The organism is Mycobacterium sp. AZCC_0083 (assembly GCF_014202335.1).
Taxonomy (GTDB): domain Bacteria; phylum Actinomycetota; class Actinomycetes; order Mycobacteriales; family Mycobacteriaceae; genus Mycobacterium.
In genome coordinates this window covers 113656-170845 of the sequence record NZ_JACHGP010000007.1, presented here as the reverse complement: position 1 = coordinate 170845, position 57190 = coordinate 113656, and the positions used below count along the sequence as shown (strand labels likewise).

Genomic DNA, 57190 nt, shown 5'->3' with positions numbered 1-57190 from the left:
CCTTTGCAGGCGGCAGTCCGGAGTTCACCGTCGGGACGGTCACCGTCGGACTCGGCGGCGCGCTGAACTTCCTGCGGATCACGGTGCTCTCCATCGTCCTGCTGGGACTCGGCGCGCTGGTGTCGTGGACGACCAACGTGGCCGAGATCGCGCCCGCCGTCGCGAAGTTGGGCCGCCCGTTGCGGCGCCTCCGGCTTCCCGTTGACGACTGGGCGGTCGCGCTGGCGCTGGCGCTGCGCGCGTTCCCGATGCTGATCGACGAGTTCCGCATCCTGTTCGCCGCGCGCAGGCTGCGCCCGCGCGACGACGTCACCCGACCCGTCCGCAGGCACCGGTGGTCCACCGAGCTCGTCGATCTGCTGGCAGCCGCGATCACCGTGGCATTGCGGCGCGCCGACGAGATGGGTGACGCGATCACCGCGAGGGGCGGGGCGGGTCAGATCTCGGCGCAGCCGTCGCGGCCGAAATGGCCTGACGCCGTGGCCTTCGCGATCGTGCTCGCGTTGTGCGGGCTGTCGATCTACATCGAGGTGTTCACCCCGCTGGCGACGAGCTAGCGTTCGGCGGCCGCGTTGGCGGCGGTCTGCGCGGCGGCCAGGCTGTCGGCCACGCTGCGGCGGCCGAGGAACATCTCGTCGAAGATGGGCTTGAACGCCTGGTACCCGGCGGCGAAGCCGGGGCCGCCCGGCGCCGGGATGTGGGGTCCGTCGAGCACCTTGAAGAACGGGGTGACGTCGACGCCGCGGGCGGCCCAGTACGAGAAGTAGGCGGGTTGCGCGGCGATCACCGCAGGGATGGCCGCGCCGCTGACACCGAGATACCGATTGCCCTGAGGGCTGCCCATCCAGGCCATTACCTCCCGCACTGCGTCGGGATGCGTGGTCGCCGAATTACCCGCGGCGGCAATGCCGTTGGTGACGCTCACCCGCCCCGTCGGGCCCGCTGGCAGCATCGCCACGCCCCACCGGAACCGGGCCTGATCGGCGATCGCGGCCAGGTTGTAGGTGCCCGACTGGAACAGCGCCATCCGGCCGGACAGGAACTGATTGCGGGAGAAATCGCCGTTGTCGTTGGTGTCGGACGCCGGGGGAGCTACGTGGTCGTCGTTGATGAGTCCGACCAGGTACTGGAAGGCCTGCTGCGCCGCCGCGTTGTCGAACGCGAACCGGTCGCCGTCCTGGAACCCCCCACCGGCCGAACCGATGTAGTTGAGGTAGATGCCCTGCAGGTCGTTGGCCGCGTTGTAGCCCCACTGCCGGATTCGGCCAGGGTCGAAACCCGGTGTGCCGGGCCGGTTCCCGTCGGCATCGACGGTGAGGCGGGCGAGCAGGCCACGCAGCGTATCGCCATCACCCGGCGACCAGCGCAACCGCAGCAGTTCCTCGAGGCCGATGCCGGCCTGGTCGAGAAGGTCGGCGTTGAAGTACACCGCGATGCCTGCGTCGGTGAGCTGCGGCACGCCCCACAGCACGCCGTTGCGGGTGAACTGCGTGACCACCGACCGGTCCCACGCTCGGGCCGCACCTGGTCCCAAGGTCTGCCCGATGTCCAGGAGCCTGCCGTTGTCGGCGTAACCCGCGAAGTAGGCGTTCGACAGCCAGAACACATCGTCGGCGCCGCCACCCGCGACGTCGGTGCGCAAGGTGTCGAAGTAGGACTTGTAGGCGACGACGTTGACGCGGACCTCGATGTCGGGGTGCTCGCGGCTGAACTCCTCGAACGATTGACGGTACGCCGCAGCCACCTGCTCGTCCCACAGCCGAACCGTCACCACGGTCCGGCCGCCCGAGCCTCCTGTGTGGCCGAGCAGGACCGCGGCGACCATCAGCACAGCGAAGATCAAGGCCAGCGCCGTGGCGAACACAGTCGAGAACTTCGGCCTGACGACGACGGTGTCGCCGCCGCGCGCGGCATGACTCTTGGAAGTCATTTGAGCCCCGTCACTTGAGCCCCGTCACGACGATCGACGACACGATGTGACGCCCGAGCGCCACGAACGCCACGATCAACGGCACGATCGCCACCGTCGTCGCCGCCATCACCAGCGTCCACTGGCCGTCGTACCGCGACTGCAGACCCGCGGTCGCCACGGTCACCACCCGCCATTGGCTGCCGCTGGTGATCACCAACGGCCACATGAAGTTGTTCCATTGCGTCACAACGGTGATGAGCCCCAGCGTGACGAGGATGGGGCGGCTGGCGGGTAGCACGACGTGCACGATGACGTCCAGCGTGCTCGCGCCGTCGACGCGGGCTGCCCTGATCAGATCATTGGGGATGGTGCGGAAGTACTCACGGAGCAGGAAGATCGCGTACGGCGAGCCGAACATGAAGGGGAGCACCAACGCCCAGAACGTATTGCGAAGACCGGCCTCGGCCATCATCAGGTACAGAGGCACCACGGTGACCGTGGCGGGCACCATCAGCGTCGCGACGTACACCCAGAACAGTGCGTCGCGGCCGGGGAACTCCAGGCGCGCAAAGGCATACGCGGCCAGCACGGAGAACGCCAGCTGGCCGAGCAGAATCACCGCTGTCATCAACGCCGTCACCACCAGTGCCCTGCCGAATCCCGCATCGGCCAACCCGGTGTAGTTGGCCAGGGTCGGTGGTGCCGGCAAGGACAGCGGCGACTCGGTGTTGAACTGGCGTGCCGAGGTGAATGACGTGAGCAGGCCCAACCCGAACGGGACGAGCGTGATCACCGCGCCGACCGCCAACCCGAGGTAGACGGTCGCGTTCGAGATCGTGCGGCTAGGTGAGGTCATAGCTGATCCGCCGCCGGAAGTAGAGGTGCTGGGCGATGGTGACGCCAACCAGCAGGACGAACAGCACCATCGCCATCACCGCGGCCCGCCCCACCGCAGCCGCCCCGAACGCCTCGGCGTAGATGCGGTGGGCGATCACGTCGGTGCGCTCCTGGGGGCCGCCGCCCGTCAGTGCGTATACGGTGTCGAAAACCTGTGCCGCGCTGACGATTCCCGTGACAAGCACGAAGAACAGCGTCGGCCGCAGCATCGGCAGGGTGATGTACCGGAACCGTTGCCACGCCGTCGCGCCGTCGGTGCGGGCCGCGTTCTGCACGTCGGTGGGAATGGCCAGGATGCCGGCCAGGAAGAACAAGGTCACGTAGCCGACGTTGGTCCAGACGGTCACCGCCGATACCACCGGCAACGCCAGCATCGGATCGGTCAGCCACTCGATGCGCTGGCCAAGCACGGTGCCGATCGCACCGTCGGTGGGCGCCAGGATCCACCGCCACAGCACGGCGATCGCCAGCGGCGAGCAGATCCACGGCAACACGTACAACGTGCGGAACACCCCGCTGCCCGGCAGCCCGCGGGCCAGCAGCGACGCTGCGAACATGCCGAGCGCGGTCTGCACGGGCACCACCATCGCGATGAAGATCACCGTCACCACCAGCGATGTGCCGAACGACGAATCGGTCAGTACCGAACGCCAATTGGACAGTCCGACATAGTCGATCGGTCCCAACAGATCCCAGCGCTGAAGGCTCAGCCAAGCCACGACGAGCATCGGCAGCAGCAGGAACGCCACAACGCCGAACAGGCTGGGCGCCAGCAGCGCATATCCCAGCGCGGCCTGCCGTGCCCTGGCGCGACGCTTCACCCAGCCATTAAAGGCCATCGACGCCCGTCGGCGACGGTGCCACTACGGTAGAGGCGTGACAGCGCTGCGCCGTGTCGATGCCGACTTCCTCGCGTTGCCGCGCCGCGCGCTTGCTGACGCCGCGTTGTCAGCGGCCATTGCCGCAGGCGCAAGCCACGCCGACGTGCGGATCCACCGCATCACCACCGAGATCGTGCAGTTGCGCGACGGTGAGCTGGAGACCTCCGTGCTGAGCCGCGAGATCGGACTGGCGGTGCGGGTGATCGTCGACGGCACGTGGGGGTTCGCGTCGCACGCCGAGCTCGACCCGCAGGTGGCGGCCGATACCGCGCGCCGGGCCGTCCGGGTGGCCACCACGCTGGCGTCGCTGAACGCCGAACGGATCGAGCTGGCACCCGAGCCGGTGTACGCCGACGCGACCTGGGTGTCCGACTACCTGATCGACCCGTTCGAGGTGCCCGTCGCCGACAAGATCGGGGTGCTCGGCGAGTACTCCGGGCGCCTGCTCGCCGCCGACGGCGTCGACCACGTGTCGGCGGGCCTGCACGCGGTCAAGGAGCAGGCGTTCTACGCCGACACGTTCGGCTCGTCGATCACCCAGCAGCGGGTGCGGATCCAGCCGACGTTGGAGGCCACGGCGGTCGACGCCGCGGAGGGCACGTTCGAGACCATGCGCACGCTGGCCCCACCAACGGCGCGGGGATGGGAAGTCGTTGCGGGCGACGACGTATGGGATTGGTCGACCGAGCTGGCGCAGCTGCCGTCGCTGCTGGCCGAGAAGACCAAGGCCCCCGGCGTCACGGCTGGGCCGACGGACCTGGTGATCGACCCGTCGAACCTGTGGCTGACCATCCACGAATCCATCGGCCACGCCACCGAATACGACCGCGCCATCGGTTACGAGGCCGCCTACGCGGGCACCTCGTTCGCCACCCCCGACAAGCTGGGCACCATGCGCTACGGCTCGCCGGTGATGAACGTGACTGCCGATCGGACCGTCGAGCACGGACTGGCCACCATCGGTTTCGACGACGAAGGGGTGCGCGCGCAGAGCTGGGATCTGGTGCGCGACGGGATCTTCGTCGGATACCAACTCGATCGGGTGTTCGCGCCGCGGCTCGGAGAGGCCCGATCCAACGGCTGCTCCTACGCCGACTCGCCGCATCACGTGCCGATCCAGCGGATGGCCAACGTGTCGCTGCAACCCGGCGTCGACGACCTGAGCACCGACGACCTGATCGGCCGCGTCGACGACGGTATCTACGTCGTCGGGGACAAGTCGTGGTCGATCGACATGCAGCGGTACAACTTCCAGTTCACCGGGCAGCGGTTCTTCCGGATCCGCGACGGACGGATCGACGGCCAGCTGCGCGATGTGGCCTATCAGGCGACCACCACCGACTTCTGGGGCGCGATGGAGGCCGTCGGCGGACCGTCGACCTGGCGGCTCGGCGGAGCGCTCAACTGCGGCAAGGCCCAGCCCGGCCAGGTCGCCGCGGTCAGCCACGGCTGCCCGTCGGCGTTGTTCCGCGGCATCAACGTCCTCAACACCCGCACCGAGTCGGGACGCGACTCGTGATCAGCGCACCCGACGTCATCGAGTTGCTGCTGAGCGAGGCAGCCCGCTTGGGCCGGGCGGACGAGACCATCGTGATCGTCGCGGAGAAGTCGGCTGCGTCGCTGCGGTGGGCCGGCAACTCGATGACCACCAACGGTGAATCGTTCAGCCGCGAGATGGCGGTGATCTCGATCGTGCGGCGCGGCGACAAGGCCTACGTGGGGTCGGTGACGTCCAGCGAGGTCGACCCGGGATCCATCACCGGCCTGGTGGCGGCCTCTCAGGAGGCGGCGAATGCGGCGCCCGCTGCGCGCGACAGTGCACCCGCGCTCACGGGGTCCGGGCTGCCCGACGACTGGGAGGCCGCGGCACCCGTCACCGGTTGCGACGTGTTCGGAGGCGTCGCAACGACTCTGGCGGCCCGGTTCCGCGGCACCGACCGGCTCTACGGCTTCGCCCGGCACGAACTCGAGACGACCTTCCTGGGCACCTCGACCGGGCTTCGGCGGCGCTACACCCAACCGACGGGATCAGTGGAGATCAACGCCAAGCGCGACGGCGCCAGCGCCTGGGCCGGTGTCAGTACTGCCGACTTCGCCTCGGTGCCAACGGATTCCATGCTGGAGGATCTGTCGACTCGGCTGGACTGGTCGCGGCGCACAATCGACCTCGAGCCCGGCCGCTACGAGACGCTGATGCCGCCGTCGACGGTCGCCGACATGATGATCTACCTGGCGTGGACCATGGACGGCCGCGGTGCCCAAGAGGGCCGCACCGCGCTGTCGGCGCCGGGCGGCGGCACGCGGGTGGGGGAGAATCTCACCGACCTGGGTTTGACGCTGTACTCCGATCCGGCCGCCGCGGGGCTGGACTGCTCGCCGTTCATCGCCGTGGCGCGATCGTCGGAGCGGATATCGATCTTTGACAACGGCATGGACATCGGTCGCGTCGACTGGATCCGCGATGGCGCGGTGAATGCGCTCGCGTACCCGCGCGCCGCGGCCGCCGACTTCGGCACACCGACGACGGTGCCCGCCGACAACCTGCTGATGACCGGGGGCACGGCGAGCCTGGCCGACATGATCGCACGCACCGAACGCGGACTGCTGCTGACCACGCTGTGGTACATCCGCACGGTCGACCCGACCGTGCTGCTGCTGACCGGGCTCACCCGGGACGGTGTCTACCTGATCGAGGACGGTGAGGTCACCGCGGCGGTCAACAACTTCCGGTTCAACGAAAGCCCGCTGGACCTGCTGCGTCGCGCCACGGAGGCCGGGGTTAGCGAGGTCAATCTGCCCCGCGAATGGGGCGACTGGGCGACGCGGGCGGCCATGCCGTCGCTGCGAATCCCGGACTTCCACATGTCCTCCGTGAGTCAGGCGCAATAATCGCGAGCATGGACGACGAGATCTACGCCCTGCTGACCCGACTCATCGCGCTGTCTCCGGACGGGGACGCCGGGGCCAATGCGCTGGTGCGCGAAACGTGCGCGAAGGCGCTGTCGCTGCCTGCGCTGGCCACCGACGGCGCGGCCGCCGACGATCCGACGCTCGCCGCGTTCGCCGAGCAGTTCGCCGTCGACGTCTCGATGATCGGTGCCGAGCAGCGGGCGGCGTTCTTCTCCGCGATGGGCGGCAACGCGTTTCGGGTGACGGCGCTGATCTTCATCGCGGACTTCGTGCCACGGGTGAAGGCGGGCCTGGCGTCCCTCGGCTTCACGCCCGTCGTCGACCCGGTCGGTTGGGATCGCGACACCGACCCCGTCGACCTGCTGCTCAACGTGTACGCCCCGACGGTCGGTGCATTGCGTTCACTGGATCCCGTCACCACCGAGGTGGTGCGGCTGCGCGGGGCGGTGCAGCACAACTGCCGGCTGTGCAAGTCGCTGCGTGAGGGCACTGCGCTCGATGCCGGCGGCACCGAGTCGATGTACGCCGACATCGAGAACTACGAGACGTCGCCGCTGCTCGACGACCGGCAGAAGGCCGCGCTGCGGTACGTCGACGCTCTGATCTGGACGCCGTCAACGATTGATGACGACGTCGCGAAGGGGGTGCTGGCGCACTACTCCGACGCCGAAGCGCTCGAGATCACCTTCGACGTCATGCGCAACGCCACCAACAAGATCGCCGTTGCCCTCGGCGGTGACGCGCCGCGCATCGAGGAGGGCACCGAGCGGTACCTGCTCGGGCTGGACGGCCAGCCGGTGTACAGCTGACCTCAGCCGCGCAGGACCCGTTGCTTGGCCGCTGCGAATTCGTCGTCGGTGAGGGCACCCCGACGGTGCATGTCGTCGAGCTGCTGCAACTGCTCGGCGACGGTGGGATCATTCTGGGGCAACCACGTTGACGCCGATGGCGGTGGTGGCGACACGGATGGGGTTGTCCCGTCGACTGTTTCGAAGTGCTTGGGGTTGGCCGGATCCACGCGGAGGTTGAACACCGCGCCCGGCCCTGGGATCTCGCCGAGCATGAAGGTGCCCGAGTACTTCGCCTCGTACGGCGGTGTGCCATCGGAGCGTTCGATGCGCAGCATCATCGTCCTGCGGATGTACACGCTGTTGATGATCAAGTTCATGATCGGCTTCTTGACCTCCAGGACGGTACCGACCGCCGGAATTCCGTTGTGCTGCAGATCGTCACTACGCGCCAAACGCGAGTAGAGCCACACGGCGTAGGCGACGACGATGATCCCGCACACCGCGGGTCCCCACGCCGCGACCGGCGCCGACCAGTCCGCGATCCACGGCACGATCGACGCGAGCACCCACCCGACGATGCTGTTTCCGGAAGCCTTGCGTGCGGCGGCCATGAACACGCCGAGCTGCAGCAGATAGCCGACGATCCAGATGACGAAGATCGGACCCGTGACGTTGGCGTCGGCGTCCGCGCCGGTGAACAGTGCGACGACCACCCAGGCAGGCGCGATGACCAATGCGCACCACGCGGCCAACAGCAACGCGACGGTCTGCTTGTTCACGTGATCAAGCTAGCGCTCCCACGCGTCAACCTCAGGCTTTGCGGACGGACTCACAGCGCACTTCCGACCGCCTTCGTCGGGGGCAACGCCACCGTGCGAACATAATGGCCGCGCGTCAGCGCATCGGGGCGGTAGCTCAGTTGGTTAGAGCCGGGGACTCATAATCCCTTGGTCGCGGGTTCGAGCCCCGCCCGCCCCACAAGAAGAACGTGCAGGTCAGGGCCGGTTTCTTCGGAGGCTGGCCCTGGCCCTTTCGCCGCCGCGCAGCGGCCACGTCCACATCGCGTCCACATTCCGGCCGGAGTGGTCCAGCGCGTCCACAGCGGGCTTCTATTCGCACCCAGTTCCATTGCCGTCTCGATCAAGGCCGTAGATGTCATCGCCGACGACAGTCACAGGACCCGAAACATAGGCCGGACCGTTACCGCTACCGCTCGCACAGTCGACATCACTGGCAATCGGAACGCAGGCACCCGAGTAATTGGAGTCGCAGTTTGAGCCTTGCTGCTGCAGTATGGGCGCGGCGTTCGCTGCCGGAGCAAAGGTGAGCCCCACGGCAAACCCAATTGTCAGCACTGTCAATTTCCTCACGTGGCAACCGTAGTGCAGCCGATGCCGTCTTCGGTCCTTATCGCCCAAACGCACCCGGTGCTCCGCCAGCAACCTTTGGGGCCTGCGCCGCGAAGCGGCAGCGGGCGTGATCTTTCAACCACCCATTCAACCGCCAGTGAGCACCTGGCCCCAACCCCCGCGGGAAACACGGCAGCCTGACGATAGGTATATCTAAATCACAGTGCAGTATCCAGCAAACCTCCTACATTTCCTCAAGGTTTGAAACACGTTGCGCTGCGGTTGATTCCAGAATCTATTGAAAGATAAGCTTCACAGCAATCCTACGAGCACTGGCCAGGGTCGACGCAGGTACTGGCCTTTTCCGCGTAACACTCAGCTTCGCACCGACGTATGGTGACGGAGCGCGCGCAATCAGCCGGTGCAGCAGCCGTGCCGGTCACGGCACACGAACTAGCCGCGAGCGCGCAGACGACGCTGGCGCTGCTCGATCGACACGCGGAGCAGTTCGAGTTGGCCCAGCACGCGAGCTCGGCGCGACGTTGGTGCGAACCGCCGATGACCCGTCGCCACGGCATTTGTCATCGAGCTGACCAAGAAAGCGGTCCTGACACCGGTCGAGAACCGCATCAAACGTGTGTTCGCCGGCAAGGACGAGAAGGCAGCTGAGTACGCCGACGACAAACGCACGGTCCGCTACTTCGACAACATCTCCGAAGAGCGGTTGGACGAGCTCCTCGAACAGTGGATGGGCCTTGGCAACCGCGGCCGCGAAACACCCGAGCTACGCAGGGACACGAAGCGATTCACGGAGGATCTGATTCGTCGGCTGTACATCACGTGGGAAGGGGCGCTTGGCGCCGACTGGTTCACCGCCGAACTCCGCCGGCGCTTTGAGCAGATTCGGGATAATGCGCTGCGACTGCGCAAGGTTCTCGAGCACCCGGAGTTGGTGCGTGTTCAGCGTGACGAAGTCGGCGTCTTACTCGCCACCATCGCAGTCGATCTTCCCGTCGCAAGAGCGGGTCTACACCAAGATGTCGCACCACGTGATCCCGTCGGCGACCGGATCGCCAAACAGCATGCCCAGCAGCGGCTCTCGACGTTGCTTGACCGGGTTGCGGAATCCTCTGGCCACCATGCCCAGACTGTTCGCCAACAGGCGCGTCTGAAGCAACTTTCCGGTCGCGGGCAGCGGTCGGACGGTGATCCTGAAGACGATTTGACCCAGTCGGCAGAGCAAGCCGCCGCGGAGTTCGCCAGTCAAGCGGCGCTGGCGAGGGAAAGACTTCAGGCCTTGCAAGTACAGGGCTGACGTTCGGCCCCATGATCGGCAAGGTTGCGGTCTGTCGCCGATGACTTCCTGCGCCGGTCGCGCTGAACGGCGCGGTCCGAGGCGGAGTGCGCAAGGGGGCCCAGTTTGCCACCGACGAGGACGACTGGTGAGTCCCTCGAGACGAACAACGTGGTACCTGCGGGTTTGGCGACGCTGGTGAGGTTGCTGGTTAACCGCGTCGATGCACAATCGTTATAACTCCTCTACCATTCGCGGTTGGCCGGATTTCTACTCGAACGTCAATTGATCCGGCGGAGGGTGGTACGGCATGGAGGCCAATGGTCCGACCGTCGTCGAACACGCGCATCCGACCGTGTCGCGGGCGTCGTTCGTAGGCTGGCCGTTGCGATGGAAGGTCGCGGCGATCATGGTGCTCCCCGTCCTGCTCGCTGCGACATTCGGCGCGCTGCGAATCCAGAACGAACTCTCGGCGGCGTCGCGGTTGAGTGTCGCGTCGGACGACGCCGTGATCGTGACACCTGCGGTCGAGTTCGCCGATCGGCTCGACGGTCTCGCATACGCCGCCGCCTCGGGTGCGCCGATCGAGCAACCGCTCACACAGTTCGACGCGAGCGCGACCGCCCTGGCGTCGCGGACCACGTCCGCGGAGTTCGCCCCAACCGTCGCCGCGACGCTGACGACCGCATCCTCGACGGCGAAGACGTTGCGCGACGAGCTCGCATCCGGCCCGGTGCCGCAGCAACGGATCGCCGAGCAAGCGGCGAGCGTGGCGACCGGAGTCGCCTCGGCGATCGCGACGACAATGGCGACCGTTGGTGACGGTGCCGTACAGGCGCTCGCGGACCGGCTCGTCACCGCCCTTGCGGCGCAACGGGCGGTGACAACCCAGCGGGTGCTGGCCGCCGCGCCGGATTTCGCCGATTCGGTCGTGCTGCGGACCAAGGAAGCGGAAGCGGCAGGTGCAGAAGCGGCGGCGATCGATCGTCTCGCCCAGCTGACGCCGACGGGTGAAGGCGCGGCGCTCCGCCAGGCATTCGACGTTCGGCGCGACGCCGACACCCCACCGTTGGGCGAATCCGTGTCCGGGACGCAGTTCACCGGCGCGATGCAGGCTAGCGTCGACCAATATCACGCCATGGTGCAACAACTTTCGTCCGATCTCGAACGGACGGTGCATGCCAGGGCCAACGCCGCGCAGTCCGCGGCCCTCCGCGACACCGCGATCATCCTGGGTGCGGTGTTGACCGCACTCGTCGTTGCGCTCGGGGTCGGCCGATCGCTCATCCGATCGATCGGCGGTCTACGACGCGGCGCGCTGGAGGTCGCGCAGGTCCAGCTGCCCGAGGAGATCGATCGACTCAGTAAGGGGGGTGGTGTGCCGGAGATCACGGCGCTGCCGGTGCACACGAATGAAGAGGTGGGGCAGCTGGCGCGCGCGATCGACGACATCCACTTCCAAGCCGTCCGCCTGGCAGGCGAGCACGGCGTCCGCCTGCAGATCGGCGAGATGTTCGAAACCCTGTCCCGCCGAAGCCGATCCCTCGTAGAAGAGCAGCTGGTGCTGATCGAGACACTCGAGCGCGACGAAGACGATCCGGTCCGGCTCGATCATCTGTTTCGGCTCGATCACCTCGTCACGAGGATGCGCCGCAACGGAGACAATCTGCTGGTGCTTGCCGACACGGTGGAACGGCACCGCCGATCGGCGCCGGTGCCGCTGCCGGAGGTGCTGCGCGCCGCGATGTCGGAGGTCGAGGAGTACCGTCGGGTCACTCTCGGCCCTGCCGGCGACGTCTCGATCGTCGGCACGGCAGCGGGTGACGTCGGCCACCTGATCGCCGAGTTGCTCGACAATGCGTTGCGGTACTCGCCGCCCGAATCGTCGGTATCGGTGACGGTCTCACGCGCGGTTGACGCCGGCATCCTGGTCGAGGTGGCCGATCGAGGACTCGGCATGTCCGCCGAGGACTTGCGCGCGGCGAACGAACGGCTCGCGCTCGGCGGTGAGGTGACCTCCGAAACCGCCAAGCGGATGGGACTTTTCGTCGTCGGCCGACTTGCTCGACGCCAGGAGGCGATAGTTCGGCTCCGCACCACCGACGGGTTGAATCGTGAGCCCGGTGTGACGGCGAGCGTGTACCTACCCGGCGCGCTGATTGCCCCGCCTGCCGAAATCGTCGATGCGTTCGACGACCCGCTCGCCGGTTCGTTCGGCGACGTGCCGCTACCGGTCGTTGAGCACCGGCGGATACCGGAGCGTGGGCTCGCGATCGAACCGGCCACACCGACAAACGGATCAGATGCGTCGTCGCGCAACGGCCTCCCGAAGCGGTCGCCCGGTGCAAGCGGTGTCAACGGCGTCGCGGAGCCGGTGGCAGCATCCGAACAGGAGCAGACACGCCAGTCGACGTCGAATCCGTTTGCCTACTTCATCAATCGGTCAACGCGCGAGGCGCCGCCGTCGCCGTCCACGCCAGACGCCGAACCTGCGAAGTCGACCGTCGAGGCCGAGGATTCGCCGATCTTCGAGCGGATGGTTTCCGAATGGCTGATGGATCCGACCGCGCTCGAAACACGCAACCGGACGTGGGCCACAGCTGCCGACGCCGGCTGGGCCGCCGCCGCGAACGCGACAGAGCAGAAATCGCAGCGGCACACCGAGGCCGGGTTGCCGATCAGGGAACGCGGCGCACGGCTGGTGCCGGGCCAGGCCAGAACTGGTTCCGACGCCGACGCCGACGTGGGGCGCGATCCAGCGGCGGTTGGCGACATGCTGAGCCGAGCGCTGGCCGGTGTACGCAACGGACGGGCTGAAAACAATGCAGCACACCGCCGTATCGAAGGAGACGAATGAACGACGGCACCCAACGGCACGGTCGGTCAGATGGCTCAGCCCCTGCGACCACCCGCGGCCTCGACTGGTTCGTGTCCAACTTCGTCCGTGACGTGCCAGGCGTGTCACACGCGATTCTCGTGTCGGCCGACGGTCTGCTGATGGCGTCGAGCGCGCTTCTGCCTGCTGATCGCGCGGACCAACTGGCAGCCGTGACGTCGGGATTGTCGAGCCTGGCGAACGGTGCCGCCCGGTTGTTCGAGGCCGGCAAGGTCCGCCAGTCGCTCGTTGAGATGGACGATGGCTACCTGCTGTTGATGGACGTCGGCAACGGATCGTATCTCGCTGCGCTGGCGTCGATCTCATGCGATGTCGGGCAGGTCGGATACGAGATGGCGCTGCTCGTCGACCGGGTCGGCGAGGCCGTACAAGCGACGCCGCGCGCGACGCAGGGAGTTTGATGACGCTCGCCATGGACACGCCAGAGACGAAACGATCACCCAATCGCGCCCGGCCGTACACGCTCACGGGCGGACGAACCCGCGCCCGGATCGAGCTGCCGATCGAGATGGCGGTGGAGACTCTGGTCTCGAGCGGCGAGCTCGATTGGGCGCCAGGCGATATCCGCACTGTGATCGTCGAGTTGTGCGGTGACCGGCCATCGATCGCCGAGATCTCCTCCTACGCCGCTCTGCCGATCGGCGTGACCCGGGTGCTGGTGGGGGACCTGGTGGAGAGCGGTCATCTTCGTGTGCACGCCACGCTGACCGACCGTTCGACCGATTCGGAACGGCGCCGGCTGATCGAAAGGACCTTGGATGGCTTACGTGCACTCTGACTCCAGAGGTGCGGCGTCGACGAAGATCGTGATTGCCGGCGGCTTCGGCGTCGGCAAGACGACGTTCGTCGGCGCGGTGTCGGAGATCGTGCCGTTGCGCACCGAGGCCCTCGTCACGACGGCATCAGATGGACACGACGACCTCGAGGTGATCCCTGGTAAGGAGAGCACCACGGTGGCAATGGATTTCGGCCGGATCACGATTGCCGATGACCTGGTTCTGTACCTCTTCGGCACGCCGGGCCAACGCCGGTTCTGGTTCATGTGGGACGACTTGGTGTGTGGCGCAATCGGTGCCCTGGTGCTGGTCGACACCCGCAGGCTCGAGGAAAGCTTCGCTGCCGTCGACTTCTTCGAGGCACGCAACCTGCCGTTCCTGATCGCCGTCAACGAATTCGAGAATGCCCCGACGTATGCCGTCGAGGAACTGCGCGAGGCCCTATCCCTGTCGCCGAGTGTCCCGATCATCAGTGTCGATGCACGGCAACGTGATTCGGCGAAGAACGCGTTGATCGCGATCACCTCGTATGCGCTCGATCGCCTGCCGACGACGGTGCCCTGATCCCTTGTCCGCACACCCAGTCTCGAGGAACCGATCATGAACCATGAAATGCACCACTTCGACATGGGCCTTTGGCTGCTCGTTCTCGCGTACATTGTCTCGGTGACCGGATCGGTCGTCGGGCTGGCGTGTACTCGTCAGAGCGCGGCGGCGTCCGACCAACGTGATCGGCTGCGTTGGCTCGCCATGGCGTCGGTCGCCATCGGCGGGGTGGCGATCTGGCTGATGCATTTCATCGCGATGCTCGGCTTTGCGATCCCGGGCAGCGTGGTCCGGTACAACCTTGGATGGACGGTCGCGTCGGCGGCGCTGTCGATCTCGGCAGTGTTCGTCGGGCTGATCACCATCGGCCGGAACGTCGATCTGCGCCGGCTCATCGCCGGGGGCGTGATCACGGGCCTTGCCGTCGCCCTGATGCATTACACCGGCATGTGGGCGATGCAGACCCAGGGCACGATCACCTACGACAAGAGCCTTGTCGCCCTGTCGATCGTGATCGCCGTAGTCGCGGCCACGGCCGCGCTGTGGTTCACCCTCGTGCTCGAGTCCCCGGCGCTGCGATTCGCCGCGGGGCTCGTAATGGGCGTCGCCGTCGTCGGAATGCACTACACGGGCATGGCCGCGGTCCGTGTGACCGTCGATCACACTGCGCCGGTACCGGGCGGCCCCGAGGTCTTCTCGTTCCTGTTCCCGGTCTTCGTGATTGGCTTGCTTGCGCTCGCCGTCCCGATCACCGCCGTGATGTTGGCTTCAGATCGCGTTGCTACTGGAACCTCATCCGCACCACGTCCCGTCGCGTCGTCGGCTGGGCGACATCGGTAACACGAGGCCCGCCTCACTCCAGGGGAAGGGCCGGGGCGCGTCATGGAGCCACCCGGTCGAGCAGCACGGGTAGCCCACCTTCGATGGTGGTGGAGAAGGTCGAGGCGTGCTTGGGCGTCCAGCCGGGCAGCGTACGCATGCGATAGCGCTGGAAGAACAGCGTCAGGATGAATTGGGCGTTGAGGTATCCGAGTTGGGAACCGATGCACCGATGTGGACCGACTCCGAAGGGGATGAAGGCGTTGACGGGACGTGCCGAGACCACGTCGCCGTCGGTGAACCGTGTCGGGTCGAAGCGATCCGGATCGGCCCACCAGCGCGGGTCTCGGTGGAGTGCGTAGACCGAGACGCCGACGATGGTGCCGCGGGGGATCAGGTAGCCGTCGATGACGTCGTCTTGCAGCGCGATTCGTGGATGGAAGGGATGTCCCTGTAGTCGCTGTCCCTCGTCGAAGCAAGCCTTGACCCAGGTGAGCCGGTTCAGATCCGCGTACTGGGGTGGTGCCCCTTCCAGCGTGTCCACTTCGTCGATGAGACGTTGGAGCGCTTCGGGATTGGTTCCGAGAACCGCGAGCGTCCAGGACACCGATGCCACCACGGTCTCGTAACCACCGGCGATGAGGATGGCGAGCTCGGGCGATCAGATCCTGTCGACTGAGCGGCTCGCCGTGTTCGTGCGGGCATCGAGCAGCACGTGGAGCATGTCGACGTGCTCGATCGGGTTGGCCAATCGGTTTTCGATCTGTTCGTCGATCCACCGGGACAGTCGCCGCCACGCGGCGGGTGGCGTGGCGCGACCCCGGAAGGGCACGATCTTCGGTGCAGGGGATAGGAAGACCGCAGCAGCGAAGGTACTGAGCAACATTCGCAGATCGTGATCGAGCTGGCCGATTCGTTCGTCGGACGGCGCCGGGCGGCCGACGGGGCCAGGTGCACCAGACCTCGTCGCTTCCGAACCGACCGCCACCAGGTTGATGAATGTGATCGGTCACACCAACCAATGAAGGTGCGGGACGCCGTGACCGCGGATCGTGCCTCAGGCGAACGGATTGAGCACCACGGTGCACAGATGCGGCAGGTTCCCGATGGGAATCCAGGCGACCATGGCGCGGCATGTCCCTGCCGCCCAGCCGACTGGCCCACCGCAGACTGGCCAAGCTCCGAGTCCTTGGGTCTGCACAACGTTACGCGCGACACGGATCTGCTCGTCGCGGCTGGCGTTGGCGGGTGATCCGATGCCCCCGTTCGCAGTCCACGTGGCCGGGGTGAACTGAAGTCCGCCATAGAAGCCGTTGCCAGTGTTCTCGGACCAGTTCCCTCCCGACTCGCATTGAGCCATTGCGTCCCAGTTCGGTTCAGCGCTGGCAGAGGGGATTGCCACGGCCATTTGCGCAGCCGCGATCACACCGGCAAGGACGGTCACCGCGACTGCCTTCCGCACACTCATATCGATCCTTCCGCGAGGTCCCCGCGACGCGCACGGCTATGAACGGGCTGGCGTGAGCGACGATCCTCAAGCTCAAATCGTGATATCGAGTTTTACAGATGAGGCGGAAGTTAAACAGAGATATTAACGAGTCTAATTATCTTCTCTGAGTTTGTTTAACTCTCCTGCTGCTGATGGGACCAAAGTGGCCGCTGTGATCCGGCGAAGAGGCCGTGTTCAAGCTGGTCAACGGAATTCGAATACCGGGCTTCCGCCGCCGGTCACGGCTTGTCGATGCTTAGGAAAAGCAGCAGTCTTCCGAAGTGCTAATGTGACTATTGAGTTTATTGATAGTTAAAGTGGCAGATGTTAATTTCAGGACCATCGGGGCTATTGTGGCCAATGAGCTAGAAGTGGCCTATGGGGCCAGCGGGTCTGAGTGAGCGCGGTGATGAGGATCAACAACTCGGCTCACCGCCGCCGGACATGCGGCCAGCATGGCCGATGAAGCGCCAAAAGCTGGCGACCGCAGGGCTGGCCACTGACACGACTCGCGTGCGTGCGGCAACGCCGCCTATCTGCTTGCGTCGCGAGCACGCAAACGGCGGCACGAACTCAACACCACGGATCTCCCGAAGGAAGCAGAGAGGCCCTGACGCTCAAGCGCGCCCGCGGGTCGGGACAACGCCACACCGCATCGGCACGAGGTCGAGCTCCTCACGTCGTCGCGACCGGGGGCCGATCGGGTGCACGGACGGTGACGATCGTGGCAACGACGGCCAGCGCGAGCACGATCAGCACCGGCCAGATGGCCACCGTCGCCTGGGCGAGCCAGCCGAGCACTGCGCCCAAGACCGTGGACACCGCTGCGGCGAGCGCGGCGGCGAAGCTGATCAACGTGGCGCGGTGCTCCTCGGTCGCGAAGGCACTGATCCAGGACACGGTGGCGGCGCCGGTCGCTGCGTTGGCCAGGGTGGCGAGGAAGAACACCACGCCGTGCACCCACAGAAGCTCTCCGCCGGGGATCGTCTCGTTGCCGAGGCAGACGAGCGCAGCGGCGCTGCTGGTGATGCCACTCATCACGAGCATGCCGCGCACCCCGAACCTGGTGAAGACACGGCGCCACAGGAACGAGCCGGCCAGCAGCCCCGCAGCCGAGCTGATCACGAGGACGTGCAGGCTGCCCGCCTTGTCGGGGTGGGCCATCGCGGCCCGCAGAGAGAAGAACGTCATGTTCAAACCGATGGGCACGAACACGATTTGGGTGAGCAGGAACAGCCGGTACCAGCTTTGCGTCCGCACCACGGTGACGCCATCGCGGTAGTCGTCGATGAACCGTGTTGGCGGCTTCACAGTGCCCGACGTCGTCGGCCCGACGATCGCCGCGGCCACGCACGCCGCCACCATGGCGGCGGCACCCAACCACAGGACGTCGATGCGTCCTTCGGCCGGGTCGCGTCCGGACATCAGCGGAAGGATCAGCAGAGTTCCTGCGACGGTCAATACCGCACCGATCGCTTCCTGGTTGAGCAGGAGACGGTTGCGTCGTTCTCTGTCGAGCATGCGCGAAATGATCTCGGCGTAGGCATTGTTCGCGATTCCCATCGCGCAACCGATCACCAGCGACGCCAACAAGAAGATCGGTGCGACGAACACGTCACGCAGGTCGGCCGCGGCGATGCACGCGGTCAGGACGGCGATGGTCGCGGAGGCCGTCGCGATGACGACGTTCTGGCGGCGTCCCAACCGCGAGATCACTGGCGGTGACAACGCATTTCCAGCAATGAAGCCGATGCTGAAGACGGGATACAGCAGGCCGGCCGCCCAGGAGATGCCCTTCGCGGCCAGCAGGAATGGCAGGACCGCCGACACGCTGGCCATCTGCGCGCCGACGGAGTAGGACGCGCCGAACGTCAACAACACGGGATAACGGCTCGACCCGGACGCCACCCTGCGCGCACCAACCCTTCGCTCCAGACTGACCCGTCTCAAGTTATCGGTTGCCCGCAGCGTGCGCGCCACTCGGGGTGAGGTGTCAGCGACGCAGCCGATTTGTCGGTAGGCAGAACCATGCTGTCCGCTACCGAAGGAGATGACACATGACCGACGTCCTGGTCGCAATCGTGTTGTGCGCCGTAGGCATGCTGCTCGCTTCCGCCACCTGGCGGTTGTTGCGCGACGGAGACGTCAGAGGCCACTATCTTGCGACAGTGCGGGCGATCCGCTGGTGGATGCTGCCCACAGCAATCGGACACATCGTCTGTGTCATTGCGATCGTCATGCTCCTGCTCCTTGCAGTGCCCATCCTCGGTGTGGGTTGGTGGATGCTTCTGGGCGGTACTGGCAACGTTGCACTCGGTCAAACCGGTCACACCGGGGGGCCGTGGCAGATCATTGGATTCGTCGTGCCACTTTGGATTTTCCTCTTGGTCCCGCTTCTGGCGCACGGAGAGGAGATGTCCTTCCGCTATGGCAGCGAACGGGATTCGAAGGGGCAGCGTCTTCGACGGCTGATGGTCTTCGGCCTTGGTCATTCGGTTGTGGCGGGTGTTCCAATCGCAGCTGGTGTTGCCCTCATCGGCAGCGGACTGCTGTATCAGCTCGTGTATCTCACGTCGCTGAACCGCTTCCTCGATCGCACTGATCTCGTGGTGCGCACGCCGGAGCCGACACGCCTCGACTACCCGTCTTCGCCTGCCGGGCCGTACGACCCGGCGGTGTGGGAGGCCCACCACGCGGAATTCACTCGCGTGTCCGAAGGAAATCGCGTCCTGCTCGAGGAATGGTTTGCGGAGACCAAGCAGCAGGACGATGAACGCCAGGCTCAGATCAAGAGTCTTCGGGAAACCGCCGCATCGATGGCTGCTGCATTGCACACGGTGAGCAACTGGTTGATCGTCGCGGTGCTGATCGGTTGGCTTGCCATCAACTTCTAAACGCTGGGGGAGCATCACGTTCGCACCCGGTGAGACCAGCAAGACCGTGACGATCGTCGACGACGAGGCCATGTAGCCAACTCGACTGCCGTGGTGGGCTAGCGTGGCGACGTGCCACTGCTCGTTCACATCACCAACGAAGACGAGACCGAATCGGTCCGCCGTAGCGGGATCAAGATCGGCAAGTATCGCGTGCACGCACCCGCAACATGTGCGGCTGCCCTGACTGTCTGCCTGCAGGCACGTACAAGTCGCGCATCTTTCGGGAGCGGTTCTACGACAAGGACTGAGGAGGCTTGAATGGCTTGGGATTTCAGTACCGACCCGGACTTCCAGGAGAAGCTCGACTGGGTGAAGCAGTTCTGCGTGGAGAAGGTCGAACCGCTCGATCATGTCTTCCCGCACGCGGTGCGCGTCCCCATTCCCGCGGTCAAGGCCTACGTCCGCGAGCTCCAGCAGGAGGTCAAGGACCAAGGCCTGTGGGCGATCTTCCTCGACGAGGAACTCGGCGGGCCGGGCTTCGGTCAGCTCAAGCTCGGTCTGCTCAACGAGGTCATCGGACGCTACGCAGGCGCACCGCACATGTTCGGCGCGTCGGCACCCGACACCGGCAACATGGAGATGCTGGCGGCCTACGGCACCGAGGAGCAGAAGGAGCGCTGGCTCAAGCCGCTGCTGAACCAGGACATGTTCTCGGCGTACTCGATGACCGAGCCGCAGGGCGGCAGCGACCCCAGCCTGTTCAAGACCACAGCCGTCCAATACGGCGACGAGTGGGTGATCAACGGCGAGAAGTGGTTCACCTCGGCAGGCCGGGTCGCCGACATCCTGTTCGTGATGTGCACCAACGGCATGTTCGTCGTGCCGCGCAATACGCCTGGCGTGGAGATCATGCCCGAGCCGCGCAATCACAACCACATCGTCTACACCGATGTGCGCGTGCCGCTCGACCACCTGCTGGGACCGCCGAACGGCGCAAAGGTGTTGGCGCAGCGCCGACTTGGCGGTGGACGCATTCACCACGCCATGCGCACCATCGCGCAGTGCAACTTGGCCTTCGACATGATGTGCGAGCGGGCCCTGTCCCGCGAGTCGCACGGCAAGATCATCTCCGAACACCAGATGGTGCAGGAGAAGATCGCCGAGTCCTACGCGATGATCAAGATGCTGCGGCTGTTCGTGCTCGAAACGGCATGGAAGATCGACAACACCTCGACCATGGAGGCCCGCACCGAGATCGCCGCCGTCAAGTTCACGATGGCCAAGGTGCTGCGCGAGGTGTCGTTCAACGCCCTGCACGTGCTCGGATCGCTTGGTACCACCGACCTCACGCCGATCCAGGCGATGTATGCCGCCGCCCCGACGATGGGCATCGCCGACGGCGTCGACGAAGTGCACATCGCCACCGTGGCGCGCCGCGTGCTGCGGGACTACCGCCCGCACGAGGGCAACTTCCCGACCGAATTCCTGCCGTACAAGCGCGAGGAAGCGAAGAAGAAGTTGCAGCCCGTGCTCGACGCGCGACCCGAGTTGGCGGCCGCTGCGGAGGCCTATCAGGAGTACATCAGGCGGCGCGGCTGAGCGATCACGGCTGCGCCAGCGCTACCGCGGCGAGGTCCGTCCAGCGAGCGAGCATCTCCTTGCGGTGCGCGGGGTTTCGACCGAGCATGTCGTCGACGATGGTGCCGCGGACCAGGTTGATGGTCATCCAGAATGCGTCCTGCAGGCGGTCGGGTGACGTGCGCGCCCCGATCAGCTTCTCGGCGATCGCCAGGACATCGTGGGTCAGGTCGTGTTGGACGCGCAGCATGTGCTCGCGGAGGTCGTCTTCGTGGCGGATCGCCACGTACAGCTCGACCGACGCCCTGCCGAGCTCGCCTGCGGTCATCGACGAGACCAGAACCACCAGTGCATCCGCTGGCGGGGTGGTCGCCGACACCATGTCGGCGCAGCGTTGCACCGCGTCCCGCTGTTCCGCCGTCAGATGGTCGATGGCCTGCGAGAAGAGCTCGGTCCGGGTGTGGAAGTGATGCAGGAACGCGCCACGCGTCACTCCCGCGCGTTCGGAGATGTCGGCGGTGGACGCGTGCGCGTAGCCGACCTCGGACAGGCTCTCGATGGCAGCGTCCAGCAGCAGAGCGCGGGTGCGCATGCTGCGCTCCTGATGCTTGTTCGGCGGCAACTCGGGTGCGGTCACAAATTACATTCTAGACAGATCGTAAATGCATGCTACGTTGATTGGAAATTACGTTCACCAGTGAATGCGATGGATCCGACGAAGGAAGGCAGCCGATGAGCCTGCAACTCACCGACGAACAACAAGCCCTGGTGCAGACCGTGCGCGACTTCGCGGCGCGGGAGTGCGGCACCCGCGAACAGCGCCTGGCGCTGACCGATCAGGGTACGAAGACCAGCAGCCCGGAGATCGGGGCCAAGCTGGCCGACCTGGGGTTTCTGGGGCTGTCGATCCCGGAGGAGTACGGCGGCTCCGGTGGCGGTCTGTTCGACGTCTGCCTGTTCGTCGAGGAACTCGCCTACAACCGGATCCCCTTCGCCAGCTACCTGGTGTCGCTCATCGTGGCGCATAGCTACCTGAAGTTCGCCACCGAGGACATCAAGCACGAGGTGCTCGGCAGGGTCGTCGGGGGCGGGACGACGGCCGTCGCCATGTCCGAGCCGGGGTCGGGTTCGGACGTGGCATCGCTCACCTGCAAGGCCGAGAAGGTCGACGGCGGCTTCCGCATCAACGGCCAAAAGACCTGGATCTCCAACGGGCACACCGCTGATCACATTCTGCTGGTCGCCCGCACGTCCGACAGTGGCGCCAAACATCAAGGCATCACGATGATTTCGGTACCCACTTCGACTCCCGGCGTCGAGATCCACCCGATCGCGACGCTCGGCGCCGAAGTCAACGACGTGTTCTTCACCGACGCGTTCGTGCCCGAGGAGCGACTCGTCGGCGTGGAGGGCCAGGGGTGGTCGCAGCTGATCGCGGGGCTGAACATCGAGCGGGTCATCATCGGCGCCGGCGCGCTTGGGCAGGCCCGCCGGGCGTTCGACGACACCCTCGCCTACGTCAAGGACCGGAAGCAGTTCGGCAAGCCGATCGGGTCGTTCCAGGCGCTGTCGCAACGGATCGCCGATCTGGCCACCGAGATCGAGGTCACCCGGTTGCTCGTGCACGACGTCGCCCAGCGGGTTGACGAGAACCCCGAAACGCTGCTCCCTCGCGAAGCATCGATGGTCAAGCTCAAGGCCACCGAACTTGCCAAACATGCTGCGCTGGAGGGCATTCAGATGATGGGTGGAATGGGTTACACCAAGGAAGCCGGTATGGAGGAGATGCTGCGCCACACAGTCGTCGGCACCATCGTCGGCGGTACCAGTGAAATCCAGCGCGACATCATCGCCAAGACGTACGGGCTTTAAGACGCCCTACAACTCGGCCGACCGGGTCACGCCACGCACCACGGCTACGCAGAGGTCGGCGCACACGCCCGCGAGCTCGGCTGTGTCTTCCTTCGGATTCGCAAGCCAGCTTTCGATGATCTGGTTGGCGCCGCCGACCATGAACAGTGCGGTGCGGCGCAGCTCGGTGGGATCCGGTGTGTCGGTGCCGAGGATGTCCGGGGCGTGCTGGATGACTAGTTCGGTGATGATGTCGAGAACGTGCACGCGGTGTTCGGTCAGGCCCGGAACGCTCGTCAGGTCGCTGGTGGCGATGCGGTGGATGTGGGGGTCGGCCGCGATGATGTCGAGGAAGGTCTTCACCGCCGAGCGCACCTTGTTCCTGAGGCTGCCGGGTTCCCCAATGCCGGCAGCGACGAAGGCCTGAAGCGTCTCGTCACGTACGTCGTCGGAGACGGCGAAGAGCAGCGCGTCCCGAGTAGGGAACTGTTCGTAGAAGTAGCGCGGCGTCAATCCTGCTGCGCTGCACACACCCCGGACGGTCACGTCCGTGATGCCCGATTCGCCCCAGATCTGCCGTGCGGCGGTCAGCAGCTTGCGACGCCGTTCGGCGCGGCGATCTGCGGCACTGACTCCGCCGTAATCGCGCACCACCTCCGCGCGTCTCATTGACAGCACGATACCCGCAGCCTACATTCGGAACACGGACGTTATCCAAAATTAACGGCTCAAAGGAGAGCACCGATGAACCAGCCGATCCCGGCGCGGCATCCCGAGAGCCCCCGCGACGTTCCGGCGCTCGTACGGTCGTTCGCGCTGCTGTTGGGTATTCAAAAGCCCACGCCAGAGCAATGGCGGAGCCTTGGCGAGCGGCTGACGGTCGGCGACGAGCCGATGGACCGCCTGGTGGAGTGGATGATTTCCGCAGGCATGGAGCAGACGCGGCCCTTGTTCGATCGGGCGCTCGCGGAGGGCATCGAGAACGTGCCCGAGGCACCGGAACCGTTGCGTGAGTTCTTCGTCCGGATCGAGACGATTCCGGACTGGGTCGATCGGGACAGGCTGCGCCGTGGAGCGCGGGCGCTGCGCAGGGGTGGCGCCGACGGGATGTACGTCGCGCGTGACGTGGCACTGCTTGGCGGGTACCAATTCTCCGGTTTCAACAAGACTCTGCTGCGGACTGGTGCGCTGGAGAAGGGCTCGAACAAGCGTTTCGCCGAGACGATGCAGTGGGCCATGGACGTGATCTCGAAAGGTGGCCTCGATCCGCTGGGGGTGGGCTACCGATCCACGATCCGCGTGCGGCTGATCCACGCGTTCGTGCGTCGCCACGTGGCGACGATGCCGGATTGGCGCGGCGATGAATGGGGCATGCCGGTGAACCAGACGGATATGGCCGCGACGTTGGTCGGCGCGCTCATCGCCCCGTCCGCGGGCGGGATCGGGATGGGAATCCTGCCCGCCCCTGCGGATCTCGACGGCATCGCGCACCTGACCCGGTACGTCGGCTGGCTGATCGGCGTGCAGGACGAGTGGCTGCCCCACGACTTCCGTGACGGTGTGCGGGTCCTGTACCACACGCTCACTGCGCTCGCGGCACCCGACGAGTCCACGAAACAGCTGGCCGTTCCGATGGCCGACGACCCGATGGCCTGGAACTACCGCAACTTGCCGGGCCTGCGCCGTCGCGTCGCACGGGCCCAGCACCTGTCGGTGACCAGCGGGTTCCTGGGACCGCGCGCAATGCGCGCCCTGGGACTGGCCTACGTGCCGCCGTGGTATCCAATCCTGCGGATTCCGCTGAACGTGACCCGCAGCGTCGCCGCCCTGACCATTCCCGGTGGGATGGAGCGCGCGGCTACCCGCGGCCAGCGCGAGCAGGAAGACTTGCTGCACACCATGATCGGTGACAGCGAGGCCGCCATCGGCGACTCCGCGGCACACGTCGTCCGCGTCGCATGAGGGCCTGAGGTGACGGTCACGCCTTCGGCTGTGCCACAACCTTCTTCGGCAAACGCCGTCTCAGGCTTGCGCTCATGATCATCCGAATGGCCAGGTTCGTGGACGTGAACATCGGGATTACCCCAAGGAACGTGCGCTCGGAGGGCGTCAACCCGTGCAAGTGCGCGTAGTCGAGGCTGCCGAAGACGTAGAAGCATCCGATGCTGAAGATCGCCAAGGGGATGCAGAGGGCCATGAAGGACCCTCGATCGGAAACGGCCTGCCTCGCTACGGCCAGCTCTTCATCAGACATCGGTTCACGTTTCTGCAGCTTGCGCAGAACCCTTGGGATGCCGCCGATTTCGTCGCTCAGCGGCAGTGTCGGCCGGCGCCCTAGCCGCGCCACGTTGACGGCGGCAATCCCGGCGAAGATCACGAGGAACACGAAGGAGATGACCGTCGGCAGTGTCCACACGCTGTGCATCATTGCTTCACTCCAAAGTCTGACACCTGCCGCAGTGGGCGGGTACGCACCAGCGTCGGCCACCAGAACCATGGCCCGAGAATCCTCAGGAGACACGGCACGATGAAGGTACGCACGATCAGCGTGTCGAGCAGCAGGCCCATGCACACCGTCGACCCCACCTGACCGATGGTCCGCAGATCGCTGGTGAGCATCGCCAGCATGGTGAAGGCGAACACCAGACCCGCGGACGTCACCACGCCGCCAGTGCTTCCCAGCGCGCGGATGAGGCCGGTGTGTATCCCGGCTCCCAGCTCTTCCTTGACGCGGGAGATCAGCAGGAGGTTGTAGTCCGAACCGACCGCCACCAGGATGATGAACGTGAGCGGTAACACCAGCCAGTGCAGGTGCAGGCCGATCAGGTGCTGCCAGACGAGGACCGAGAGACCGAACGCGCCGGCGAACGAGAAGGCCACCGTGCCGGGAATCACCAAGGCGGCCATCAGACTTCGCGTGATGAACAACATGATCAGGAAGATCAGGATGAAGGCGGCGATCGCCACGATGAGCAGATCGGACGCGGCGTAGGTCTTGATGTCCAGGTTGTTCGAGCCCGCGCCGCCGATGTAGATCTTGGCGCCCGCCAACGAGGTTTCCTTCAGCGCAATCTGGATGGCTTCGGGAAATTTCTCGACGTGTTCAACCCCTTCGGGGCCCATGGCGTTCCCCTCGTGGGTGACGATGAAGCGGGCTGCCTTGCCGTCCGGTGACATCATCAGTGTCATACCGGTTTTGACATCCTCGTTGTCGAAGGCCTCTCGTGGCATGTAGAAGTAGGAATCACTGCGAGACTTGTCGAAGTCGTTGCCCACGTTGATCAAGTCGTCGAAGGTCTGGTCGGTCTGCGTGGACTGCAGATGCGCAGGGCCGTAGGAGTTGACGATCACCGCCTGCAACGCGGCCGTCTCGTCCCTCTGGATCTTCAACTGGGCAACCATTTGGGGCATGAGCGCGTCGATGGCCTGGAAATCACCGACGGCGTTGTGGATCTGCGTGTCGAGGGCGTCGATGCCGTCGAGCCCGTCGAACAGCGATTTGAAGGCGTAGCACACGGGAATGTCGAAACAGTGCGGCTCCCAGTAGAAATAGGCCTTGAGGGGCCGCATGAAGTCGTCGAGATTCGATATGTTGTCGTTGACTTCGTCGGTGACCGCCTGCAGGTTCTCGAAGGTGAGGACCGTGGTGTGCAGATCATCGGCCAACTTTTGGGTCAGGTCGATCGTCTTGCCAAGCGTCTCCACGGTTTCCGCCTGGATCTGGGCCTGTTTGTCGGTATCGCTGTTCTGCGACTGGTTGAAGGGCAGCTGTTGACCGCTGCCGCCGCCCTGCGTGGTGAACAGGTAGGGAATGGTGGCGCGGTCGAGTGGTCGGCCAAGGGGTCTGGTGATGCTCTGCACCATGGCGACTCCGGGAACGCGTATGAGAGCCCCCGCAACACGGTCCAGCGAGATGAAGTCCGCCGAGTTCCGCATGTCGTGATCCGACTCGACCATGAGCATCTCGCTGAACAGCTTGCTGGGCGGGAAGTGTCGATCCGAGGCCGCAAAGCCCTGGTTGGCGGGAGCATCGGTGGGTTGGTACGTGCGGTCGTCGTAGCTCACCCGATAGGTGGGCACGAAGACCGCCCCAACCATGACGACGGCGCAGCTGGCCGCGAGAATGGGCACCGGCCACCGCACCACGCTCGCGGCGATCCGTCGATAGAGGTGGCCCCTGACCAATCGCTTCGGGTCAAAGAGGCCGAAGAGGCTGCCCACCGTCAGGATGGCAGGCCCGAGCGTGAGCGCCGCCGCGATCGTGAACAGCATGGCGATCGCGACGGCCGGTCCCATGGTGTGGAAGTAGTCCAGGCGCGCGAAACTCAGACAGAAACCGGCGCCCGCGATGGTCAATCCCGAGCCGATGATGATGGGCGACACACTCCGGTATGCGGTGTAGTACGCGTCTTCTCGGCTCTCGCCGAGTTGGCGGGCCTCCTGATAGCGGCCCATCAGGAAGATGCCGTAGTCGGTACCGGCCCCCAGGGTCAGCGAGATGGTGATGTTCACCGCGAACGACGAGAGCGGGATGACCCCGAAGTGCCCGAGGGTGGAGACGACGCCCTTGGCGATCAGCATCTCGAACAGCACGGTGACCAGCGGCATCAACACCGTGCTCGGGGAGCGGTACACCAGGAGCAGCATGAAGATGATCAGGAAGATCGTCACGATCGTGATGTTGTTCAGGCTCGAGTTCGCGATCGTCAGCGTGTCCGACGCCAGCGGTGCCGCGCCACTGACGTAAACCTTGAGTCCTGCTGGCGGAGTGTCCTTCGCGATGATGTCGCGGACGGCATCGACGGATTTGTTGGCCTCGATCTGCCCGATGTCACCGGCGAGGCGCAACAGCACATAGGTGGACTTGCCGTCGACGCTCTGTGCCCCGGCCGCGGTGATCGGCTTGCCCCAGAGATCCATCACGTATTGCACGTGCTGGGGGTCGTTCTTCAGCCGCTTCATCAGGTCGTCGTAGTACTGGTGGTCCTTGTCGTCCAACGGATGGTCGGCCTCCAGCACGACCATCGTCAGGCTGGTGGACGTGGACTCTTGGAACTTCTCGCCGATGTGCAGCATCGCGACCTGGGACGGCGCGTACGTCGGAATCATCGGGCCTGCGAGCTCTGCCGCGACGTCTTCTACCTTCGGAATGAAGGTGTTTGTCGTGACGGCGACGAGACCCCAGAAGATGATGATCGGAATGGCGAGGACACGGACCGCTCTTGGGAAGAACGGGCGGCCTGCCTGATGCGCGCTCACGCGGATTTCACCCTGCAGGTGACGTCAGCGTTCCGACGTGTGGCCGATTGGTCATCGCGGACAACGCCATTCACCAGCATTCGGCAGTGCACCTCGCCGCCATGGACCTGCGCCGAGATGCTGCCGGAGACGACGGTCAGTGTGGTGGTCTCGGTGTGCGACCAGGGCAACGTCGAGAGGTCGACCGTGTGCGGATGGCCGTCGATGTCGATGTACGAGAGCAACCCGCCGTCGCCGAGGTCGCCGTCCAACTCATAGGTGAGCTGCTTCGGCACGAACTCCTCGGGTGCCTGGGGGCCGTTGACTGCGAGGACTGGCCCCGGGGCGGACGCCTGATGCACCTTCCACATGCACAGCGAGCCCAAGGCGATGGCAATGACGGCGACCAGCGGTAGCCAGACTCTGGCCAGGACGGTCCTGGCCCTTGAACGTTGGCTCATTCGATCACCTCTCGCATTCTCACCCGCCTATATCAACTAGGTTGATATAGAGCCCTAAAAACGCTACCAGCCCTAGGCCCGAGAACACCAGACGGACGGTGTCGACGAGCCTCCGGTGCTGATCAGTGTGCGCGTCAGCGAACGGTGGCGCGGGAGTACCGTCGCTGACAGATAGCGACAGGAATGAGGACCGTCCATGACCGCCGATCTGCCCGAGAATGCGTTGCAACTGCGGTCATTGGTGACCTCGCAGGGCACGCTGGAGCTCTCGCTGCACGACGTCCCAGTTCTGGAGCCCGGCGCCAACGACGTGGTGGTACGGGTGGAGGCCTCGCCGATCAACCCGTCAGACCTGGGGCTGCTCTTCGCCACCGCTGACATGTCGACTGCGAAGGTGGCGGGCACGCTGGAGCGTCCCGTGGTCACGGCACCGTTGAAAGATGGCTCCCTTGGCGCGTTTTCGGCTCGCGTCGACCAATCGCTGCCAGTGGGCAACGAGGGTGCGGGTACCGTCGTTGCCGCGGGCTCGTCGCCGGCAGCGCAGGCACTTCTCGGCAAGATGGTGGGCGTCGCCGGCGGCGCGATGTACTCGCAGTTCCGCGTGGTGAATGCAGCCGCGTGTCTCGTCTTGCCCGACGGGACGCCGGCCAGAGACGGAGCGTCGTCCTTCGTCAACCCCTTGACCGCCCTCGGAATGGTCGAAACGATGCGCCGAGAGGGGCATTCGGCTCTGGTGCACACGGCCGCGGCGTCCAATCTCGGCCAGATGCTCGTCAAGCTGTGCCTCGCGGACGGAATACCGCTCGTCAACATCGTCCGCAAGCCCGAGCAGGAGGAGCTGCTCAGGGCGACGGGCGCAGTCCACGTCTGCAATTCGGGCTCGCCGTCGTTCGCCGCCGACCTTCTCGAGGCGCTGAAGGCGACGTCGGCGACGCTGGCGTTCGACGCCACGGGTGGAGGTCCGCTGGCGGGTCAGATTCTCAGCGGGATGGAGCAAGCCGCCAACGCGACCGCAGCCGAGTACTCACGCTATGGGTCGACCGTGCACAAGCAGGTATATCTCTACGGCCGCCTCGACACCAGTCCGACCACACTCGACACCGGGAGCATCGGCATGGCGTGGGGCTTTGGCGGGTGGCTGCTGACGCCCTTCCTTCAGAACGCCGGCGCCGAGACCATTGGACGGCTCCGAGACCGGGTGGCCGCAGAGCTGACCACGACGTTCGCGAGCACCTACACCGGCGAGGTTTCCCTCGCAGGCATGCTGCAGCCCGATGCGTTCAACGCCTACAACAAGCGGGCAACGGGGGAGAAGTTCCTGGTGACTCCGCAGGCTCTGCCGTGACGGCGTGCACCTAGGTCAGACGAGCGCGACGACCTCGCGTGCACAGCCCCAACTCAGCGTGACTCCCGCTCCGCCGTGCCCGTAGTTGTGTATTACTCGCGCACCGGAACTGAGCGGTTCGTCCTCCTCGAGGCGGACGGTCGAACGGCCAGGGCGCAGTCCGACGACGTGCTCGAGCACCTTCGCGTCCCGTAGTGCCGGGACCAGGTCCCAGCAGCGCTCGATGATCGCGGCGCCGACGGCCATGTCGACCGCCGTGTCCCAGCGCCCTTCGTCCAGGGTGCCGCCCAAGATGCAGTCGTCCGTCCGAGGGTGCACGTACGCGCGACCGCCGGGATGGTGCTCGTCGCGCACCGACAGGGTCAGACCGGGATTGGTGACGCGGACGATCTGGCCCCGCACCGGGTACACCGCGCCGTCACCGATCAGTTCCCGTGCGCCAAGGCCTGCGCAGTTGACCACCACGTCGGCACCGTCGCCCACCTCGTGTAGCGACTGCACGTGCCGCTGGATGAACTCGCCGCCGAGGTCGCGGACTCGAGCGACCAGCCACGGCAGGTAGATCGGCATCTCGGCCAGCGGCACCGAGAAGCGCAGGCCGTACCGATAGCCCGGCGGCAGTTCGTCGGCGTCGGCGGCACGGACCCCGCCCACCGCAGCCGCCCACTCGGGTTCACCAGGGGGCTGCCGGTAGAGGCCGAGCGACTCACGCATCACCACCCCAGGCACCGCCATCTCCGCGTGGATGGCGAGCACGTCGAAGGTGTCCTCACCCCAGCGCAACACTCGCTCCCAGGGTCCTACGTGTGTCGGGAACCAGACTGCTGCCGCGAGCGCTGAGGTGGTGGTCGCACTGGGCTCGGCGGCCACGATCCGCACCCCGTGGCCTGCTTCGAGCAGGGAGATGGCCGTGGTCAGTCCGCTGACTCCCGCGCCGACCACTACGACCTGCAGTGCGTCCTGCACGGTAGCAAAACTACGCGGACAGCTCAGCTGAGCCAACTTGCTCGCGCCCCGCCGAAAGTGCGGTTGTTTGCACGGTTACTCGAGGTTCGCGTTCAACATCCGTACGTTGGGCGAGCATCGAGGTGGCGATTGCTCGCTACCCCTGGCCCGGGTAGGGCAGGACGTCGATGACGTCGCCACCGTTGACCGGTGGGCCGAGCAGCACGGTCGACCTGGCTTCGGTGGTGTCGTAGGTGACGAGCGCCTCGCTGCCGCCGCACCCTTCCCTGGCCGTGAGCTGAAGGTCGTTCCGATCGGCACCGACCACGAACACGCTGCTGTCACCTGACACGTCGGGCACCGCCACCTGTGAGGTCGTTCCGTCGGCGTTGAGCGTGGCCAGATATGTGACGCCGCAAGGGCCCAAGGCTTGTACGAACGTCCCAGAGGGCAGCTTCCACGCGTTCGCGTCGCCGAAATCAGGGCCCCTCTGACCGTCGTTGGGCGCGGTGAGAGCGGTCGGTGCGTCACCGCTGATGGGCACCAACCACAGCCGCGTACCGCTGTCGTCGGTACCAGTGCATCGCATGAGGATGGTCGTGCTTCGGTTGCCGTCCCACCACCGCAGCGGGCTGCAGGATTTCTGGCCGTTGATCGACACCGTCTTGCTGATGATCCCGTCGTTGCCCATGACGCTGAAGCCGGAGGGCCTCCCGAGGATGATCCGTGTGCCGTCGGGTGTGGAGAGGTATCCGCCGCTGAAGTCCGGCCCCACCGGATAGGTCAGAAGGTGGTTGCCTGCGAGGTCGGCGCTGATGAGTGCCCCGGGTTGGCTCTGCCCCGGCCAGGACCGGCTGGGAGGAGAGAAGAGACCCGGCGTCTCGAGTAGCAGTGCCGCGCCATCGGGTCGGGTGAAGCGGGGGCGGCCTTCGACGGCGAATTCGGTCTGCGCGCCGGTGTGGAGGTCGACGATGATGGCGGTCGGGAGCTTGGCGTACTCCGTGTGGAACAGGGCTTTGCTCCCGTCGCCCGACCAGTCGACGAGTTCGGGGCCCGCCATCTCGCCCGGCGGCTTGAAGGTGGTGATCGCGTACCGGCCACCGGCCGGGTCGACCAGGTACAGCGTGGTGGTGGCAGTCGCTTCCGTCGGCTCGCCAGGAGCCGGTGGTCCGCCGGTAACCGGACTCCAGGTCGCCAGTAGCCAACCGGGACCCACCTGGGGCCAGGGGACGGCCCCGATCGGTTCCTCGACGCCGTGTGCCGCCGGCTGTGCCGGTGGCGAAGTGGGGTGGCTCGATGCGCCGTGCCCCGCCGTCGAATCAGTCGACGAAGAGCACCCAGCCACCAGCACTGCCGCCAGCGCGGCGATCACCACGGTCATTCGTTTCAAGTGCGTATCGCCCCAGACGTCGCCGTACCCTGCCAATCTCATTCGACAATACGGTCATCCGGCACGTGGCCTCAGTTGGTTCGGACGCGTGCGAGTTGTGGCCTTGGTCGGCCAGGGCCAGCCGCAGTGAGTTGGTTGCCGACGATGGGTGCGAATGCGCGGGCGACGGCGAGCACGCCGAAGAAGTTGGTTTCGAACGTCTTTCGGATCTCGGTCACGTCGACCCGCGGTGGCGTAGACCGTGCGGAGGCGTGGAATGACGAGGTGTGACGATGAATGTCCGGACCTACCCTGGTGTGGTGAGTACCGCGCCAACCGCGTATCAGCCCCCCACCGCTCAGTGCGCGATCGAACGCACGCTGGCCGTGGTCGGGGAACGCTGGTCACTGCTGATCCTTCGCGAAGCCCACGGCGGGGTCACTCGGTTCGCCGACTTCCAGGCCAACCTCGGCATCGCCACCAACGTCTTGATGACCCGGCTCGGGAAACTCGTTGCCGCCGGCGTCTTCGAGAAGCGGGAGTACCAAATACCCGGGGAGCGAGCACGTCTCGAGTATCACCTCACCCAAACGGGACGTGACCTGTCCATCGTGCTCGGAGCGCTGCAGCAATGGGGCGACACGCATCTTCCCCTGCCGAGGGGGCCGGTGACCCAGCGCTCGGATCGAGCCACGGGCAAGCCGGTCTCGGTGTCCTTCGTCGACGAACACGGCTCGCCGATCGACACGAGCCAAGTCAAGCTCGACGGACCGGGTGCCGCCGGATCGAAGTGAGTGGTCATACGCTGGGCGTCAACCAGTGAGCGCGTCAACGATGCCGTCCCAGGCGGGTTTTCGGGCGTAGGTCGCGTCGGTAGGGGTCGCGGCGCCGTACCCGGTGAAGGTGTCGGCGTAGTCGGTGATCCACGACCTCTTGTCGGTGAACCCCCACAGCGTGATGCCCGAGCAGCTGGGTTGGTGAAGGCAGAGTTCGGTCATGGTCTTGTAGACGTCTCGTTGGCGGTCGAGGTCAGCAGGCTCGGCGACGCCGTCGACGACCGGTACCCGCACGTCGAGCTCGGTGAATCGGATCGCCACGCCGAGGTCGGCGAAGCGTTGCAGGTTGGCGGCCATGTCCTCGGTCAGGGGTTGCTGGTTCTTCCCGCCGAGCATGTGGCCCTGGAATCCGATCCCGTCGATCAGGGGTTTGGTCGTCGGGGAGCCGTCGACGACGACGTCAACGGTGGTGTCGCGCAACCGTTTCACCAAGTCGTAGATGGCATTGGACTTGTCGCTGTGCGTCTCGGCGCTGTGGTCGTTGTAGAACAGCAGGGCATGGGGATCGGCGAGACGGGCGGCGCGGAAGGCGTCGAAGACGTACCGGTCGCCGTGCGTGGTGTCCCACCACACCGTGTGTTGAAGTTTGCCCATTTGGTCGAAGGCTTCGTTGACGACCGTGACGGTGCTGGCCTTGCCCGCGTAGTGGCGCATCACGGTGGTGATCGAGTCGAGCATCAGCTGGTGGCGCGCAGCGGGTGGCAAGTCCCTGACGGTCCGCGGCACGATCTCCCACTGAGGCTGATCGAGCGGGTCCCAGACCAAAGAATGGATCTGAAAGTCCTGGTGTGACTTCTCGGCCAGCTCGGCGACCGCGTCGGCTTCGCGAAAGTCGAACACACCCGCGGCGGGTTGGACGGTGTTCATCATCGTGCCGATTTCGGTTGTCAGGGAACCGAACTCGGATACGGCCACATTGCGATAGCAAGGATCGTCGACGGCGAACGTGCTGCGATACGCCGTCCCGAAGACCTTCCCTCGGGCCGCGGCGAGCTCGGCGAGCGACGGTCCCGCCATGCCGCACGTGCCTGCGGGGGCCGCGGCGGGGGATGGTTGATTCGACGGCGGCGACGTACACCCGGATGCCACGACCACCACCGACATGAAGCCTGCAACCAGAACGCGTGGTGACCGCACGCTACGACGAGACGGCGCAGCTCCCGCGGTCCGCGGTGATGGGCCCCGACGCCGACGGCCGGATGTCGACGTCGAAGATCGCCGTCGGGAGATAGAGCGAACAGCACGCGTTCGGGATGTCGACGACGCCGCTGACCCGGCCCTCGATCGGTGCAGCACCGAGCAGCAGGTACGCCTGCGCCCCTGAGTAGCCGAACTTCTGCAGGTACGTCACGGCGTTGAGGCATGCATTGCGGTAGGCGACGGTGGCGTCGTTGTACAGCTGGGTGTCGGTGTCGTGATCGACGCCGATTCCGATGAACGTGATGAATTCGGAGTAGCGCGGTTCGACGTTGCCCGGCATCAGGATTGGGTTCGTCGTGACGCCGTAGGTTTCCATGCCGCCCTTGATCAGGTCGACGTGGAAGTCGATGAATCCGCCCATCTCGATGGCGCCGCAGAAGGTGATCTCGCCGTCGCCCTGGCTGAAGTGCAGGTCGCCGCCCGAGAACAGCGCACCGGGCACGTGCACGGGGTAGAACACCCGAGAACCCCTCGTGAAGTTCTTGATGTCGTGGTTTCCGCCGTTCTCCCTGGCAGGCACGGTGCGCGCGCCTTCCAGCCCGATCTTGGTCAGCGTGTCCCCGCTTGCCGTGCCACCGAGCACCGATTCCTCCAGCGGCGGAAGCGCCAGCGCAGGGATACGGCCGGGATCGGTGTCGATCAGGGCCTGCTCGCGAGCGTTCCACCGCGCCAACAGTTCCGGTGATGGCGCCGTTCCGAACAGGCCAGGATGGGTGATGCCCGTGAACTCGACACCAGGGAGGTGCCGCGACGTGCACTTCTGCCCGGAGAAGTCCCAGATTGCCTTGTAGGCGTCGGGGAAGTAGTCGGTGAGGAAGCCGCCGCCGTTCGCCTTGGCGAAGATGCCGGTGTAGCCCCAGCCCTGGCCGGGCATCTCGCCGACCTCCTGCGGCACCGGGCCCAGATCGAGGATGTCGACGACGAGAAGATCGCCCGGTTCGGCGCCCTCGACGTAGATCGGTCCGGACAGCATGTGGGCGTGCGAGAGGTCGACGTCGCGGACGTCGTTCGCGGAGTCGTTGTTGCCGATCTGCCCGTCGGTCCATTCGCGGCACTCCACCCGGATCGACTGACCAGGCCGCACGTGCACGGCAGGCGGGATGTCGGGATGCCACCGGTTGTGGCCCGGCACGTCCTGGTCGCGCATCGAACGGGCCTGGTCGACGGAGAACACGACGTCGGGCATCTTCAACTCCTCAAGGGCGGGGCAGTCGGGCGTGGCGGGGATCGGTCGTGGTGCGGGTGGCCCGTCGCGAACGTCCTGGCACCGCCGACACCACCGTAGGAGCATCAGCGCTGCGGGCGCCGGCGTCGAGGGCTTGGCGTAGCCGCGGATTCAGGGATCGCAACGCAGGTACGCCGAAGACGCGTCGTGCGTTGCGCCCGCAGGTCGGACAGGTGGCCGGGTCGTCGACCGTTGACATGGGCCGGACCAGCGTGAATGCGCCGCACGGCTCGCAGTCGTATCCATAGGTCGGCAAGTACTCGTACCTCCGCGAATCCATTGGGGCTCAAATCCATTGGATCACGCCGGTCGGAGCCGCGCCAGATGGTCGGCGCGGTGAGGAAACGGCCTCGTGCGCGGAACGTCCGCGTCACGCGCCCGAAACGTCAGATGCCGAGTGATCTCACATTCCCGTGTTGCCGCACGTCTACCCGATGAGCGCCCCGGCCGGGGTGACTCGGAACCGCTGGTCAACGGAAGGACGAACATGTCGATCGAGGAGAACAAGGCCGTCGTCGGACGCTGGTTCACAGAATTCTGGGGGCCGAACTTCAATCCAGCCGTCATCGACGAGCTCGCCGCACCGCACATCCGCTTCGAGTACTCCCTGCACGCGCCGTGTCGCGGTCGCGCGGAGGTGCTCGCGTTCGCCACGAAGTTCCGCGCGGCGTTTCCCGACCTTGCCTTCAGCGGCACTGCTGACCTGATCGCGGAGGGCGACTACGTCGTAGGTCAGTGGGTCGGCGGTGGCACCCAGACCGGTGAAGCGTTCGACGACATGCCGATTGGTGCGCTTCCTGCGGAGACCGGCAAGACCTTGCGATTCAGCGGCACCAGCATCCTCAAGGTCGAGAACGGGCTGATCACCGAGGAAATCGGCCTGGACGATGGTGTGAAGGTGTTGACTCAGCTGGGCTTGATCGTCGCGGCGTGAGCGGCCTGCTCGGTGATCTCACCGGCGGGCCGACGCCGTCAGTGCTTGACCGTTCGCGGATTGCAGCAGGCAGATGACAGTGCTCGGCAGGGGATTGTTGGACGTTCGGTCCTGCCCCGAGTCGATCAGGTAGGTCACCGAGTAAGGGCTGCTGTCGGCGGGTCGACCGGTGTAGTCGGGAACGCCCGCCGCGCAGACGCGGTTGGCGACGTCGGCGATGGCGGCATTGACCTCCACTGGTGCGCGCAGATAGACCTCGGCCGCGTGCGTGGTCGCGCAGTCGACGATCGCGACGGATACCTCACCGAGGTCGACCGCGGGAACGTCGGCAATGCAGTCACCGATCTGCAGGTCGACCCACTTGTGGGTATCGGGGGTCAGCGGCATCGGTGGAGCGGCGATCGTCGGCGGCGGTGACGTTGACACGGCGGACGTCGGCGTGGCCATCGTCGTGGCCATGGTCCTGCCGATCGAGGTGTCGGTGGCAACGGGACCACAGGCCGCCAATGATGCGATCGTGCACGCACACAACGGAAGGCGATGACTTCGGATCCGCATGGCGGCCTCCTCGATCCGCGCCCGACCGGCTAACGGACGAGTCTATGCGCGAGCCTGCGCGACGCACCGAGATCGATGACTTATTGGTGCTGTTCGCTGGCCCGCAGCTGCCGGTATTCGTCGGCGCGCTCGTCGGTGATGTGGGGCAGCGGTGGAAAGTCCAACCAGCCGGGAGTGAATGGGCTGGCCAGGTCACGGTCCGTGGGAATCTCGACGAGCACGGGAGCCTGCGCGTCGAACGCCCGTTTGAACGTGGGTTCCAGATCGGCGGCTGACTCGATCCTGAAGGACTCGAGCCCGAAGGACTTGCCGAGATCCTTGAAACTGGGGCTATAGGGGCTGCCATCGGGGCGGTTGAACTCGGTGCCGATGATCCGGTCGGTGGCATTGCGCTGACCGCCGCGGATGGAGATGTAACCGGAGTTGTCCTGGACGATGAACACCACGGGGATGTCGTGCTGGACGGCAACACCGATCTCCTGGGCGGTCATCAGGAAGTCGCCGTCACCGGTGATGCAGGCAACCTGACGCTCCGGCGCGGCAAGCTTCGCCCCGAGTGCAGCGGGCACCGGCCACCCCATGGCGGAGAATCCTCCTGTGGTCAGATGGGTCCGCGGTTCGTAGACGGGGAACGTCTGCTTCACCGCACCCTGGGTGTTGCCCGACCCGGCCAATACGATGCCGGTGCGGTCCATCACCTGGCGCAGTGCGTGCAGCGGTCGCTGCAGGGTGAATGGAAAGCGGTCGGTGTCGCGACGCGTCGACAACTCGTTCTCCCACTCGGCCTTGCGCTCGGCGACCTCGGCGAGATAGTCGCTGCGATCGGGCTTGGTCGGCAGGGAGGCGACGATCGCGGCAACCGCCGGCTTGGCGTCGGCGAGGATCCCGACCTCGGCAGGATAGATCTTGCCGATCTCGTGCGGATCGATGTCGATGTGGATGAGCTTCGCGGGTGGGAACGAGAAAGATTGTCCGCGGGCGTAACTCGACGCCGACCAGTCGGTGAAGCGGCACCCGATGGACACCACGACGTCGGCGTTGGCGGCCAGGTAGTTGCCGTGGATGGTGCCGGTCTGCCCGACACTGCCCACGAACAGGTCGTGGTCTTCAGGAAACGCGCTCTTGCCATTCCAGGTGGTGACGACGGGAATGGACAGCCCCTCGGCCAGTGCGAGCACTTCGTCGGTGGCGTTGGCACTGATGGCGCCACCACCGACGACGATGACTGGACGCTTGGCGGTGCCCAGCAGCGTGACGGCTCGACTGATCGCCTCGGGGTCGGGGTATTGCAACCCGACTGGCAGTCTGCGGGCCAGGTCGTGAAAGTTGACCTCGGCGGTCTCGGCATGCAGATCCCATGGCACCTCGACGTGGGCCGGACCGCGACGGCCCGTCAGCATCGTGCTGAACGCGCGGTGCATGATGAACGGCAGATCCTCGATGCTGTTGGCCACCCAGCTGCGCTTGGACACGGCCTCGGCGATCTGTGGAAAGCCGTTGTCCTTCTGGCGTTCCAGCTCTTGGAGGACGCCGCGGCCGCGCATGTGACGCGGTGGCCCGCCCGTGATCACCAGCACGCTGGTGGAGTCGCTATAGGCGGTAGCCAGGCCCAGCACGGTGTTCGATGCGCCCGCGCCGATCGACGTGACCGCAACCATCGGCTTGCCGGACACCCGGTAGTAGCCGTCGGCCAGATGAACCGCACTCTGCTCGTGGTAGGTCTGGATGAAGGGGATCTTCGACTCGTCCTCGTTGAAGGCGTCCATCAAGCCCCAGATGCCGTGCCCGGGAATGCCCGCGACGTACGGAATCCCGTACTCCTTCAGGATGCGGGCGATGACCTGCCCGCCGTTGAGCCTAGGCATGGAATGTCCTTCCGGTCGTGAGGTACTGGACTGGCGCTCGCATCGACGTGCGACGACCGTCGTACACAGTGTGACCCCGACGGATCACGTGTGGTTAGGCCCAAATTGTGCAGTTGGACGGAAATGACCTGCACACAGTGCGCCTCCTCCTGGGAGCGCCGCATCCCTACGTTTGGAGAGTGTCGTCGTGTCATCCGTCGATACGAAACCCTCAGCCCAGGGGAGTGCTTTCCATGTCCACACCAGTTGCGGCGTTGCAGTCGCAAGTCGTCACCGACCCGCCGGAGGTCCTGGTGGCCGACGTCGCCATCATCGGTTCCGGCATGGGCGGGGGCAGTCTCGCGTACGCGCTGCGCGACCGTGACGTCGACGTCCTCATCATCGAACAAGGCGACTTCCTCCCGGTGGAGCGGGAGAACTGGTCCTTCGACGCCGTGCATACCCGCGGGCGCTACAAGAACTCCGCCGCGTGGCACGACACCCTGGCCGGCAGGGACTTCGTACCCGGCAACTACCACTACGTCGGTGGCAGCACCAAGCTCTACGGGGCCACGCTGCCGCGCTTTCGCGAATGCGATTTCGGTGAGATCGAGCATGCCGACGGTGTGTCGCCGGCGTGGCCCATCGATTACGCCGACCTCGAGCCGTTCTACGGCCAGGCCGAACAGATGTTCTGGGTGCACAGCAACAAGGGCGAGGATCCAACCGACCCATGGCGCTCCACTGACTACCCGTTCCCTGGCATACCGCACGAGGGGGCGACCGCCCGTCTGGTGGAGAGCGCGAAAAGGCAAGGCCTGCATCCCTTCGCGGCGCCGCAGGCTCTCGACCGCCGACCCGGCGGCGGATGCGTCCTGTGCTACACCTGCGACTCGTTTGCCTGCATGGTCGACGCCAAGGGCGACGCCGACGTCGCCGCGGTGCGGCCGGCACTGAGCGCTGCGTCGAAGAACGTGCGGCTGTTGACCAACGCCGAAGTCACCCGGTTGGACACCGACCCCACCGGTCGCCGCGTCACGTCCGCTCGGATTCGCCACCACGATCGCCGAATTCAGGTGCGCGCGAAGCGTTTCGTCGTCGCGTGCGGCGCGGTCAACACCGCGGCGCTACTGCTGCGATCGGCCTCGGACGCCCATCCCCGTGGCCTGGCCAACTCCTCCGACCAGGTGGGCCGCAACTACATGGCGCACCTGACCACCTTCGTCCTGGCGATCGATCCACGGCAAGAGAACCAAGCGGTCTACCAGAAGACGTTCGGAATCAACGACTGGTACACCGCGGGCCCTGGCAATGAGTACCCGCTGGGGAATGTCCAGGGATTGGGCAAACTCCGTGGGCCGCAGGCGAAGATGGGCCAACCGTTGGTTCCGATGCCCATCCTCGACGCGGTCACCAAATACACTCTCGACCTGTTCGTCCAATCCGAGGACCTGCCGCTCGCCGACAACCGCGTGCACCTCAACTCCTCGGGCCAGATCTGCCTGACCCGCCGCGAAACCAATGTCGCCGCACACCGCGAGCTCATCAAGCGCATGAAGAAGGTCATACGCAAGGCGGGCTTCCCGTTCGTGATGACCCGTAGTCTCGGCGTGGAAGCTACCTCCCATCAGTGCGGAACCGCCCGCATGGGCGATGATCCGGCGACCAGCGTGGTCGACGCGAGCCTGCGGGCACACGATCTGGACAACCTATGGATCGCCGACAGTTCGCCGTTCCCGTCGTCGGCGGCCGTCAACCCAGCGATCACCGTCTCGGCATTGGCCCTGCGGCTGGGCCAATCCGGTGCGCTGACCGCCTAGGAGATGCATCCGTGACGTCAACCGTTGGTACTGAAAACACTGGTACCGAAAACACTGGTACCCAAACCTCTGACACCGACCAGACTCTCGCGCCGCTGTTCGAACCGATCACGTTGGGCAGCGTGCAGGTCCGCAACCGCGTCGTCATGACCGGCCACGGCACCGGCATGGCCAAGGACTACCTGCCCACCGATCAGCACGTGGCCTATTACCGGGAGCGCGCGATGGGCGGCGTGGGGCTGATTGGCATGGCGTTCCCGCAGGTCCATCCGACCTCGCAGGACGTCCCAGGGGAGCCGCGGGCGTGGCTGCCCGAGATCGTGCCCGGCCTGCGCAAGATCAGCGATGCCGTCCACGAACACGGTGCCCGCATCGTGATGCAGCTGGGACACGGTGGTAGGCAGGGCCATTCGACGTTCACCGAGCGCGCACTGTGGGCTCCTTCGAACACTCCGTGCCCGTTCAACCTCGAAATGCCCAAGCAGATGGAGTTGGAGGACATCGACGAAATCGTCGAAGCACATGCGATCGGCGCGCGACACGCCAAACAGGGCGGGATGGATGGCGTGGAGATTCACTCCGGCTACGGAGGTTATCTTCTGGCTTCGTTCCTGTCGCCGTTCTCCAATCACCGGACGGACGACTACGGCGGCAGCCTGGAGAGCCGGATGCGCATCGTTCTTCGGGTGATCGACGCGGTGCGTGACGAGGTCGGCACCGATTTCGTGGTGGGCATGAATTTGCAGGGTCACGACTTCAGCCCAGGTGGCCTCCAGGTAAGCGACGCCCAGCAGATCGCGGTGGCCTGCACGACGACGGGCAAGGTCGACTACATCTGCGTCAAGGCGGCCACCTACAACGAGGCGCACCAGAACGTGCCGGACATGCAGCACCCGAAGCGGATCTGGGAAGATCTCGCGGCGGCGGTGAAGTCGGTCGTCGACGTGCCGGTGATCGCCGTCGGCCGGATCAACGAACCCCTGGACGCGGCGGAGATCCTGAGCCTTGGCCACGCCGACATGGTTGCGATGACCCGGCAGCAGATCGCCGATCCCGAGACGGTCAACAAGATGAAGGATGGCCGGCTCAACGAGATCCGTCGCTGCATCGGCTGCAACCAGGGTTGCATCGACCGGCTCTTCGACGTCACGCACTCGTCCTGTGTGCACAATCCCGCCGCCGGCTACGAGCGGGAACTGGGCATTGGCACCTTGATGGAGGCGACGTTCCGGCGCCGCGTCGTGGTCATCGGTGCGGGTCCGGCGGGGATGAAGGCCGCTGAGATCGCTGCTCGACAGGGCCACGAGGTCATCCTCTTCGAGCGACGGGCACATACCGGGGGTCAGCTGCGAATCGCCTCGAAGATCAAGGGGCGCGAAGAGATCGCCGGCGTCGTCGACCACCTCGACGTCATGATCGAAAAGTATGGCGTCGACCTGAGACTGGGTTGCTCGCCGAGCGCCGAGGACGTCATGGCATTGAGGCCGGACCACGTCATCGTCGCGACCGGATCCGCCCCGGCATCCGACATCGTCGGAAACCTGGCCCAGGGCATCCCGTTCACGCCAGGACTGGATGAGCGGCACGTGCTGTCGGTCTGGGACGTCCTGGAAGACGGCAAGCCCGTCGGCCAGCGCGTGGTGATCGTCGACGACGGCGAGGGCGGTTGGAAGGGCATCGGCCTCGCTCTGCAACTGCACGGCGACCTACACCACGTCGACTTCGTGACACCACTTCCCTACGTCGGCGCGAAGCTGGGACCGTTCAGCGCCAACCTCGCCGTCCCACGAATTCACCAGTCCGGCATGACAACCCATCCATTCAGCACGATGACGGCAGTCGACGGATCCACCGTGCACGTCACCGAACGGGGTCGTCCGGCCACCATCGTCGGCGTCGACACGGTGATCCTAGCCGGCTGGCACCGCCCCGTCACCGACTTGTACCTCACCCTCAAGAACGCCATGAAGGATCAGGCGGTTGCGGTCGAGCGTGTTGGCGACGCGATCGCCAGCCGAACCATGATGGAAGCCGTTCACGAAGGCGAACGCGCTGCCCGGCGGATTCCGGCGACGGCGGGCCAGGGCACTCGACGAGCGTTGCACGAACAACGGTGATTATGTGCATCGAATCGTGTGCCTGTTGCACACGATGCGTCTGTCGAGGTAGGCGAGGGGCGCCAAGACTGGAATGACGTCGGCAACCCCGCTCAAGGACGGTCAACACCGCCGACGTTCGATGCCCAGCAGTGCAGCGCAAGGAGATACGAATCGTGCCGGAGACACTCAAGGCGCCGACCGCCGAAGTCGGTACGCCCCACAAGAGCGACCCCAAGGTCGTCGCAACCGTCACCCAGGTTCTCGACGACATTCGCGCCAACGGTGACTACGCGGTACGCAGATATTCTCAGCAGTTCGACCGATGGGCGCCATCGTCATTCCGGCTCGACGAGGCCGAGGTGGCCTCGATCGTGTCCGATCTGCCGACCACCGTCATCGACGACTTGAAGTTTGTGCAGGCACAGGTACGGAATTTCGCTCAGGCACAACGCGACTCGATGCTGGACGTCGAGATCGAGACACTTCCCGGCGTGCGGCTGGGCCATAAGCACGTGCCCGTCGCCGCCTCTGGCGCCTACGTACCCGGCGGACGGTATCCTCTCACGGCATCGGCTCACATGACGGTCGTGACCGCGAAGGTCGCCGGTGTCGAGAGGGTGGCGGCCACCACGCCACCGAACAACGGCATCGCGCCGCCGATCAGTGTCGCCGCCATGCACTTGGCGGGCGCCGACGAGATCTACGTGCTTGGCGGCGTGCAGGCGATCGGTGCGCTGGCGCTGGGGACCGACACGATCGAGCCGGTGAACCTGCTCACCGGACCGGGCAACGCCTACGTTGCCGAAGCCAAGCGGCAATTGTTCGGCGAGGTCGGCATCGACCTGTTCGCCGGCCCCACCGAGGTCGTCATCGTCGCCGATGAGACCGCCGACCCCTTCGTCGTCGCGGCGGATCTGTTGAGCCAGGCCGAGCACGGGCCCGATTCGCCATGCGTGCTGATCACCACCTCCGAGCGGGTCGGCCGGGAAACGATCGCGGAGGTGTCACGGCAGCTGAGCAACCTGCCTACGGCCAACGTCGCATCGGTCTCCTGGGCGCAGCACGGCGAGGTACACGTGGTCGAGGACATCGAAGCGGCCTTCGCCATGGCCGATCGGTACGCCGGCGAACACGTCCAGATCCTCACTGCCGAGCCGCGACGCGCGCTGACCGGCATGCGCGATTACGGCGCACTGTTCCTCGGTGAGAAGACGTGTGTGTCATACGGAGACAAGGCGATCGGCACGAATCACGTGCTGCCGACACTGGGTGCGGCGCGCTACACCGGGGGCCTGTGGGTGGGGAAGTACCTGAAGACCGTCACCTACCAAGAGATCGACGACGCCGAGTCGAGCGCCGAGCTGGGCCGCATCTGCGGCCGCGCGGCCCGGCTGGAGAACTTCGAGGGCCATGCCCGGTCCGCCGACGTGCGCGCCGCAAAGTACGGCGGTGACGCCCTCCCATGGTCCGACCACGACTTCGGCGCCTCGCAGAGGGCTACCGTCTCCTGAAGGAGGACCACCCTTGACCACAACGCCTCGACCGCGAGTACCGACCATGCGCGCCGTCGACCACGTGGCCTTCACCGTGCCGAACCTCGATGAGGCGGTGCGCTTCTTCGTCGACCATTTCGGCGCCGAACTGATCTTCACCGACGGTCCGTTCGTCGACGACCAGTCGGACGGCATGCGCAGGCGCCTCAACGTCGACCCGCGAGCACGCAGCTCGCTCGCCATGATCCGACTCGGGCAGCACCACAACGTGGAACTGTTCGAATACGCTGCGCCGCAACAGCAGCCGACCCCACCACTCAACAGTGACGTGGGTGGTCATCACCTGGCGTTCTACGTCGACGACATCGACGCCGGCTACGAGTACATCCGGGCCATCCCCGGTGTCACGGTGCAGGAAGGGCCCAATGGGGTCAGCCCCGAGGCGCCGGTCGCCGGGCAACGATGGTTCTACTTCCAAACCCCATGGGGAATGCAGATGGAGTTGACCACGTGCGCCACCGGCGGCTTCTACGACGGATTGCCCGGCGCCGCGATGGCACCACCGACCCAGACGTGGCGGTGAGCGTGCCCGCGACCCGCCGCGAACGTGACTCCCTCGGCGAGCACCCGGTGCCGGAGGCCGCCTACTTCGGAATCCACACCGCGCGTGCACTGGAGAACTTCCCCATTTCGGGCATTGCGCTGTCCACCTATCCCGAGTTCGTCGCCGCGCTCGCCGCGGTCAAGCAGGCTGCGGCAATGGCCAACTGCGATCTCGGACTGCTTGATCGCCGACGGGCCGACGCGATCGTCGCCGCGTGTGCCGAAGTCCGTTCCGGCGAACTGCTCGACCAGTTCGTCGTCGACGTCATCCAGGGTGGCGCGGGCACTTCGACGAACATGAACGCCAACGAGGTGATCGCCAACAGGGCCTTGGAGATCCTCGGCGCCGCACGTGGTGACTACGACCGGTTGCATCCCCTCGAACACGTCAATCTCAGTCAAAGCACGAACGACGTCTACCCCACCGCCATCAAGGTGGCGCTGCAAGTCCTCGTCGCCGGGCTGCATGCGACGCTGCTGGACGTCGCAGCGGCCTTCGGTCGCAAGGCGACCGAATTCAGCTCCGTCATGAAGATGGGTCGCACCCAACTGCAGGATGCGGTGCCGATGACTCTCGGTCAGGAGTTCGGCACCTACGCGATCATGGTGGGTGAGGACGCCGAACGGCTGCTCGAGGCTGCGCGACTCGTCGCCGAGATCAACCTCGGGGGCACCGCCATCGGCACGGGACTCAACGCCCACCCGAGATATGCGTCGCTGGTGTGCGAGGAGCTCAACACCATCACCGGCTTCTCCCTTTCCACTGCGCGCGATCTCGTCGAGGCCACGCAGGACGTCGGCGCGTTCGTTCAGGTGTCGGGGGTGCTCAAGCGCACCGCGCTGAAACTGTCGAAGATCTGCAACGACCTGCGGCTGCTTTCCTCGGGCCCGCGCTCGGGGTTCAACGAGATCAATCTGCCTGCGGTGCAGTCGGGTTCGAGCATCATGCCGGGCAAGGTCAACCCCGTGATTCCCGAAGTCGTCAACCAGGTGGCGTTCGAGGTGATGGGCAACGACGTGACCATCAGCATGGCGGCCGAGGCGGGCCAACTGCAGCTCAACGCATTCGAGCCGATCATCGCGCACAGTCTCTTCCAGTCGACGACCCACCTCGACAATGCGTGCCGCACGCTGATCGACAGATGCATCAACGGAATCAGCGCCAACGAACGGCATTTGTACGAGTCGGTGACGAACTCGATTGGAGTGATCACCGCTTTGAGCCCCTACATCGGCTATGCCGCTTCGGCCCGAATCGCCAAAACGGCGTTGCACACGGGTAGGTCCATCCCCGATCTCATCGTCGAAGAGAGAATGTTGACTGCCGAACAGGTCGCCGAACTGCTGGTGCCAGAATCGTTGGTCAGTCCCAGAGAAATGTTGTCGTTGAGTACCGCCATCGCGAACGCGCGAGAAATGGAACCGATCCCATGACCAACGCCCTGTACCTCTACGGAGGTTGGCCGGGCCACCGTCCTTACGACATTGCCGAGTGGACCCGAGATCTGGTTGGTCAACTCGGATTCGACCTCGAAGAATCCCAGGACATCTTCACGCTGGACCGGGACCTGAGCGGGTACGACCTGATCATCCTTGGCTGGAACAATGCGCTCACCACCGAGGATCTCTCGGATTCCCAGGAGGACCATCTCTTGGCCGCCGTCGAAGCAGGCACCGGCATCGCCGCATGGCACGGGGCAGCTGCGGCCTTCAGATCGAGCCTGCGCTATCACCTGATGTTGGGCGGCGACTTTCTCGCTCACCCGGCGGGGGAGGGCTACCCATACTCCTACGAGGTCAACGTCACCGATCGCGATCACCCGGTCAGCCACGGTGTCAACGACTTCTCGGTCGCCTCTGAGCAGTACTACATGAGCGTGGATCCCAACAACACCGTGCTTGCCGAAACGACTTTCACGGGTGAGCATTTCGCGTGGCTCGACGGCACCAAGAGCCCCGTGGCGTGGGTACGGCAGTGGGGTGACGGGCGAGTCTTCTATCACTCCATCGGTCACGGCCCGCAGGACCTGGCCGGCGACGACGTGCGTCGGCTGACCAAGCAGGGCATCGCCTGGGCGGCCAGGAAGTGACCGACTAGCCCTGCCGAGGCGCAGGTCCGGTCGTCGACCGGACGATGAGCTCGGTAGCCATGATCGAACGCCTGCGGGATTGGCCGGCAATGAGGTCAAGCAGTATCTTCGCCGCGGTCCGTCCCTTGTCCCGCAACGGCTGACGTATCGTCGTCAGACCCACCAGGTCGGCGATCGGGGCATCGTCGAAACCGATCACCGACACAGCCTCGGGAACCGCAATGCCGTTGCTCGACAACGCCTTCAGAGCCGCCACCGCATGAACGTCCGACGTCGCGACGATCGCCGTCGGGGCGAACTCGCGAATGAGTAGGTCGGCAGCGGCCAGTCCGCTTGGCATGTCGATGTTCGCGGCTTCGATCAACGCGACGTCCGAGACGCGGACGCCGTGGTCACTCAAGGCGTGACGGTAGCCGGCCAGACGCTCTCGGAGATAGGTCTCCTTGGACGTTTCCGCATCGGCCCAGTAGCGATACCCAGGTGACGGTAGAGGACCGAGGCGATCGGTGATCACCCCGATTCGCCTGTGCCCCAGGCTGAGAACGTGGTCCATCTGTTCGGCGCCCGCCTGCCGGTGGTCCACCGTCACGTAGGGCAGATGGGGGACTCGGGGAGAGTCGATGGCGACTGCGGGAATCTCCCGTGCGCGTACCGCTTCGACGACGGGATGGTCATCGGGGAGGCAATGAATCACGACGCCGTCGACCAGCCCGCGCAAGACCGCCGGCTTTACCGGGTCGTTGCCATCACCCCGCTGCGGGTCGACGGGTAACAGCGTCAGAGCGACGTCGGCGAGCTCGCCGACCTCGACGATGCCCCGTACCAGCAGCATGGTGGACGGATCCTCGACGGCCAGCGACAGCGATCCGGGAATGAGAACCCCTACCGCTCCGATACGGCCAAGGCGCAGACTGCTTCCGGCGATGTTGGGCCCGGTGTATCCAAGGCTGGCTGCCACGGCGAAGATGTGCTCGCGCCTGACCGCCGACACGCGTTGTGATCCGCTGTAGGCGTAGGACACCGAGGCCTGCGATACCCCCGCCGCCGCGGCGACGTCCTTCATGGTGACCATGTCGCTACGCAGAGTAGTCCTGCGGTCAGGACTTCACGATGAAGCCGGCATCGATGACGAGCGTGGTGGCCGTGATGTAGCGCCCGGGCTCGGTCACCAGGTACAGGATCGCGTTGCTGACGTCGCTGGGGTCGATCCACGGCACCGGCAGGATGTGCGTGCCGGTGAAGGTGTCGAGGACGTCGGCACGCGTCGGCTTGTCGAGGTCGGGGCGGAACAGTCCATAGACGAAGTCGTTGTTGATCATGTGGGTGTCCACGCAGGTGGGATTGACCGAGTTGACCCGAATGCCGTACTGCCCCAACTCACGTGCCAACGACGTCATCAAGCCGGTCACGCCGTGTTTGGATGCCGCGTAGGACGAGATGTTCTCCGCACCCTTCAGAGCCTCCGTCGAACCGATGAAGACGATGCTGCCGCCCTCGTTCTGGGCGATGAGCGTCGGTACTGCCGCCTTCACCGTGTGAAAGACGCCGTTGAGATTGATGTCGATCATTTCGCGCCAGTCCTCGGGCGTGATCTCCCACGTCTTGGCGCCGGAGCAGATGCCCGCATTGGGGATGACGATGTCGACACGGCCGAACTGCTCCAGACCACGGTCGAACACGGCCTTCACCTGGTCGAAGTCCCGGGTATCGGCGATCTCGGCAACGATGTCACCACCGGCTTGCTTGACCAGGCGCACCGTCTCCTGAAGGTCTTCCTCGGTGGCACCGGCATACGCGGTCGTCGACGGCTTGGCACACAGATCCAGGCCGATGATGTTGGCGCCCTCCTTGGCGAGCGTCAGTGCGTGTGAGCGGCCCTGGCCTCGGGCGACGCCGGTGATGAAGACGACCTTGCCGTCGAGTTGTCCCATGGTTGACTCCGATCGTGAGAGTGGATGCGCGCCAGATCGACGTTGAAGTGAATCGTATCACCTAGTGTTATACAACTGATTACATCAACCTGTGTAGTCAATAGATGATTCGATTCACACTCCGCGTCACTGTCGTGTCGAAGTGAGTGCAGCAGGCCCACCCGAAACGACATAGCATTCGGAACTCAGGTGAACGGGAGTTCGGATGTTGATCGCTCAGTTGTCAGACCCGCACGTGCGTCCCAAAGGCGTGCTCTATCAAGGGGTGGTTGATTCCAACGCGCGGCTGGTCGAGGCCATCGATCACATCGTCGGCATGGACCGACGCCCTGATCTGGTGCTGTTCACCGGCGACCTCGTCGACGGTGGACAACCCGAGGAGTACACCGCACTTCGGGAGATCCTCGTCGGGCTCCCGATTCCCTACCTCGTCATTCCTGGCAACCACGATCACAGAGAGAACCTTCGAAAGGCGTTCTCCGATCACGAGTATCTGCCGCGCCATGGCCCGTTGCACTACTGCGTCGACGACCACCCGGTGCGCATCATCGGGCTGGATTCCACGGTCCCCGGCATGCACCACGGGCACATCGACCCCGAAGGGTTGGACTGGCTTGCGGGCACGCTGGCGCGGGACGGGACCAAGCCGACACTGCTGATGCTGCACCATCCGCCCTTCGTCTGCGGCATTCCGTACATGGACCAGTACCGCTATTTCGAGGAGGGTGAACTGCGGGCGGTCATCGAGCGGTGGGACAACGTCGAGATGGTGCTCTGCGGGCACGTGCACCGATCGATGCTCAAGCGCTGGGCGAATACCGTCGTCTGCGCCTGCCCAAGCACGGCAACGGAGATCGACCTGAGGCTACTGACCTCCGCCGAGCCTGCCAGCCACGTCGGGCCGCGGGCGTGCATGCTGCACGTCTGGGATGAACGGAACGGGTTGGTCAGTCACACCAGTCAGATCGGCCACTTCGATGGGCCTTATTCGTTCGCGTGACTCAACCGACGAAACGGCTCTGATGGCCGGAACCTCCGAGGTTCCAACTGTCGAGGCGCACCGGTCGAACGCGGATGACGTCGGCACCGGATATCTCCGCAAGTTCGGCAATGCCGTGAATCTCCAAGCCACGACCGCTTAGTTCATCGAAACCCCGGAGGGGCAACGAAGGGTCGTCGACGACCAGCGAGACCCGCGGATCGCGGCGAACGTTGCGGTACTTCTGTGATTCACGCAGTCGAACGCCACTGATGTCGACCGATCCGTAGCCGCTGTCTACGACGAAGGCCACGGGATGGATCTGCGGTGCGTCGTCCGGCCCGATGGTCGCCAATCGACCCTGCTGGCGCGACTCGAGGAAGCGCAACTCGGTGTCGGTGAACACTGCGCAATCCTCCCGCTCAACTGTGATTAGACGTGCTGGCGATGTTACTGGTTGGGTAACAAGGCGAATGTGGTGTCGCCGGGCCGACATTCGGCGCACGAGACGGCACTACGTAGGTCTGCTTGGTAGCCGTGTGCCCGGCGCATTCGTCTACAGTTCACGAAACGTGCGATTGCGGCGGTGCATCTGCGATCAACTTCAGCGACCATGGACGGCCGCGACCGCCAGAGCTCGCAGGATGGTTTCACTAGCTCGACTAGCGCCGTGAGCGGCGACGACATGTGCGCCGTGGCCGCTTCGGAATTCCAGCCATCGCTCGACGAGGCGTGCTCAGCAACCATTTGCCCGTGAGGGTAAGTGCACCCTAATTGTACGTACCGTGAAGAGAATCACGCTGCGTATTCACACTTGGCGTCTACTCATCGGCGACGAGATCTTCAACACTTGAACAGTACTCATTCATCCCTGAACACACGAAAGACGATTCGTCGACCGGAGTCCGTCCGTCGTCGCAGGCCCCTGCTGCGGGCCAGCGTAGCGGACCGGCTCTATCGCTGAATTCGTCTCGGCCGCAACAGCTTACCGACACACGATGGGAGTGACCCAGTGGTCAACACTACAGGAGCGACGCCGATGTCCAGCATCCGAGGCGCGCGGTTGGGGCGTCGGCAGTTCTTGTGGACGGCGGCGATGGGTGCGGCGGCCGTGGGTGTTGGTGCCGGTTTGGCAGGGTGCGCAGGGGGTGCTCAGCAGCCGGGTTCGGCGGGTCCGGGTGGACAAGCCAAGCAGGGTGGGATCTTGCGGTTGGGCGCTCAGGGCGGCGCCAACACCGACACCCTGGACGGACAGAACGGGCTGACCAACGCCGATTTCAATCGGATCTACCAGTTGTATGACCAGTTGGTGGTGTTGGATGCCAAGGGGCAGCCGCAGAATTCATTGGCCAAGGCGATCACGCCGAACGCCGATGGCACCGAGTGGACGATCGTGATTCCCGACGGGGTGACGACGCACCGAGGCAAACCATTCACGGCCGATGACGTGTTGTTCAGCTTGAACCGCATCGTGTCGAGCAAGTTTCCCGGTAGCACCAGCCTGGGTCCGGTCGACCTGGGATCGTCGAAGGTCGCCAATCCGACCACGCTGCTGGTGAAGTATCACCAGCCCTTCGCGGTGTTGCCCGAGATGCTGGCCTCGGTGTACTTCACGATGGTTCCGCGCGACTTCGATCCGAAGAACCCCGACGGCACGGGCCCGTTCAAGTATCAGAGCTTCACCCCGGGTGTGTCGAGCACGTTCATGCGCAATCCGAACTACTGGCACAGCGGGCTTCCACATCTGGATTCGGTCGTGACCACCAACATCGCCGATGAGACCAGCCAGGTCAACGCGTTGCAGTCCAATCAGGTCGACGTGGTCGACTTCTTGTCACAGGGTTCGGTGGCGGCGTTGCAGGCCGGTGGGATGCACGTCAACATCTCCAAGACCGGTGGGTGGGGCCCATTCACCATGCGCACCGATCAGAAGCCGTTCGACGACGTGCGGGTGCGTCAGGCGTTCCGGCTGATCGTCGACCGCAAGGAGATGCTCGGCCAGGTGTTCGGCGGTCAGGGCACACTCGGCAACGACGTGTTCTCCCTGCTGGACAAGTCCTATCCCACCGATCTACCCCAGCGCGAGCAGGACATCGATCAGGCCAAGTCACTGCTGAAGGCCGCAGGTGCGGACAACCTGACCATCGATCTGGTGACCACGCCCAATGCGCCGGGGATGGTGCAGGCCGCGCAGGTGTTCGCCACCCAGGCAAAGAAGGCCGGCGTGAACGTCAACGTGGTGCAACAAACCACCACCGACTACTTCGCCAACTCGTATCTGAAGGTGCCGTTCAGCCAGGACTATTGGCAAACGGGAACCTACATGTTCACCGCCGGGCAGAGCCAGGCCCCCGGTGCACCGTTCAACTTCTGTCAGTTCAACGACCCCGAGTACAACTCGCTCTACGCCCAAGCGTTGGCTCAGTTGGATGCGGGCAAGCGCGCCGACCTGATCCACCGGATGGCCCACATCGACTACGACCGCGGCGGTTACATCATCCCCTACTTCTTCCCGGTCATCGACGCCGCGAGCCAGAAGGTCGGCGGGGTCAACGAATCCGCCAACGGCTACAGCCCCGGCGGCAACGACTTCGCCAACTTCTGGCTGACCTAGGCCATGACGAGTCGAACGAGGAGTTGCCACCATGACTGACACACTGGAAGCGCCCGCGGCCAGCCCCTCAAAACCCAAGGCGCGCACCAACCACCCGATCCGTTCGCTGCTCGTCCGGCGACTGTTGACCGGTGTCGTCTCGGTATGGGTGATCTCGATCGTCGTGTATGCAGCGACGCTGGTGCTGCCGGGTGACGCCGCAACCGCAATTCTGGGACAGCAGGCCACGCCCGAGCGACTCGTCGAACTGCGACACCAGCTTCACCTGGACCAATCTGCGATCGGTGGGTACTTGAGTTGGGCCAACGCCGCCTTGCACGGTGACTTCGGGACGTCGCTGACACAAGGGGCGCCGGTGTGGGATCTCATGGTGCCCCGGCTCGCGAATTCGATCGTGCTGATCGTGGCAACGGCGATCATCTCGACGGTGCTCGGCGTACTGCTCGGCATGTGGGCGGCCGCGCGTCGCGATTCGTGGGTCGATCATTCGCTCTCGGTGACTGCTCTGGTGGCAAGTTCGTTGCCCGAGTTCGTCGTTGCGGTGTTCGTGGTGATGGTCTTCGCCGTCACGATGTTCGCCTGGTTCCCCGCGGTCAGCATCCTGCCCGAGGGTGAACACATCTGGAACGAACCGAGCAAGCTCGTGCTTCCGGTCGTGGCGTTGGTGATCGTGGTGACGCCCTACGTGTTCAGAATGTTTCGGGCCTCGCTGATCGAAGCCATGAGTTCCGACTACGTCGAGGTCGCCACCCTCAAGGGTGCGAGCACCACAAGGCTGCTGTTCGGTCATGCCCTACCGAACTCGCTTGCGGCAACCATCCAGGTGATAGGGCTCAATCTGCTCTATCTCGCCGGCGGGATTGCCTTGGTCGAAACCGTGTTCCAGTATCCGGGAATCGGTTTGAGCCTCGTGGCGTCGATCACCGACCGGGACGTGCCGGTGATCCAGTTTCTGGTCGTGCTCCTGGCGATCGCCTACGTCTTCCTCAACGTCGCCACCGACGTGGCCGTCCTGCTCGTAACTCCCCGCCGACGACTCCCGAGGTGATCATGACCGACACCGCCAGCACCGCCAAACCGCCGAAGCAACATGCTCCCGTCAAACGACGTGGCTCGGTTTTCAGGATCGTGCGGGGCGCCCTTGCGTCTCGCAGGGGACAGGTCGGCTTGGCGCTGACACTGCTGGTCGTCGGCATCGCGTTCGTTGGGCCGTTCATGCCCTCGCGATCTCCGACCGAATTCTCCGGTGTGCCTTACTCCTTGCCGGGCAACGGCAATGGTGTCCTCGGCACCGACGCACTCGGCCGTGACGTGCTTGCGCGTCTTCTTCACGGTGGCTGGTCCCTGCTGCTGCTCGCAGCCATATCCACGGTGCTGGCGGTGCTTCTCGGCGCGATTGCAGGCGTGGTGGCGGCATACCGAGGTCACCTGACCGAGATGCTCATCATGCGCACCGTCGACATCATGCTTGCCATCCCTCAGCTGGTGTTCGTGTTGCTGATCGTCAGCGTGATCGGCGCGAAGACGTGGCTGGTCGTCGTTGCCGTGACGTTGTGTCAGGCTCCGCAGGTCGCACGCGTCATGTACGCCTCGGCGCAAGACATCTGCGAACGTGACTTCGTCAAGGCCGTCGCGTTGTGGGGTGTGCCCCCGCGCAAGGTGATCATGCGGCACATCATGCCCAGTCTGACTACCCCACTTGCAGTGGAAGGTGGTCTACGGCTCAGCTTTTCCATCATCTTGATCGCCGGACTGAACTTTCTCGGATTCGGCACTCAGCCTCCCAACCCATCGTGGGGCGTCATGGTGAACGAAAACAGGCTCGGCTTGGCGACCAGTTACTGGGGAGTGCTCGCTCCCGCCATCGTGCTGGCGATCCTGGCGGTGGGGACCAACGTCTTCGCGGATGCACTGGCGCGGGTGGCCTTTGGCGGCGAAGACGGTGAAGAGGTACCGGTGGCTACGGCATTGGAGTTGACGAAAGCATGACAGATCTGCCCGAACTAGCCACTCTCCCAAGGGAGACTGTACCGCCCGCCAGGGACGGCCTCGTCGTCGAGGGGTTGACCGTCGTCACGGAAGTGCGCGGAACCCCTGTGGTCGAAGACATCTCGTTTCGGGTGGCGCCCGGCCAAGTCCTTGGCCTGGTGGGGGAATCCGGCTCCGGCAAGAGCACCGTCGGTGTGGCGCTTCTCGGGTTGGCGCGAAAGGGACTGCGCATCGCGGCAGGCCGGGTGTGCATCGGCGGCGTCGACATCTTGGAGCTACGCGGCAAGGATCTGCAGGGCGCCCGCGGCCGACTGGTCGCCTACGTGCCCCAGGATCCCGCAAGTGGCCTCAACCCGGCGCTACGGGTTGGCAGGCAACTGCGCGAAGCGATCATCATCCATGGCGACTCCCTCGAACACGAGACTGTCGACCAGCGAGTGACGCAGTTGATGGAGGAGGTCGGCCTGCCGGCCACTGACGCATTCCTCAACAGCTATCCCCACCAGATGTCGGGTGGTCAGCAGCAGCGCGTCGGAATCGCCATGGCATTCAGTTGCCGGCCGCGTGTGATCGTTCTCGACGAACCCACCACGGGCCTCGACGTGACCACACAACGGCGAGTCCTCGAGACCGTGCGGCAGATGACGGTCGAACACGACGTGACGTCTGTGTACGTCAGCCACGACCTGGCAGTGGTCGCACAGCTCGCCGACCAGACCGCGGTGCTCTATGCCGGTCGCCTCGTCGAGCACGCCGCCACCGAGGCCATCTTTCGCGGCGCGCGTCACCCGTACGCCGTTGGTCTTCTCAAGGCCGTCCCCAGCTCCGCCCGCAGCGAGATCCTGGTCGGCATCGAAGGCAGGCCACCACGGCCGGGGCGCTGGCCCCAAGGCTGTTCCTTCGCCGAACGGTGTGGATCCGTCCAGGAAGAATGCCGCAAGGAACTACCGGCGTTGCGTGACCTCGGCGACATCCAGCCTCACTGGGTGCGGTGTCTGTTCCCCGAACCGCCCGTATCGGTGGATCAGGCCAAGCAACCGGTCCCAGTGCTTTCGCCAGTCGCCGACGCGGTGCTCGCAGTTCGCAACCTCGCGGCCCGGTATGGCCCCCTCGACGTGCTTCGCAACGTCAGCTTCGACGTGAAGGCAGGCCGGTGTACGGCCGTCGTTGGACAATCCGGTTCGGGCAAGACGACATTGGCCCGCTCGCTCGTCGGACTGCACACCGATTGGACGGGCGACGTCGAATTGTCCGGCACCAAGCTCAGTTCGGATCCGCAGCGGCGCACCAAGGAACATCGCAGGACTCTGCAGTATGTGTTCCAAAATCCGTATGGCTCTTTGGATCCGCGGATGACGGTGCGCCAGAATCTGGAAGAACCGCTGCGTCACTTCTTCGGCCTTTCCCGATCCGAACGCGACCGCAAGGTGAACGAGATCCTGCAGACAGTCGCGTTGTCGACGGAGTACGCCGAGCGCCTGCCGCAGCAGTTGTCCGGTGGCGAGCGGCAACGCGTGGCAGTTGGGCGCGCTCTCATCGTGGATCCAGAGGTGATGGTCTGCGACGAAATCACCTCGGCGCTAGACGTTTCGGTGCAAGCGTTACTGGTCGAACAGTTGCGCCAAATGCAATCCGACCGCGGGCTGTCGATGGTCTTCATCACTCACAATCTGGCGGTAGTGCGCAGCATCGCCCAAGACGTGGTGGTCCTCTCCGACGGTGTCATCGTCGAGCACGGCCCCGTCGATCAAGTCCTCGACCATCCCGCGCACGAGTACACCCAGCGTCTGCTGGCGGATCTGCCATCGACTGAGTGAAGCGGATTGCGTCGCCTATCCTGGAAAGGACGTATGGCCTATCCCGATATCGCGCCGAACATCGCACAGTGGAGCATCCGTCGCCACCACGACGTGCTGGAACAGCTGCGGGGGTACGGCAGGCCAGGGGTGATCACTCTGATCGGCATCGACGGCCACAGCGGGTCCGGCAAGTCGACACTCGCGGACGGGCTGGCCGGCCTCGCGGATGACGTCTGCGCAATTCATACCGATGACCTGGCCTGGCATCATTCGTTCTTCGACTGGGGCCACGTGCTGGCCGAGCGCATCCTGGCTCCGCTTCGGCGCAACGGGCCACCAGTCGTCTACCGCCCGGAGGCGTGGGTAACGCGTGAGCGGCCGGGGGCGATCAACGTCCCCGAGGCCACCGCGGTGGTGATCGTCGAGGGAGTGGGGACCTGCAGCCGCGACCTGGAACCCTGGTTCGACGCCATGGTCTGGGTGCACGCCCGCGAGGAGGTCGCGCGCCGGCGCGTCGTCGCCAAGGGAGTGGACAGCGCAGAGTTCGTCGATGATTGGATGGCGCAGGAGAATTCGTTCTTGACCGTCCATCAGCCATGGTTGCGCGCAGACCTGATCGTCGGCGGTGAGCTGGGCCAGCCGACGGTGGGCGGCGAGACCGGAAACGTCGTCACCTCGCCAGGGCCTGGCCGACCGTCAGACGTCCGCCGACTGCTCGACGATTAGACACATGCCGTGGTGGGGCGGCATGTCGACGCCGAAGCTGTGCAGGTCATCGATGGTGGCAACTTCGTTGCCGGTGAACGCGTCCGTCACCGTTGCACCCGGTGGCAGTTGCTCGGAGCGCACCGTCCCGGCGATGTGCTCGTTGGCGAAGTTCAGTACGGTCAGCTGGTATCGACCTGGTTCGGCCAGCTGGTGTACCAGCACGAGCATCGCCCGGTGCGACACCT

Annotated in this window: 53 protein-coding genes, 1 tRNA gene and 1 pseudogene (2 of these 55 running past the window's edge); 30 read left to right on the top strand and 25 right to left on the bottom strand. The window is 65.2% G+C overall.

The window, feature by feature from the left end; translation table 11 throughout:
* Positions 1–557: the 3' portion of an energy-coupling factor transporter transmembrane protein EcfT gene (locus tag HNP02_RS18620; RefSeq protein ID WP_184441149.1), read on the top strand. The gene continues 274 nt to the left of window position 1, outside the view; only the last 557 of its 831 coding nucleotides appear in the window; its start codon lies beyond the left edge, outside the window; the stop codon is at positions 555–557.
* Here HNP02_RS18620 and HNP02_RS18615 read toward each other — a convergent pair.
* The 3 genes from HNP02_RS18615 to HNP02_RS18605 are packed head-to-tail and all read right to left on the bottom strand — an operon-like array spanning position 554 to position 3630.
* Positions 554–1930, bottom strand: coding sequence for a sugar ABC transporter substrate-binding protein (locus HNP02_RS18615; RefSeq protein WP_184441147.1), 1377 nt, complete (start codon positions 1928–1930; stop codon positions 554–556). The genes HNP02_RS18620 and HNP02_RS18615 overlap by 4 nt on opposite strands.
* Before the next feature lie 10 nt (positions 1931–1940).
* The gene (locus tag HNP02_RS18610) at positions 1941–2768 is read right to left on the bottom strand and encodes a carbohydrate ABC transporter permease (protein WP_184441145.1); all 828 of its coding nucleotides are present in this window, start codon (positions 2766–2768) and stop codon (positions 1941–1943) included.
* A complete protein-coding gene (locus HNP02_RS18605; protein ID WP_309241613.1) occupies positions 2755–3630 on the bottom strand; it encodes a sugar ABC transporter permease in 876 nt (291 codons plus the stop codon). Before HNP02_RS18605 ends, HNP02_RS18610 begins: the two co-directional genes overlap by 14 nt.
* A gap of 55 nt (positions 3631–3685) precedes the next feature.
* Here HNP02_RS18605 and HNP02_RS18600 point away from each other — a divergent pair, with 55 nt between their 5' ends.
* The 3 genes from HNP02_RS18600 to HNP02_RS18590 are packed head-to-tail and all read left to right on the top strand — an operon-like array spanning position 3686 to position 7409.
* Positions 3686–5209, top strand: coding sequence for a TldD/PmbA family protein (locus HNP02_RS18600; protein WP_184441141.1), 1524 nt, complete (start codon positions 3686–3688; stop codon positions 5207–5209).
* Complete coding sequence (locus HNP02_RS18595; protein WP_184441139.1) at positions 5206–6579, top strand: metallopeptidase TldD-related protein; 1374 nt, start codon at positions 5206–5208, stop codon at positions 6577–6579. The genes HNP02_RS18600 and HNP02_RS18595 overlap by 4 nt, the downstream gene beginning before the upstream one ends.
* An 8-nt stretch (positions 6580–6587) precedes the next feature.
* A complete protein-coding gene (locus HNP02_RS18590) occupies positions 6588–7409 on the top strand; it encodes a carboxymuconolactone decarboxylase family protein (RefSeq protein ID WP_184441137.1) in 822 nt (273 codons plus the stop codon).
* 2 nt (positions 7410–7411) lie between these two features.
* On the opposite strand, the gene HNP02_RS43745 is transcribed toward HNP02_RS18590, so the two are convergent.
* Entirely contained in the window at positions 7412–8170 is a 759-nt protein-coding gene (locus HNP02_RS43745) for an SHOCT domain-containing protein (RefSeq protein ID WP_221317740.1), read from the bottom strand.
* 125 nt (positions 8171–8295) lie between these two features.
* Between HNP02_RS43745 and HNP02_RS18580 the strand changes: the two genes are divergently transcribed.
* From HNP02_RS18580 to HNP02_RS18550, 7 genes are all read left to right on the top strand, one after another.
* Positions 8296–8369, top strand: a tRNA-Ile gene (locus tag HNP02_RS18580).
* 1008 nt (positions 8370–9377) lie between these two features.
* The gene (locus HNP02_RS18575) at positions 9378–10055 is read left to right on the top strand and encodes a hypothetical protein (RefSeq protein ID WP_184441135.1); all 678 of its coding nucleotides are present in this window, start codon (positions 9378–9380) and stop codon (positions 10053–10055) included.
* Positions 10056–10344: 289 nt separating this feature from the next.
* Positions 10345–12891 (top strand): sensor histidine kinase KdpD, encoded by a 2547-nt coding sequence (locus HNP02_RS18570; RefSeq protein WP_184441133.1) that lies wholly within the window; start codon positions 10345–10347, stop codon positions 12889–12891.
* A complete protein-coding gene (locus tag HNP02_RS18565) occupies positions 12888–13331 on the top strand; it encodes a roadblock/LC7 domain-containing protein (protein WP_184441132.1) in 444 nt (147 codons plus the stop codon). Before HNP02_RS18570 ends, HNP02_RS18565 begins: the two co-directional genes overlap by 4 nt.
* Entirely contained in the window at positions 13331–13708 is a 378-nt protein-coding gene (locus HNP02_RS18560; RefSeq protein ID WP_375373688.1) for a DUF742 domain-containing protein, read from the top strand. Before HNP02_RS18565 ends, HNP02_RS18560 begins: the two co-directional genes overlap by 1 nt.
* Positions 13689–14270 carry an ATP/GTP-binding protein gene (locus HNP02_RS18555; RefSeq protein WP_184441130.1) on the top strand — a complete coding sequence of 194 codons (582 nt, stop codon included), beginning with the start codon at positions 13689–13691 and terminating at the stop codon, positions 14268–14270. Before HNP02_RS18560 ends, HNP02_RS18555 begins: the two co-directional genes overlap by 20 nt.
* A 36-nt stretch (positions 14271–14306) precedes the next feature.
* Positions 14307–15092, top strand: coding sequence for an MHYT domain-containing protein (locus HNP02_RS18550; RefSeq protein ID WP_184441128.1), 786 nt, complete (start codon positions 14307–14309; stop codon positions 15090–15092).
* A gap of 40 nt (positions 15093–15132) precedes the next feature.
* Here HNP02_RS18550 and HNP02_RS18545 read toward each other — a convergent pair whose 3' ends face one another.
* From HNP02_RS18545 to HNP02_RS18530, 4 genes and pseudogenes are all read right to left on the bottom strand, one after another.
* Positions 15133–15711 (bottom strand): cytochrome P450, encoded by a 579-nt coding sequence (locus HNP02_RS18545; protein ID WP_309241635.1) that lies wholly within the window; start codon positions 15709–15711, stop codon positions 15133–15135.
* A 21-nt stretch (positions 15712–15732) separates the two neighbouring features.
* Entirely contained in the window at positions 15733–15957 is a 225-nt protein-coding gene (locus HNP02_RS18540) for a hypothetical protein (RefSeq protein ID WP_184441117.1), read from the bottom strand.
* A 171-nt stretch (positions 15958–16128) separates the two neighbouring features.
* A pseudogene (locus HNP02_RS18535) lies at positions 16129–16446 on the bottom strand (transglycosylase family protein); the annotation flags it as partial.
* 789 nt (positions 16447–17235) lie between these two features.
* Positions 17236–18468: an MFS transporter gene (locus HNP02_RS18530; protein ID WP_184441113.1), complete on the bottom strand. Its 1233-nt coding sequence runs from the start codon at positions 18466–18468 to the stop codon at positions 17236–17238.
* Positions 18469–18617: 149 nt separating this feature from the next.
* On the opposite strand from HNP02_RS18530, the gene HNP02_RS18525 reads away from it, so the two are divergent.
* Complete coding sequence (locus HNP02_RS18525) at positions 18618–19454, top strand: hypothetical protein (protein WP_184441110.1); 837 nt, start codon at positions 18618–18620, stop codon at positions 19452–19454.
* A 300-nt stretch (positions 19455–19754) separates the two neighbouring features.
* A complete protein-coding gene (locus HNP02_RS18520; RefSeq protein WP_184441108.1) occupies positions 19755–21035 on the top strand; it encodes an acyl-CoA dehydrogenase family protein in 1281 nt (426 codons plus the stop codon).
* 4 nt (positions 21036–21039) lie between these two features.
* On the opposite strand, the gene HNP02_RS18515 is transcribed toward HNP02_RS18520, so the two are convergent.
* Positions 21040–21651, bottom strand: a complete 612-nt coding sequence (locus tag HNP02_RS18515; RefSeq protein WP_184441106.1) for a TetR/AcrR family transcriptional regulator — start codon at positions 21649–21651, stop codon at positions 21040–21042.
* A 95-nt stretch (positions 21652–21746) separates the two neighbouring features.
* Between HNP02_RS18515 and HNP02_RS18510 the strand changes: the two genes are divergently transcribed.
* Positions 21747–22886: an acyl-CoA dehydrogenase family protein gene (locus tag HNP02_RS18510; RefSeq protein WP_184441104.1), complete on the top strand. Its 1140-nt coding sequence runs from the start codon at positions 21747–21749 to the stop codon at positions 22884–22886.
* A 6-nt stretch (positions 22887–22892) separates the two neighbouring features.
* On the opposite strand, the gene HNP02_RS18505 is transcribed toward HNP02_RS18510, so the two are convergent.
* Positions 22893–23534, bottom strand: a complete 642-nt coding sequence (locus tag HNP02_RS18505; protein WP_184441098.1) for a TetR/AcrR family transcriptional regulator — start codon at positions 23532–23534, stop codon at positions 22893–22895.
* A gap of 75 nt (positions 23535–23609) precedes the next feature.
* Here HNP02_RS18505 and HNP02_RS18500 point away from each other — a divergent pair, with 75 nt between their 5' ends.
* The gene (locus tag HNP02_RS18500; protein WP_184441096.1) at positions 23610–24827 is read left to right on the top strand and encodes an oxygenase MpaB family protein; all 1218 of its coding nucleotides are present in this window, start codon (positions 23610–23612) and stop codon (positions 24825–24827) included.
* A 16-nt stretch (positions 24828–24843) separates the two neighbouring features.
* Here HNP02_RS18500 and HNP02_RS18495 read toward each other — a convergent pair whose 3' ends face one another.
* The 3 genes from HNP02_RS18495 to HNP02_RS18485 are packed head-to-tail and all read right to left on the bottom strand — an operon-like array spanning position 24844 to position 28564.
* Positions 24844–25293: a hypothetical protein gene (locus HNP02_RS18495; RefSeq protein WP_184441094.1), complete on the bottom strand. Its 450-nt coding sequence runs from the start codon at positions 25291–25293 to the stop codon at positions 24844–24846.
* Positions 25290–28142 (bottom strand): RND family transporter, encoded by a 2853-nt coding sequence (locus HNP02_RS18490; protein WP_184441685.1) that lies wholly within the window; start codon positions 28140–28142, stop codon positions 25290–25292. Before HNP02_RS18490 ends, HNP02_RS18495 begins: the two co-directional genes overlap by 4 nt.
* Positions 28121–28564 carry an MmpS family transport accessory protein gene (locus HNP02_RS18485; protein WP_184441092.1) on the bottom strand — a complete coding sequence of 148 codons (444 nt, stop codon included), beginning with the start codon at positions 28562–28564 and terminating at the stop codon, positions 28121–28123. Before HNP02_RS18485 ends, HNP02_RS18490 begins: the two co-directional genes overlap by 22 nt.
* Before the next feature lie 196 nt (positions 28565–28760).
* Between HNP02_RS18485 and HNP02_RS18480 the strand changes: the two genes are divergently transcribed.
* Positions 28761–29909: a zinc-binding dehydrogenase gene (locus HNP02_RS18480; RefSeq protein ID WP_184441091.1), complete on the top strand. Its 1149-nt coding sequence runs from the start codon at positions 28761–28763 to the stop codon at positions 29907–29909.
* A 15-nt stretch (positions 29910–29924) separates the two neighbouring features.
* Here HNP02_RS18480 and HNP02_RS18475 read toward each other — a convergent pair whose 3' ends face one another.
* The 3 genes from HNP02_RS18475 to HNP02_RS18465 form a co-directional block, all read right to left on the bottom strand.
* On the bottom strand, positions 29925–30875 hold the full coding sequence (locus HNP02_RS18475; protein WP_221317739.1) for an FAD-dependent oxidoreductase: 951 nt from the start codon (positions 30873–30875) through the stop codon (positions 29925–29927).
* Positions 30876–31011: 136 nt separating this feature from the next.
* Positions 31012–32286: a hypothetical protein gene (locus HNP02_RS18470; RefSeq protein ID WP_255506659.1), complete on the bottom strand. Its 1275-nt coding sequence runs from the start codon at positions 32284–32286 to the stop codon at positions 31012–31014.
* 29 nt (positions 32287–32315) lie between these two features.
* Entirely contained in the window at positions 32316–32462 is a 147-nt protein-coding gene (locus tag HNP02_RS18465; RefSeq protein WP_184441089.1) for a hypothetical protein, read from the bottom strand.
* 81 nt (positions 32463–32543) lie between these two features.
* On the opposite strand from HNP02_RS18465, the gene HNP02_RS18460 reads away from it, so the two are divergent.
* On the top strand, positions 32544–33017 hold the full coding sequence (locus HNP02_RS18460) for a helix-turn-helix domain-containing protein (protein ID WP_309241612.1): 474 nt from the start codon (positions 32544–32546) through the stop codon (positions 33015–33017).
* An 18-nt stretch (positions 33018–33035) separates the two neighbouring features.
* On the opposite strand, the gene HNP02_RS18455 is transcribed toward HNP02_RS18460, so the two are convergent.
* Genes HNP02_RS18455 through HNP02_RS18445 form a run of 3 tightly spaced genes read right to left on the bottom strand, consistent with a single transcriptional unit; the run spans position 33036 to position 35764 of the window.
* Positions 33036–34196, bottom strand: coding sequence for an endo-1,4-beta-xylanase (locus HNP02_RS18455; RefSeq protein WP_309241611.1), 1161 nt, complete (start codon positions 34194–34196; stop codon positions 33036–33038).
* A 1-nt stretch (position 34197) separates the two neighbouring features.
* Positions 34198–35445, bottom strand: a complete 1248-nt coding sequence (gene fmdA / locus HNP02_RS18450; protein ID WP_184441085.1) for a formamidase — start codon at positions 35443–35445, stop codon at positions 34198–34200.
* A gap of 10 nt (positions 35446–35455) precedes the next feature.
* Entirely contained in the window at positions 35456–35764 is a 309-nt protein-coding gene (locus tag HNP02_RS18445) for an FmdB family zinc ribbon protein (RefSeq protein WP_184441083.1), read from the bottom strand.
* Positions 35765–35971: 207 nt separating this feature from the next.
* On the opposite strand from HNP02_RS18445, the gene HNP02_RS18440 reads away from it, so the two are divergent.
* Positions 35972–36418 (top strand): ester cyclase, encoded by a 447-nt coding sequence (locus tag HNP02_RS18440; protein WP_184441081.1) that lies wholly within the window; start codon positions 35972–35974, stop codon positions 36416–36418.
* Positions 36419–36436: 18 nt separating this feature from the next.
* On the opposite strand, the gene HNP02_RS18435 is transcribed toward HNP02_RS18440, so the two are convergent.
* Positions 36437–36976 carry a hypothetical protein gene (locus tag HNP02_RS18435; RefSeq protein ID WP_184441079.1) on the bottom strand — a complete coding sequence of 180 codons (540 nt, stop codon included), beginning with the start codon at positions 36974–36976 and terminating at the stop codon, positions 36437–36439.
* Between the two features lie 80 nt (positions 36977–37056).
* Positions 37057–38841, bottom strand: a complete 1785-nt coding sequence (locus HNP02_RS18430) for a thiamine pyrophosphate-binding protein (RefSeq protein WP_184441077.1) — start codon at positions 38839–38841, stop codon at positions 37057–37059.
* Between the two features lie 233 nt (positions 38842–39074).
* On the opposite strand from HNP02_RS18430, the gene HNP02_RS18425 reads away from it, so the two are divergent.
* The 6 genes from HNP02_RS18425 to HNP02_RS18400 all read left to right on the top strand — a co-directional run bounded on the left by HNP02_RS18425 (position 39075) and on the right by HNP02_RS18400 (position 46925).
* The gene (locus HNP02_RS18425) at positions 39075–40640 is read left to right on the top strand and encodes an FAD-dependent oxidoreductase (RefSeq protein ID WP_184441075.1); all 1566 of its coding nucleotides are present in this window, start codon (positions 39075–39077) and stop codon (positions 40638–40640) included.
* A gap of 11 nt (positions 40641–40651) precedes the next feature.
* Positions 40652–42757, top strand: a complete 2106-nt coding sequence (locus HNP02_RS18420) for an FAD-dependent oxidoreductase (RefSeq protein ID WP_184441073.1) — start codon at positions 40652–40654, stop codon at positions 42755–42757.
* Positions 42758–42912: 155 nt separating this feature from the next.
* Complete coding sequence (gene hisD / locus HNP02_RS18415) at positions 42913–44250, top strand: histidinol dehydrogenase (protein ID WP_184441071.1); 1338 nt, start codon at positions 42913–42915, stop codon at positions 44248–44250.
* Between the two features lie 13 nt (positions 44251–44263).
* Positions 44264–44815, top strand: a complete 552-nt coding sequence (locus tag HNP02_RS18410; RefSeq protein ID WP_184441069.1) for a VOC family protein — start codon at positions 44264–44266, stop codon at positions 44813–44815.
* Between the two features lie 2 nt (positions 44816–44817).
* Entirely contained in the window at positions 44818–46269 is a 1452-nt protein-coding gene (locus tag HNP02_RS18405; RefSeq protein ID WP_309241609.1) for an aspartate ammonia-lyase, read from the top strand.
* Complete coding sequence (locus HNP02_RS18400; RefSeq protein WP_184441066.1) at positions 46266–46925, top strand: ThuA domain-containing protein; 660 nt, start codon at positions 46266–46268, stop codon at positions 46923–46925. The genes HNP02_RS18405 and HNP02_RS18400 overlap by 4 nt, the downstream gene beginning before the upstream one ends.
* A 4-nt stretch (positions 46926–46929) precedes the next feature.
* Here the strand turns inward: HNP02_RS18400 and HNP02_RS18395 are convergent, their stop codons facing one another.
* Both HNP02_RS18395 and HNP02_RS18390 read right to left on the bottom strand, forming a co-directional pair.
* Positions 46930–47997, bottom strand: coding sequence for a LacI family DNA-binding transcriptional regulator (locus tag HNP02_RS18395; protein WP_184441064.1), 1068 nt, complete (start codon positions 47995–47997; stop codon positions 46930–46932).
* Positions 47998–48022: 25 nt separating this feature from the next.
* Entirely contained in the window at positions 48023–48856 is an 834-nt protein-coding gene (locus HNP02_RS18390) for a mycofactocin-coupled SDR family oxidoreductase (RefSeq protein WP_184441062.1), read from the bottom strand.
* Positions 48857–49061: 205 nt separating this feature from the next.
* Here HNP02_RS18390 and HNP02_RS18385 point away from each other — a divergent pair, with 205 nt between their 5' ends.
* Positions 49062–49856, top strand: a complete 795-nt coding sequence (locus tag HNP02_RS18385) for a phosphodiesterase (protein ID WP_184441060.1) — start codon at positions 49062–49064, stop codon at positions 49854–49856.
* Position 49857: 1 nt separating this feature from the next.
* On the opposite strand, the gene HNP02_RS18380 is transcribed toward HNP02_RS18385, so the two are convergent.
* Entirely contained in the window at positions 49858–50241 is a 384-nt protein-coding gene (locus HNP02_RS18380; protein ID WP_221317738.1) for a PPOX class F420-dependent oxidoreductase, read from the bottom strand.
* Between the two features lie 633 nt (positions 50242–50874).
* On the opposite strand from HNP02_RS18380, the gene HNP02_RS18375 reads away from it, so the two are divergent.
* Genes HNP02_RS18375 through HNP02_RS18355 form a run of 5 tightly spaced genes read left to right on the top strand, consistent with a single transcriptional unit; the run spans position 50875 to position 56963 of the window.
* Positions 50875–52449 (top strand): ABC transporter substrate-binding protein, encoded by a 1575-nt coding sequence (locus tag HNP02_RS18375; RefSeq protein ID WP_184441056.1) that lies wholly within the window; start codon positions 50875–50877, stop codon positions 52447–52449.
* A gap of 31 nt (positions 52450–52480) precedes the next feature.
* Positions 52481–53497: an ABC transporter permease gene (locus HNP02_RS18370; RefSeq protein WP_184441054.1), complete on the top strand. Its 1017-nt coding sequence runs from the start codon at positions 52481–52483 to the stop codon at positions 53495–53497.
* Positions 53498–53499: 2 nt separating this feature from the next.
* On the top strand, positions 53500–54438 hold the full coding sequence (locus HNP02_RS18365) for an ABC transporter permease (protein WP_184441052.1): 939 nt from the start codon (positions 53500–53502) through the stop codon (positions 54436–54438).
* Positions 54435–56255 (top strand): ABC transporter ATP-binding protein, encoded by a 1821-nt coding sequence (locus tag HNP02_RS18360; protein WP_184441050.1) that lies wholly within the window; start codon positions 54435–54437, stop codon positions 56253–56255. The genes HNP02_RS18365 and HNP02_RS18360 overlap by 4 nt, the downstream gene beginning before the upstream one ends.
* Before the next feature lie 33 nt (positions 56256–56288).
* Positions 56289–56963 carry a uridine kinase gene (locus HNP02_RS18355; RefSeq protein ID WP_184441048.1) on the top strand — a complete coding sequence of 225 codons (675 nt, stop codon included), beginning with the start codon at positions 56289–56291 and terminating at the stop codon, positions 56961–56963.
* On the opposite strand, the gene treS is transcribed toward HNP02_RS18355, so the two are convergent.
* A protein-coding gene (gene treS, locus HNP02_RS18350; RefSeq protein ID WP_184441046.1) for a maltose alpha-D-glucosyltransferase crosses the window boundary here: on the bottom strand, positions 56934–57190 show its final stretch. The gene runs 1960 nt beyond the window's last position; the window shows 257 of its 2217 coding nt (coding positions 1961–2217); its start codon lies beyond the right edge, outside the window; its stop codon occupies positions 56934–56936. The two genes, HNP02_RS18355 and treS, sit on opposite strands and share 30 nt — an antisense overlap.

Bases quoted from the DNA above. Each gene is read 5' to 3' on its own strand.
- HNP02_RS18615 (WP_184441147.1), bottom strand. From the start codon at position 1,930: ATGACTTCCAAGAGTCATGCCGCGCGCGGCGGCGACACCGTCGTCGTC.
- HNP02_RS18610 (WP_184441145.1), bottom strand. From the start codon at position 2,768: ATGACCTCACCTAGCCGCACGATCTCGAACGCGACCGTCTACCTCGGG.
- HNP02_RS18590 (WP_184441137.1), top strand. From the start codon at position 6,588: ATGGACGACGAGATCTACGCCCTGCTGACCCGACTCATCGCGCTGTCT.
- HNP02_RS18570 (WP_184441133.1), top strand. From the start codon at position 10,345: ATGGAGGCCAATGGTCCGACCGTCGTCGAACACGCGCATCCGACCGTG.
- HNP02_RS18565 (WP_184441132.1), top strand. From the start codon at position 12,888: ATGAACGACGGCACCCAACGGCACGGTCGGTCAGATGGCTCAGCCCCT.
- HNP02_RS18560 (WP_375373688.1), top strand. From the start codon at position 13,331: ATGACGCTCGCCATGGACACGCCAGAGACGAAACGATCACCCAATCGC.
- HNP02_RS18555 (WP_184441130.1), top strand. From the start codon at position 13,689: ATGGCTTACGTGCACTCTGACTCCAGAGGTGCGGCGTCGACGAAGATC.
- HNP02_RS18550 (WP_184441128.1), top strand. From the start codon at position 14,307: ATGAACCATGAAATGCACCACTTCGACATGGGCCTTTGGCTGCTCGTT.
- HNP02_RS18540 (WP_184441117.1), bottom strand. From the start codon at position 15,957: ATGTTGCTCAGTACCTTCGCTGCTGCGGTCTTCCTATCCCCTGCACCG.
- HNP02_RS18525 (WP_184441110.1), top strand. From the start codon at position 18,618: ATGACCGACGTCCTGGTCGCAATCGTGTTGTGCGCCGTAGGCATGCTG.
- HNP02_RS18520 (WP_184441108.1), top strand. From the start codon at position 19,755: ATGGCTTGGGATTTCAGTACCGACCCGGACTTCCAGGAGAAGCTCGAC.
- HNP02_RS18510 (WP_184441104.1), top strand. From the start codon at position 21,747: ATGAGCCTGCAACTCACCGACGAACAACAAGCCCTGGTGCAGACCGTG.
- HNP02_RS18505 (WP_184441098.1), bottom strand. From the start codon at position 23,534: ATGAGACGCGCGGAGGTGGTGCGCGATTACGGCGGAGTCAGTGCCGCA.
- HNP02_RS18500 (WP_184441096.1), top strand. From the start codon at position 23,610: ATGAACCAGCCGATCCCGGCGCGGCATCCCGAGAGCCCCCGCGACGTT.
- HNP02_RS18495 (WP_184441094.1), bottom strand. From the start codon at position 25,293: ATGATGCACAGCGTGTGGACACTGCCGACGGTCATCTCCTTCGTGTTC.
- HNP02_RS18485 (WP_184441092.1), bottom strand. From the start codon at position 28,564: ATGAGCCAACGTTCAAGGGCCAGGACCGTCCTGGCCAGAGTCTGGCTA.
- HNP02_RS18480 (WP_184441091.1), top strand. From the start codon at position 28,761: ATGACCGCCGATCTGCCCGAGAATGCGTTGCAACTGCGGTCATTGGTG.
- HNP02_RS18470 (WP_255506659.1), bottom strand. From the start codon at position 32,286: ATGAGATTGGCAGGGTACGGCGACGTCTGGGGCGATACGCACTTGAAA.
- fmdA (WP_184441085.1), bottom strand. From the start codon at position 35,445: ATGCCCGACGTCGTGTTCTCCGTCGACCAGGCCCGTTCGATGCGCGAC.
- HNP02_RS18445 (WP_184441083.1), bottom strand. From the start codon at position 35,764: ATGGATTCGCGGAGGTACGAGTACTTGCCGACCTATGGATACGACTGC.
- HNP02_RS18440 (WP_184441081.1), top strand. From the start codon at position 35,972: ATGTCGATCGAGGAGAACAAGGCCGTCGTCGGACGCTGGTTCACAGAA.
- HNP02_RS18435 (WP_184441079.1), bottom strand. From the start codon at position 36,976: ATGCGGATCCGAAGTCATCGCCTTCCGTTGTGTGCGTGCACGATCGCA.
- HNP02_RS18430 (WP_184441077.1), bottom strand. From the start codon at position 38,841: ATGCCTAGGCTCAACGGCGGGCAGGTCATCGCCCGCATCCTGAAGGAG.
- HNP02_RS18425 (WP_184441075.1), top strand. From the start codon at position 39,075: ATGTCCACACCAGTTGCGGCGTTGCAGTCGCAAGTCGTCACCGACCCG.
- HNP02_RS18400 (WP_184441066.1), top strand. From the start codon at position 46,266: ATGACCAACGCCCTGTACCTCTACGGAGGTTGGCCGGGCCACCGTCCT.
- HNP02_RS18395 (WP_184441064.1), bottom strand. From the start codon at position 47,997: ATGGTCACCATGAAGGACGTCGCCGCGGCGGCGGGGGTATCGCAGGCC.
- HNP02_RS18390 (WP_184441062.1), bottom strand. From the start codon at position 48,856: ATGGGACAACTCGACGGCAAGGTCGTCTTCATCACCGGCGTCGCCCGA.
- HNP02_RS18385 (WP_184441060.1), top strand. From the start codon at position 49,062: ATGTTGATCGCTCAGTTGTCAGACCCGCACGTGCGTCCCAAAGGCGTG.
- HNP02_RS18375 (WP_184441056.1), top strand. From the start codon at position 50,875: ATGTCCAGCATCCGAGGCGCGCGGTTGGGGCGTCGGCAGTTCTTGTGG.
- HNP02_RS18370 (WP_184441054.1), top strand. From the start codon at position 52,481: ATGACTGACACACTGGAAGCGCCCGCGGCCAGCCCCTCAAAACCCAAG.
- HNP02_RS18365 (WP_184441052.1), top strand. From the start codon at position 53,500: ATGACCGACACCGCCAGCACCGCCAAACCGCCGAAGCAACATGCTCCC.
- HNP02_RS18360 (WP_184441050.1), top strand. From the start codon at position 54,435: ATGACAGATCTGCCCGAACTAGCCACTCTCCCAAGGGAGACTGTACCG.
- HNP02_RS18355 (WP_184441048.1), top strand. From the start codon at position 56,289: ATGGCCTATCCCGATATCGCGCCGAACATCGCACAGTGGAGCATCCGT.